We start from the raw sequence: 56366 nt of genomic DNA on the forward strand, positions 1-56366 counted from the left end.
CACGCTGAGATTTAGGACCGAGCCCACGGATTTGTTGGTGTGTCCCTCGGCGATCAACTGAACAACGCTCTGTTCTCGCGAAGATAGCAATATCTCCGATTTGTCCTTCTTGTTTGACTGATAGTCATGAAGCAACTTCTCCAGCAAAACACTGGTGAAGTAAGGTCGGTGGTCAAGTAATGCTTCGATAGCCGCAATAAGGTGGCTCCTCGCATCTGACTTCAGCAGGAATCCCCGCACGCCTGCCAGAAGGGCTTCCGTCAGGATATCTTCGCGTTCATGCATCGTGAGAATGAGCACTTCTGTATTCAGATGATGCAATTTAATTCGACGGCTGACCTCCAACCCATTCATAACGGGCATCGAGTAATCGACGATCGCTACATCCGGCTTCATTTTCAAAGCCAACGCAACGGCCTCCCTGCCATCGCTCGCCTCCCCGCCCACGACCCAGTCGGCGCGAGTTTCGATGATCGCGCGAAGACCGGAGCGAACGACTTCATGGTCGTCCGCAATCAGTATCTGCTTCACAGTGACGTTCCTGTCGGTTGGAGCCACTGGCCAGGCGATCGGCGATAGCAATGCGACAGCGCGACTGACTCATCATACTGATCGACCTGCTTGGCGATAATCCCACAAAACCCTGAAACTCGGTGGATGAGTATTCGGATTTCTCGCTTGAACGCCTTCGACATCATGGAGACGCCGCGCTCAACATCCGGCGGGTCAGTTCCCCGGTCCGTACAGACCGTGCAGCGCAATCTCGCGCAACGACTGGACAAACCAGTACCCTTATTTATGGTCCGAGCCATAATTTGCGTCGATTTTAGCGCGAACCTGCTTTTTTCTGCACGGACGCAACCGTTCTCATGCCTCCACGAGCTTGCTGCGAACCGCGTATCGAACCAGGCCCGCTGTCGAATTTATGTTGAGCTTGCGCATGGCGGCTGCTCGATGCGTCTCCGTCGTCTTTATGCTGAGGTTCAAGATCGCGCTCACGCCCTTGTTGCTGTGCCCTTCCGCAACCAGTTTGACGATCGTCTTTTCTCGGGGCGAAAGCACCTGATTCGGATTGCCCTTCCCGCTCGTCATGCCCTTTAGTTCGCCCGTGAACGATCCCGCGTAAAACGGTTTATGAACTATCAATGACTCAACGGCCGCCAACAGCATCTTATTCGCATCAGCCTTCAGCAAAAACGCACGGGCTCCTGCCTGGAACGCCTGCAACGCGAGCACCTCTGAGTCATGCATTGTGAAAATGAGTATTTCCGTTATTTGCTGATGTTCCCTGATGCGCCGTACAACTTCTATCCCGGTCATAAACGGCATCGCGTAGTCAACAATGGCAACGTCGGGCCTTTTTTCCACAGCCCCGGCGACCGCCTCCTTGCCGTCGCGAGCCTCGGCAACGACCTCCCAGCCGGCGCGCCCTTCCAACACGGCACGTAACCCGGACCGCACCGCTTCATGATCGTCAGCAATAAGAATCCGTTTCATGATCGAAGGAAACTCCAGTGCAGCATCGCGCCGGCCATCGACATCCGACCGTTCGCTTCCAGACTTCGTTGGACTCGCTACATTCCTCCCGCACGTCGAGCAGTCTGCGATTCTAGTGTTGTGCTGCAATGGATCTGCGATGTCCCGGATGCTGATGATGCCGTACCCGCTGTCGCTCTCTCTCTCTTGAGCGGGAGAGAGAGCGGAAGTTTCGCACACAACGTAGTTCCTCGGCCCCCTGTCGCTGATGAAGAATGGATTTCGAGAGTACCGCCCAGCTGCCGTAATCTGGCTTTCATCGCCGGAATTCCGACACCAAATGAAATCGCCTTGGGGCCCGATCTCGCCTGATTGATTGACATGCCCCGGCCGTTGTCAGCGACCTGAAGTTTGATGTGCGTGTCCATTGCCTCCATTGCGACCTTCACCCGTGTCGCTTGGGCATGCCGAAAGACGTTCATAAGGGCTTCCTGAATAACCCTCAGCACAGCGCGCTGCCGCCCGTAGGATAGTTTATCGACTTCGGGAGCGATCTCCAGACTCGTCTTCAGCGAGGTGCGCGCCGAAAATCCGTTTACGAATTGCTCGATCGTAATCTTCAGGCCATCGGTTAGCAAATTCTGAGGATGCAGCAGGTAAGTAAAGGCGCGGATCTCCCTCTGCGCCTGGTCAATCGACGCATCGATATCATCGATGAGTTTCTCTGCGTTGCCGTTATCGCTGACCGCGCGCCTCAATCGCATCATGTTCAAGCTGGCGGCAATCAAATGCTGGCAAGTCGAATCATGCAGATCGGACGCGATCCGCTGCTGCACCTCTTCCTGAAGCGACAACAGCCGGCGCTCGAGTTCTGCTGCAGCCCGTCTTTTGGCCGTCTTGTCGACAGCATCGAGCGTCGCCCGCTCTTCGAGGGCCCGATGGCATCCGACCAGCTTCACTATATTCCCGCTTTCGGAATCACGGACGGGATTGATCGTCGTATCAAACTCGCGTCGGCGTCCGCCGAGGGCAAGGCGGTGCCGGTAACGAACCGATCTTCCCTCGGCCAGACATGCGTCGCAAAAAGCGCAGATGGACTTCGCGTCCTCTTCGCTCATGCAGTCATGAATTTCTCTTTCGCTGTCGATTGAAATTCCGAGCAGGCGTTCGAAGGCCGGATTCATGCTCTCGTAGAAAAAAAGTCCGTCATTCGAAATCTGCATTCCGAAGAGATATTCCGGAGCATGTATCCAGTGGAGTTTGTGGTACGCGGGTCGGGGACTCATACGGTCTTGCCCCTGATATTTCCCGGATCGAGCGGCCTATCGGCTGCATGATTTACCTAGGCAACGTTAGGTCTACATCACGTTCCGGGCTTGCCTTAAGTAAATACCCCCTCGAGTACGCTCGTCAAGTATCTGTTTTCATGCCCTAAGAACGTGAACACGTTGGCACAAATTGCACACTGCATTTTTATTCAAGTCCTTCCGTTATGCGTCGTCGCAATTATAGATAGAGCGAAATTTCAGTTACTTAACGACTACGTATCTTTGAACTGCCGCGGCTAAACTTCGGGAAAACTCTCAAGGACGACCACGCACGCTCAGTATATTTCCCGATGGCGGGCATTTACTCGTCAGCCCAATATCCTTCGAACCGTGGTGAAGAACTGCAACAAGTTCATCCGACACCATTCTTGAGACTGCTGCTGCTCTGCCGAAGTTCTCCGTCAAATTCGGCTCTTGAAATCGGCAAGCCGATTTGCATTCCTGCTCGCTGGCCAGCAACAAGCCACAGACCAAACAGAACTCAAACGGAGAAGGCAGCGCTGGCGGGCGTGGCGTAACCGTCATGCGCGCGGCATCCTTACTCAGGCCGGGGCAATCAGCAGGAACGCTCAGTATATTTGCCGATGGCGGCGGGTCTTCGCTCGACCGAAAATACTTATCGGGTCGATCCGCAGCTCATAGGTTTTGCTATGCCTTCACCCTCGGGCAGGACGAACTTTTATCGATTGCTGATGATGGCGCTTGTTGCAATAGCGCCGGCATTTTCGCTCGCGGCTTGTCAGAGGGAGACTGACACCGCAGCTCCGGCAGCCCGTCCAGTTCGGACCACAACCGTTGAGAAGCGTGAGGCTGGCCAGGCGCTGACATTTACTGGCCGCATCGAGGCTGAGGACGAGGTGAGCGTGGCGTTTCGAATTTCCGGGCGGCTGTCGGAAAACAACGGCAAGCTCGGGGATCGAGTGCAAGCCGGGCAATTAATGGCGCGACTTGAACCACAGAACGAGTTGAACACGCTGCGGCAGGCGCAGGCAGGCCTCGCGGCCGCGCAGGGGCAATTGACGCAGGCGCGCAATCATTTCGAACGCCAGGAGACGCTTCTGGCGCAGGGATGGACGACGCGGGCCAATTTCGATGTCGCAACGCAGGCGCAACAAACCGCGCAGTCGCAAGTAGACGCCGCGGAAGCCCAACTCCGTACCGCACACGACCTGGTGAGTTTCACCGAACTCAAGGCCGATGCGCCGGGGACAATAACCGCAACCGGCCCCGGCGCGGGAGAAGTCGTTCAGGCGGGTCAAATGATCGCCAGACTTGCACGAAAAGACGGTCGCGACGCGATTTTCGACGTTCCGGCCCAGTTGCTTCGATCAGCCCCCAGCGATCCCCAGATCACCATCAGCCTGACGGACGATCCGGCAGTGACTGCGCCCGGGCGAATCCGCGAGGTCGCCGCTCAAGCCAATCCTGTAACCCGGACCTTCGAGGTCAAAGTCGGCCTGACTGATCCTCCGGCAGCCATGCGGCTTGGGGCAACCGTCGTCGGACGACTGCAAACCGATTCCGCGCCTATCATCGACATCCCGGCAACGGCATTGACGAAGATCAATCAGCGACCGGCGGTATGGATTGTCGACCCTTCGACCAAGACGGTCTCAATCCGAAACGTCGACGTCTTGCGCTTCGACCAGGCGCGGGTGGTGGTTTCGCAGGGTCTGGATACCGGCGAAGTCGTAGTCACGGCGGGCGTCCAGGCCCTTCACCCGGGCCAGAAGATTCGCCTGCTCGGGTCAGAGCCATGATCAATCTGTCCGAATGGGCGCTTAAACACCGCTCGCTCGTCGCCTACATCATGATCGTCGCCGTCATCGCCGGCGTGTTGTCCTATTACCGGCTTGGCCGCAGCGAAGATCCCACCTTCATCATCAAGACCATGGTCGTGCAGGCCGCCTGGCCGGGAGCGACCGTCGAAGAGACGCTCAAACAGGTAACCGAACGGCTCGAGCGCAAACTGCAGGAAACGCCTCACCTGGATTTTCTGCGCAGCTTTACCCGTGCCGGCGTTACGACGATCTTCGTCAACCTGAAGGGCAGCGCGAACGCAAAGGAGGTTGCTGACACCTGGTATCAGGTTCGCAAGAATATCGGAGATATCCGCCACACCCTTCCGGCAGGAATTGTCGGGCCCGGCTTCAACGACGATTTCGGCGATACGTTCGGGATCATCTACGGCTTTACGAGCGACGGCTTCACGCATCGCGAACTGCGTGATCGCGTCGAGGATATCCGCTCGAAGCTGCTCCTGGTGCCTGACGTATCAAAAATCGAAGTGTTGGGGGCGCAGGACGAGAGGATCTTCGTCGAATTCTCGATGAAGGAACTCGCCAGCCTGGGGATCGACCGGTCTGCACTGATCGCGGCACTTCAAGCGCAGAATATCGTGCGGCCAGCCGGCACGATTCAAACCGGCAATGAAAGTCTTTCGCTGCGGGTTTCAGGCGCATTCGCGTCGGAACAGGATGTCGCGAACACCAACTTCGTCGCGGGCGGACGCGTGCTCCGCCTGAGCGATATCGCGCAAATACGGCGTGACTATTCCGACCCGCCGCAGCCGCAATTTCGTGTAAATGGCGAACCGGCCATCGGGCTTGCAATCGCGATGCGGGACGGCGGTGACATTCTTGCCCTCGGCGCAAACATCAAGAAACTGATGGCGACGATTACCGCAGATTTGCCTGTCGGTATCGAGCCGAAGCTCATAGCGGACCAAGCCGTCACCGTCGATGGCGCCATCTCCGAATTCATGACGTCGCTGCTGCAGGCGATCGCCATTATTCTCGTCGTCAGCTTCATCAGCCTCGGCGTCCGGCCCGGTCTGATCATCGCGCTTTCCATTCCATTGACGCTGGCCATCGTCTTTCCGATCATGCAAATGGCGGGCATCGATATGCAGCGCATATCGCTCGGCGCGCTGATCATCGCCCTCGCATTGCTCGTCGACGACGCGATGACGACCACCGATGCCACGCTCAATCGTCTGGCGGCAGGCGACGACAAAGTTGAGGCCGCGACATACGCGTTCCGGACCTACGCATTTGCGATGCTGGCGGGAACCCTGGTGACGATCGCCGGTTTCGTTCCCGTCGGCTTTGCGGCCAGTTCGGCGGGAGAATACACATTCTCGCTGTTCGCGGTGGTCAGCATCGCGCTGATCGTGTCCTGGTTCGTTGCGGTAATCTTTGCTCCGCTGCTGGGTGTCATCATTCTCAAGCCACCGAGGGCGGCAGCGAGCGCCGAGCCCGGCAGGGTTTTTCGATGGTATCGTAGTTTCCTCACCTTCGCCCTGCGGGCGAAATGGCTGACGATCTTCGTTTCGTTGGCACTTTTCGCAGCATCCTTTCTCGCGCTACCGCTCATCCCGCGGCAATTCTTTCCGTCCTCGGATCGTCCGGAGTTGCTGGTCGATCTCAGCCTGCCGCAGAATGCGTCGATCTACGCCAGCGAAACCGCGGCGCAACGCCTCGATGCAGCTCTTAAGGGCGATCCGGATGTCGCGCGCTGGAGCACCTACGTGGGCCGCGGCGCTATTCGCTTCTATCTGCCGCTCAATGTTCAGTTGCCGAATAACTTCTTCACCCAGGCGGTCATTGTTGCAAAGGACGTTGCGGCCCGCGAACGTCTTCGCGTCAAGCTGGAAAAGATCCTGTCTGAAGAGTTTCCAAGCGCAATTTCGCGGGTTTCTCCGCTTGAACTAGGGCCACCGGTCGGATGGCCCGTACAATATCGCGTCAGCGGTCCTGATGTAGATCAGGTGCGCGCGATTGCTCTCAAGCTCGCCCAGATCATTGCAACGAATCCCAAAGCCGAAAAGGTCAATTTTGACTGGATAGAGCCCGCCCGCCAGGTGCGCATTCGGGTCGACCAGGATGAGGCGCGCCTGCTGGGGCTCAGCTCGCAGGCACTGGCCAGCGTTCTCAATACCGTCATATCCGGCACCTCCGTTACCCAGCTGCGCGACGATATCTATCTGGTCGATGTCATCGCACGTGCGACGGATGAACAGCGTGTCTCGCTTGCTACCCTGCGCACCCTGCAAGTGCCGCTGCCGGGCGGCCGCACGGTTCCGCTCAGCCAGTTCGCGACCTTCGAATACGGGCAGGAATATCCCTTGATCTGGCGGCGCGACCGCGTTCCGACGCTAACGGTGCAAGCCGACATCGTCGCTGGAGCGCTGCCGGAGACGGTAGTGAGCTCACTTTCGCCCGATATCGCAGCCCTGACAAAAGCCCTCCCTGCAGGGTATCAAATCGTTGTCGGCGGGACTGTCGAAGAAAGCCGGAAGTCACAGGCCTCCGTGATCGCCGTCGTGCCGGTCATGTTGCTCATCATGCTCACGGTACTGATGGTGCAGCTGCAGAGCTTCCAACGATTGTTCCTGGTCCTTAGTGTAGCGCCGCTCGGCCTGATCGGCGTCGTCGCGGCGCTCCTGCTGTCTGGCAGGCCGCTGGGCTTCGTTGCTATTCTCGGCATCCTGGCGCTGCTGGGCATGATCACCAAGAATGCGGTGATCCTGATCGGCCAGATCGAGGCGGAGCGTTCTCAGGGGAAAAATGCCTGGGACGCCGCCATCGATGCTAGCAGCTCCCGTTTCCGCCCAATCATGCTAACCGCCGTATCGACCGTCCTGGGTATGATTCCGATCGCTCCGACGGTTTTCTGGGGCCCGATGGCCTTTGCGATCATGGGCGGCCTGCTTGTCGCAACCATCTTAACGCTGATCTTTTTGCCTACCTTGTACGTGGCCTGGTTCAAGGGAACGGAATCGACAGGGCCTTCTTCGAAGCCGGCCTAGATGTAACTTTTGCACGAGCTCAAGCGTTCATCACATCCAGATCGCAAGACCTCGGGAAACCACTTTCTCAAATCCAGGGCCGTGGCGGTCTTTGCGTTTCCGGTAGGGTAATTCCCCATCCTGGTCTGAGTGATCCACCTGATATCATGTTGCGTCCCGAGCATGCATCGTACCAACACTCAAAAATGGAGACGGTCATGCTGAAATCAAAAGCGCCATTTTCACTGCTGGTCCCAGCGCCGATGCGCACATCTATTCTCGCTGCAACTTTAATCGCAATGACGGTGGGTATGATACCGCTTGCTACGCCGGCAGACGCGCAAGGCGCATCGTGGTGCGCCAGAAGGAAGGGAAATACGAATTGTGCGTACCAGACCCAAGAGCAGTGTCAGGCGGCCATCAGCGGACGAGGCGGCACTTGCGTCCAACGAAAGCGTCGCTAGGGCGCCGACTGACGCACGGCGCTGATTTGATCTTGAGGGCGCCTCGTCTCCGGACACCAGATCTCAAGCCGCGATGCAGCTCCGCTGTTCGCGCGTGCGACTCCGTCAGCAAAGCGAGATCCAAAAGATTCCAAAACAACGAGACCGCCTCTTCATCTCGTTTGCTGCATTACTCCATCGAAAGCGGAGGCAAGCTTTTCCATCTTTGGCAGAGGTGATTACCCTTCTTCAACCAGGTGATCACCTGATATCGCGGGGCTTCAAGCCCATCATCCCAAGGCCTAAGCAGGAGATCACAAAGATGATGATGACGAATTCGAAGACACGACTTGCAGTTGCCCTGCTTGTTCCCGCACTTCTAGCACTGGCAATTTCCGAAGCGGCGGCGCAGAAGCAGTCGGCCTCTGCGGCGCGAGCGGAATGCTTCAGGCAAGCCAATGAGGCGGCAGCGGCTGTCAATATAGCCAGCACCGGTGCGACGGCAGAGAGAAACGCCAGGGGTGTTTCGGCCTATCGCGAATGCGCCAGGCGAATGGGAATCCGTCCCTGATGCAGTGCCGTGATACAGCTGCAGCTTCGTTGTAACTGCAACCGGTCAAGCCATAGCCGAATGGCCCGGGTTCTGCCGCCTCGAATCAATGGTGGGCTCGCCACCCGAAATCGGATCGCGACATACGCGCGGCGTACCGAGTTCCGCCGCGCCGGTGCTGGATTCTGCAGTTCGCGTCTCTTTTTCGGCCTGCTGTCAACATCACACTGGCCTTCCTAAGCAATCGACCTCGCCCCAACGGGTCAGCACGCCAGCGAAGATGAGTTCGACTTGATCGAGCCTCGAACCATGGCTTCGTAGAAATGTCATGACACCCTCTTCGGATTCATCCGATCAGAGACTCTCTCGCGGCGCGCTCACGGCGCTTGTCGTTGGATCGATGGTCGGCTCGGGCATCTTTGCACTGCCGTCAGCATTCGGCCGCGCCACTGGAGGCCTGGGTGCATTGATTGCCTGGGGCATCGCGGGCGTCGGAATGCTGATGCTCGCGTTCGTCTTTCAGACGCTATCGCGGCACAAGCCCGATCTGGACGCAGGCATCTATGCCTATGCCAAGGCAGGTTTTGGCGACTACCCCGGCTTTGTGTCGGCGGTGGGCTATTGGATCGGCTGCTGTCTTGCCGATGTCGCCTGCCTGGTTCTGATCAAGGCAACCCTGGGCCAGTTCTTTCCCATCTTTGGCGATGGGACCACACCTACCGCAATCGCCGCGGCGACCGCGCTGCTATGGGGCGTTCATTTCCTGATCCTGCGCGGTATCAAGGAAGCCGCAGCGCTCAATACGATTGCGACCTTCGCAAAAATCGTTCCGATACTGCTCTTCATCGTTGTTGTCATATTTGCATTCAAGGGCGACGTCTTTGCGCTGAATTTCTGGGGCGGCGAAGAGCCGACCTTCGCGAACGTGTCAACTCAAGTCCGCAACACGATGCTGGTGACCGTATTCGTTTTCGTTGGGATCGAAGGCGCAAGTGTCTACTCGCGCTATGCAAAAGACCGGAACGATGTGGGGATCGCGACGATTTTGGGCTTTCTTGGAGTACTCGCCCTGCTCGTCCTCGTCACGATGCTGTCGTATGGCATTTTACTGCGTCCGGAGCTGACGGCGCTCGCCACTCCTTCGATGGCAGGTGTACTGGAGGCCATCGTCGGACCATGGGGCAAGATCTTTATCAGCGTCGGTCTGCTCATTTCTGTCCTCGGCAACTACCTGTCCTGGTCGCTGCTCGCCGCTGAGGTCCTCCACTCTGCAGCAGTAAATCGCACGATGCCGTCGTTCCTCGCGCGTGAGAACGCCAAAAAGGTTCCTGTGGGAGCCCTGTGGCTGACGAATATCGCTATTCAGGTCTTCTTGCTTGTGACCTATTTCGCGGAATACGCATTCACGCTCGCGCTGAAGATGACGAGCTCAATGACGTTAATTCCCTATCTGCTCGTAGCTGCCTACGGGCTCAAACTCGCCTGGACTGGAGAAACCTACGAAGCCGACCCGCGTGGCCGCGCCATCGACCGGATTCGCGGCGCAATCGCCACGATTTACGCGGCCGGCATGATCTATGCTGGCGGCGCAAAGTTTCTGCTGCTGGCAGCACTTCTCTATGCGCCGGGAACGACCTTGTTTATTATTGCCAGACGCGAGCAGCGGAAGACTGTTTTTACCCTTGTTGAGTGGCTTCTGTTCGGCGTCTTGCTGGTTGCAGCTGCCGTCGGCCTGTACAGTCTCGCGGCCGGTACTATTTCGGTCTAAGCTGCCCTCTTGATTATCCTCGACTTCGATTTCAATCCACAGCCAGGGCGACCCATTGTATCTGCAGCAAGGGTGATCCCTCATCTTCATCTAGGTGGATCACCCGATATCATGGTGCACTCTGAACGTGCAGGGTGCCGAGAAAGCCGTCCCTGAAACAGTGGCGACAGCGGCAGCTCAGCTAGAATTGCAGCCAATCCAGCTCTGCTCAGCGACATGGCCGCCTAACGACGGCTTTCGCCATCGGTCCCGCTGCTGAATAACATGGAGGTCAGACGGGTCATGAACTCTTCGGCTGAGCAAAGCAGGCCCGCGGAGCCGCCGGTGAACGGTCCGGGCAGTCTTGGGAGTGCGATTCCCCGCGCTGCCGGATTTTTTTGTTTCTGGCTGCTGCTAACCGGCGCCGACGCTGGCGATCTTGCGGCTGGGTTCGCTGCTGCTGTTGCAGCAACCTGGGCAAGTCTGCGCCTGATGCCGGCTCAGCAATGGAGCCTGCGTCCGGTCAAGCTCGCCGAATTCGTGCTGCACTTTCTGCGTCAATCGATTGCTGCCGGAACGGACGTCGCACAGCGGGCTCTTGATCCTCGGCTGCGGTTGCGGCCGGGCTTTGTCGTCTATCAAACGCACCTTCCGCCGGGAACAGCGCGGGATGCGTTCTGTGCAATCATGAGTTTGCTGCCCGGCACGCTTCCGTGCGGGCCCGCGGCGGGAAATGGCCTAACGGTTCATTGCCTCGATGTGACGCAGCCGGTGGTCGAGCAGCTGGCTGCGGAGGAAGCCCTGTGCATGCAGGCACTCGGAGGAGCGCGGCGCAATGGCTAGCTTCCTGTTCGGAGCCGCGAGCTTCGTGCTGACGATGGTGGCGCTTGGTTTGATCGTGATTCTTCGGCGCCCAGCCGAGGTTGACCACATGATGGCGGCGCAGCTCCTGGGCACCGGCGGCGTCGCTATCCTTCTTTTGCTGGCCTCGGCGACCGAGACACCGCCGATTGTGGACGTTGCATTGCTGCTGGCGCTGTTTGCTGCGTTCGCGGCCGTCGCGTTCGTTAGAAGCGCGTCCGATCAGGAGAGCGAGGTCTCAAAGGCTACGAGCGGCGGATGAACCTCGCGCGTGACATCTTCACCGTTTTCGCCGTCTCGGCGGGTGCGATCTTCTTTTTGGCGGGGACGGTCGGTTTGCTCCGCTTTCCGGACGCACTGACGCGTCTGCACGCCCTGACCAAGGTGGACAATCTTGGCCTTGGCCTTGTCGTTCTGGGCCTGTTGCCGCAAGCAGGCGGACCATTCAGCGCGTTGAAGCTGGTGAGCATCTGGCTGCTGGTCCAATTGTCCGGCGCGATTGTTACACAGCTCATTGCCGGCGCGGTTCGACAAAGCGGACCACATGAATGACCATCTTGTCTGTTTTCGATATCGGTCTTGTCGTCCTGATCCTGGGGATCGGGGCATCGACGATCACCGCGCGCGAAGCGTTCGCAGCCGTCATCGGCTTCGTCGTCTACGGGTTGCTGTTGGCCATCGCCTGGGTCCGGCTCTCTGCGGTCGATGTCGCGCTGACGGAGGCAGCGATCGGCGGCGGAATGACCGGCATGTTGTTGCTCGGTGCGGTCGCACGTCTGCGCCTTGCCAAAGGCAGCGACACCCCGGCCAGCATGTCGGTGCGTTTTACGGCGGGAGTATTGTGCGCGCTTGTCGCGGCTGGCCTTGCAACCGCCATCCTGTCTCCGCCCGAATCTATTCCCACTCTCGCACCGATGGTGATGGAGAATTTGGCGCAGAGTGGCCTCGGCAATCCCGTCGCTGGCGTTCTGTTCGTTTACCGCGCGCTCGACACGCTGCTCGAGAAAGTGGTCTTGCTACTCGCTTTGCTCGGCGTCTGGTCGCTGGCACCCGATGGCGTGTGGGGCGGAGTGCCGGGGCTGCGTGTCTATGCACAACCCAGCAGCACGCTTACTTTTCTTGCCCAGCTTCTGCCACCGGTGGGAATCGTGGTGGCCATCTATATGTGCTGGGTCGGCGCGAAAGAACCGGGCGGAGCCTTTCAAGGCGGCACCGTCCTGGCCGCGATGTGGCTCCTTGTCATGATCGCGGGCCTGAAGAGTGTACCTTCGATCAGCCAGCCCTGGTTACGTCTGCTGCTCGTCGTCGGACCGGTGATTTTCCTTGCTATCGGAATAGCCGGGATGGTGCTGGCGAATGCCTTTCTGGCTTATCCACCGGGCTACGCCAAACCGCTGATTGTCGCGGTGGAGGTCGCCTTGACGCTTTCGATCGGTGTGGCACTGGGCCTGCTGGCCGCAGGCCCGCCGGAACGGGTGCAACGGCAATGAACGCCGCAACATTGTTCGGGTTAAGTGGCGCAGCACTGGTGGGAATTGGATTGTACGGCCTCATCACAAATCCCGATCCGCTGCGCAAGATATTGGCATTCAACCTGCTGGGAAGCGGCGTGTTTCTGGTGTTCGGCGTCGTGTCCAGGAGAGCCGCAGCTTCTGGTCTCGGAGGTGATCCAGTCCCTCAGGCGATGGTCATTACCGCCATCGTCGTTGCCTTCGCGGCTACGGCCATGGCTATCGCGCTGGTGCTGCGGCTGTTGCAGGAAACCGGCCGATCCACGCTCAACGCCGATAATCCTGGAGGCGCAAATACGGACAGAGGCAACTCCTGATGCCGGACGCAAATGTCTTGCCCGATACGACAACGACAGATGGAGCTCTTCTTGTTCTGGCAATCGTATTGCCGGCCGCGGGTGTTCTGTTGTCGTTCGTCCTCGGCGGGCGGTACGCTGAAAGGATTGCCTCCGTTCTGTTGCCCTCCGGCTTCTTCCTTGCAACGATCATTTTCGCCGACGTGTGGCAAAGTGGCCACCGGCTGGTCTACATCGTCGGGGATTGGAAACCTCCGCTCGGAATCGCGTTGCGCGCCGACGGACTTTCGGCCGCCATGATGGTAGCAATGGCCGTCGTGATCTGCGCGGTCGCCGTCTTTGCACATGCGGACTTCGGCACACGTGCAGGGTCCGTCGAAGCCCGCGCTCCGTTCGCGTTCTGGATCCTGCTGATGGCGATCTGGGGCGCAATGAATATGGTCTTCGTGGGCGGAGATCTGTTCACGTTGTACGTCGCGATCGAACTCCTCACCTTCGCCGCGGTACCGCTGGTCTGCCTCGACGGCCGAGCGGAGACATTGCAGGCCGCGCTGCGATACCTGCTCTTCGCCCTGCTCGGCTCGATTCTATACCTGGTCGGAACGGCCCTGCTCTACGGCAGCTATGCTACGCTCGACATCGTTCTGCTCTCGGGCCGGGTTCATATGGAGCCCGCAACACTTGTTGCCGCCACGCTGATGACCATCGGGCTCTTCGCCAAGACCGCTCTCTTTCCACTGCATCTCTGGCTTCCGCCAGCCCATGCCGGCGCGCCGGCGGCCGCCAGCGCGGTTCTGTCGGCGGTGGTGGTGAAGGGGTCGTTCTTCATCGTCGTACGTCTCTGGTTCGACGTCATGCCAGAATTGCTCGGTCAAGCCGGCGCGCAACTGTTCGGTGGACTGGGGGCAGCGGCAATTGTATTCGGCAGCGTCGTCGCGCTGCAGCAGCAGCGACTCAAGCTCCTGATCGCCTATTCGACGGTCGCACAGATCGGCTACCTGTTCCTGATGTTTCCGCTCGCCCTCGACACGGTGTCGGGGCAGCTTCAGGACAGCGGCGCTTTGACCGGCGGCATGCTTCAGGCGATATCGCACGCGACAGCGAAGGCGGCCATGTTCATGGCCGCTGGACTTATCTATGTCGCCCTCGGACATGATCGAATCGCCGAACTCGGAGGGATCGCTCGCGCACTTCCGATGACGATCTTCGCGTTCGCACTCGGTGGAGTGTCCTTGATCGGGTTGCCGCCGAGTGGCGGCTTTCTGGCGAAATGGCTGCTGCTGGAGGCGACGGTCGCGACCGGTCAATGGTGGTGGGCGATTGTGATGCTCGCGGGAGGCCTCTTCACAAGCGCCTATATGTTCATCGTGCTGTCGAGCGCAATTGCGCCGCCGAGTGAGCCCCTCAAGCTCCGCGTCGCTGTGCCGAGATATCAGGAAGTCGCGGCGCTCTCATTGGCGCTGACGTCGCTGTTGCTGGGTCTGGTCGCGCTTGGCCCTATCGATATCCTCCAGATTGGCCGCCCGGAATCAACGATGGTTGGGTCGCGATGACTTGGGAAAGTACATTGCTGGCCAGCGTCTTCGTCGTTCCGCTCGGCATGCTCCTGGCATGCCTCTGGCCGCGGGCGCTGAACCAGATGCCTTCGCTGCTGGCGTTCGCCCCAATCCCGGCGCTGGTGGCGGTGTTGCTTGTCGCTTCTGATTCCTCGTTCGCAATAGGTTCGACGCGCCTCCATTTGACCTTCGCGCTCGACCGTCCTGGTGCCATGCTGCTGGGCGTTTCGGCGCTGTTGTGGATCGCATCAGGTGCTTACGCTGCGCAGTATCTGCAGGGTCGACCCAACCGCGACCAATTCGCGGTGTGCTGGTTGATGACGCTGACTGGCTGCCTCGGCGCATTTCTGGCCGCCGACATGGTGGGCTTCTATCTTGTTCTCGCGCTGCTCACGCTCGGTGCCTGCGGCCTTGTCATCCACCACGGAACATCCCGCGCATGGCGCGCCGGCGCGGTCTATATCGGGCTCGCCCTGCTGGCCGAAGCCTTCCTGCTAATGGCTTTCGTGCTGCTGGCCGCGGAAATCCCGGGTGACAGCCTGTTGATCCGGGACGCCGCGGCTGCGCTGCCGAGCTCGCCTCGGCGCGATCTGATACTTGCCCTGTTGATAGCCGGCCTCGGGATGAAGGCGGGCCTCGTACCGTTTCACTTCTGGATGCCACTGGCATATTCGGCGGCGCCTACGCCGGCGTCCGCTGTGTTGAGCGGTGCAGTCGTCAAGGCAAGCATCCTTGGAATGATCCGGTTTTTACCACTCGAAACTCCGCTGCCTGATTGGGGCATGGCACTCGCCGCCGCAGGACTTTTTGCCGCGCTCTACGGCGTCGTGATTGGAAGCACGCAACGCGATCCCAGGGTCGTGTTGGCGTATTCCAGCGTTAGCCAGATGGGATTCATCGTCGCGGTCATTGGCATGGGAATGCTCGCCGGAGATGGCCGCGCTGCAATGGCAGCGGCCTTCTACGCCGCGCACCATGTCCTGGTGAAAGGCGCGCTGTTCCTGTCCGTGGGCGTGATCGCCGCGACCGGCAGCCGCCGGCTATGGCCGATGCTGCTGCCCGTGGCAATCATTGCGGTCGGCCTCGGCGGACTCCCGCTCACGGGCGGCGCATTGGCGAAATTCGTTGCCGACGAGTTGCTGGGAGACAGCACCGCGAGCACGATTGCAACGGTGTCTGCAGTTGGCACGACGCTATTGATGTTGCAGTTCTTGCGCAGCCTTGCGAAATCGGCATCGCAAGACCCGCAAGCGACAGCAGCCGCAGGGCTTGTCTGGCCGTGGCTGGCGACCGCGGTGGTTTCGCTTGTCGTGCCGTGGACGCTGTATCTGACGGTCCCAGCCGGAACGTTGCCTGACCCGCTTTCTCCTGCGGTGCTGTGGAATGCGCTTTGGCCCGTTCTGCTGGGTGCCGTGCTGGCGATTGCGCTGTGGCGGTGGTGGCATTCGCTGCCACGCATTCCCAAGGGAGACATCATTGTGGCACTGGATGGCGGAATGCAGCTGGCTGTCATGGGGGGCAAGGCGCTGGAACGAATGGACCGGGTTCTTCGTCAGTGGCCGGCGGCGGGCATATCCTTGCTTATCGTGACCATCGCGCTGGGCGCAGCGGTATTTGCGCGGTAAAGATGGTGCGCAGAATCGCCGGGCGCCGGACCTCATCCCGGCTATCGGCAACGAGCAGACGCGACGCCGCGCGCCTGCTCCGGCCGGCGATTCGAGCCACCTGACGTGACGGAAACTACCGCGAGGAAGAAGCCGGCTACCATCGCCAGCCGCAGCGGCGACGGCCCCTGTGCCACCAGCAAACCCAACGCCGGCCACGGCGACCGCGACGACGACTCGGATGAACAACGACTACCTGGGCCTTTTCCACCAGGTCATCGACCTTGAAGTTATTTCTCCTGGCGATGGCCAATGGCACAGCATCCGCGACTTCCGGCGCGACAGCCCAACCGATTGTCCCGACACCGGCAATCGCAACGACGGCACCAGGCAGGATATTCGTGACAATGGCACGGCGACTCATTGCTGCCATGAGGGTTCTTCCTTGTCCGAATGCTTTTTTTGAGCGCTGCGGAAGCCACAACATTTGTTGGATGAAGTCGCTCGGATCATTACAACGCTTCGAGTTATGCAGCACCTTTTGTATCGAGGTGCGTCGAACCTCCCCTCATCTGAATTCAAATCGCCTTGTCGATCAATCGGGGGATTCATCCGCCCACGTCAGGGTTTTTTCCTATCAACTCGTGCGCAAGGCATCGGCATCATATGGCAGGTCGCCTTTTGGCAGTTCCTGATTGCGGTTCCTGTGAGTACCCCATCATGCAGATTGATTGCGCACGACAGCGGCACGCGGCGCGCGATTTCACTTTCCAGTCCATCTCCGCGGTCGGTCGTCCGGCTTTGTTGGCAGGGGCCGCAATATCCAGTATTCGCGGGCGGGCGATGGTATGTGCATTCCTGGCCGTTCTTTTCGCTGCGCCAAGCGCGCAAGCGCGACCGCCTTTTCGAGTCGGCGGGTTGACATGCAGCACCGGCCCGAGGGTCGGACTGGTCCTTGGCTCGCGGCAGGATATGCGATGTGTTTTCGTTGCGAGCGCAACGGGACAACAATACGTTTACACAGGCACGATCAGGCGCCTTGGCGTCGATATCGGTGTGACAAGAGGGGGAACGCTGTTCTGGGCTGTTTTTGCCCGAAACAGCCAAATCGGCCGAGGCACGCTAAGAGGAAGCTACGTCGGCGCCAGCGGCAACGTTGCTTTAGGCCTGGGTCTAGGCGCCAAGGTACTGATCGGTGGATCCCGCCGCACGATAACGTTGCAGCCGTTGTCGGTCGAAGGCCAGATCGGACTTAATGTGGCGTTGGGCGTAGCGAATCTCGTACTCCGATGACGGGTGCCAGGCTTTGGGCGTTGGTCTAGCCGCAAGAATGCTGGTCGGATCACCTATTGAATTGGCCGGACGCCGCTTGCCACGGCGGGAATGCCCTCGCCCATCCGGTCGGTCATATACGGGAAGAACGGGTTTGACGATGCCCGCATCAACGAGTCGAGGCTGGCGATCAAGACGTTGCGCTCGCCTCGCGGCGCCAGGGTGCCGAGATTCTCTCCAAAGTTCTCAGACGGGTCGGGCTCGGCCCCATATAGAGAGTCGCTGACCGGAAACGGCAACGCGACGTGCGACAGTGAATAGAATCCCCGCGGATACGATAACCCGAGCGGACGCAACTTCTCGACATTGCTGCCGGCCTCGGTAACGCGCTCGATCACATCGTCACTTTCGCCATCGGAATTGGTGATGATAGTAAGACGATACTTTCGCGGGGCGCTCGGCACAATGCGCGCCAGTGCGGTGTCGGCGCTGGAGCGGAGCAAAGGACCGAACTTGGCCGTGCGATTAACATCGAACAGCACCAACTCGTGGCCGTTCTCAGGAAGCTGCACATAAAGGGCCGATACGATGGCCCGCGTGCTCACTGTGAAATCGATCAGCGATTGAAACGTGAGGATCGGCGGCAACTGTCCCAGTTTGCCGTCACGAGCATAGCGAGCGATCCGCGCCTGCAGATCTCGAGTCAAACGATAGGATTGGCGCGCGCCGTTAACAGGAAATGAATTGTATTTGAACGGATTGAACTCAGGCACGATGCCGAGCCACGCTGCCTTGGCGAAGGCGGGCAAAATCGCCGGCAAGCCCGCCAGGCCGGCGTAGCGTGCGATGCGTGTGATACCGACCATCGGCGAAATCAACACAAGACGGTCTGGCCGAGACAAATTTTTGTCGCCGATGGAATCGAGCGCATACATCAAGGCCAGCGCGCCGCCATTGGAGAAGCCCACCAGATGCAACGGCGTGGATGGCTCGGTGCGTCTGCGTGCTTCGCGCACCGCGAGCCGCGTCGCCGCCATCCAATCTTCCCACTCGACATCGGTCAGTGCGGCCGGAACCGTGCCATGCGCCGGCATCCTCGGCACGACGGCCACAAAGCCGCGATCACGATAGAAACCTGCGATATGGCGCTGACTGTAGGGGGAATCCGTCAGGCCATGCAGAAGCACGACGGCACCGACCGGCTTTCCCTTTGGCTCGAGCACAAAGGACCGATTAAAATCCTGCGCGAAGTGCCCCGGATAGACCGGACTGCCCTCAAAATACCGATTGGCTGGGACACGACCGGCCGCATCGAGCTTCTGGGAGACCTCGCGCTGGACGTCGTCAAAGATCCCGGCCTCAGCCGCCAGATATTCCGTCCAATTGGCCGCATCGAGCTTTTCCCTGCTCAGTTCGTGCGGAACATGAGTGTGCCAAGGTTCGAGTGGCAATCCCCTCTGTGTATCGTAGATGCGGACGGCAAGGAACGTCAGCAGGGACACGCTGAGTAATGCCGCGGTGATTTTCACAAATCTGAATGCTTTCGTCCGCATGACCGAAACTCTCCAACGGCGATGATGCTGTGAAAGACCGCTACTGAGCAACAGGAAATGTTCTGCGGCCCCATCTGCCTCGCACTTGCGCTTGCAGTATCTTGGAAGGAGCCAAACATCGAGCCCAGGGCAATGACCGCCAAGAGGGCGATGAGCGCGCTGACAATCCCGACCATGACGATATCGAGATAACTTTCGCGATGCGTCGAGCCACAAACGGCGAGGAGCGTCACGACAGCATTATCATGCGGCAAGCTGTCGAGGGTACCGGAGCCAATTGCGGCCGCCCGGTGCATCAACGCGAGATCTATGCCCTGCTCCGCCGCGATGCGCATACAGGTTTCGTCGAGCGCCTCGAGCGCGATCGTCATGCCACCCGAGGCCGAACCGGTCAGGGCGGCGAGTATGTTGGTTGCCACCGGCCTATTGCGAGCGCCAAGGCCGGCCGCTGCTGATTTTGTAGAGCCCGGCGCGCGCGCGTTGGTTCAACTCGCTCGGTATCCGAAACTAAACCAAAGCGACCTTCCCCGTAGGAAGATCATATACCCCACCGACCACGCGAAGCGTCTTCTTGGCCACCATCTCCGCCAGAATCGGGGTTGCCTGTTCCAGCCGCTTCACGTTATGGCGTACGTTCGCGACAACGGCGCGCTGCTCAAGATCCGGCCCGGCTTGCTTGATTTCGCCTTCGATACCCGGTTTCATAGCCCGCACCAGATCCGCGATGTGCCCGGGCAGATCGTTGCCTTTCTGAAGTGCCGCTACGGTGGCATTGACCGCGCCACAACTGCTGTGGCCGAGCACCATGATCAACTTGGTGCCGAGCACTGCCGCGCCAAACTCCAAGCTCGCAAGACCCTCGGTCGTTACGAAATTGCCCGCAACGCGAACAACAAACAAATCTCCTGGTCCTTGATCAAACGCCAGCTCGGGCGCGATCCGGGAATCTGCGCAGCCTAAAATTGCTGCAAAGGGAGCCTGACCAAGCGCGCGGCTCGCGCGTCCAGCAGAAAAATCCCGTTCGCGCGGCTGGTTCGCCACGTAACGCTCGTTGCCCTCAGTCAATAGTTTCAACGCTGCATCCGGCGTGTCGGCGGCCGACACGGGCTGAGCTTGAGCGACACGCCCGACGAGAGGAATTGTTGCGAGGGCAGCGCCCCCTAGCAACAGTGACCGACGGCTGGGGCTTGCTTGCGAACAAGAACCGCACATAAGATTGCTCCTTCCGCGTTTTCATTAATCCGAATTGCTCTCCCCGTCTCCATTCGCTCCGCGCTTCCAAAACCGCACGCTTTAGCGGCGCCCGCCCATCAGACGCAGCAGCATCATGAAAAGGTTGATGAAGTTGAGGTAGAGCGAAAGCGCGCCCATCACGGCCTTGCGGCCCGCCAAAGTGGCGTCATCGCCGCGGTCGTACATTCCCTTGATCCGCTGGGTATCGTAGGCCGTGAGGCCCGCAAAGACGCCGACGCCGATGATGGAAATCATCCAGTCCAGCCCGCTCGATCTCAGGAACAGATTGACCAGGCTCGCGATAATGATGCCGATCAGACCCATGAACAGGAAGGTTCCAAATCCCGACAGGTTTCGCTGGGTGGTGTAACCCCAGATGCTGAGCGCGCCGAAGGCCGCCGCCGAGATAAAGAACACCCGCGTGATCGAGGATTGCGTATAGATGTGAAAGATGGTCGACAATGAAATCCCGACCAGGGCCGCATAGAGGAAAAACCACCCTCGCGCAGCTTCCGCTGACATCGTGTTGATCCGTGCGCTGATATAAAATACAAGCCCCAGCGGGGCCAGCATCAACACCCACATCAGCGGACTCTGAAGCAATTCAGGGCCGGTGAACTGATAGGTCAAGAACGCGACAACGCCGGTGAGGCCAACACCCGCGGCCATGTAGTTGTACACGCGCAGCATGTAGGCGCGCAGGCCGGCGTCTATCGCGATGGCGCTGTCGGCGGGAAGACCGGGCGCGCCTGCATTTCGATCATAATCCGACATGGCTTGTTCCTCCCTGATTCCGACGACCCGCCAGCGCGCTTCTCATCGAAGCCCATAAGCCTAATCTGCCGATCAATCGGATTTCTGTTGTTGCTGGCGCAGCCGAATATTTCGCTCGCTCTTCCCTCGCGGCAACGCAGTCATGTGTGGCCGCCGTCGGCTGCGGACTCTATGCGACCTTTGCGGGCTGGCATTCTTGGCAGAAGTATCGCCCACGGCCGCGGTACGGACATCGTCCCTGACAGCATCGGTGACCATTCTCGGAATGCGCTCAGTGGAAGCGCCGGGTTTCGCGGCAGCGGCAAACGCCGCGCATACAACCACGATCCCTACACCGGCTACCGCAATGAGGCGCTTCATGACCTTTTCTCTGCCTTAATCATTGGGGCTCCCTCCCGTCATGGCCTTTGCCTGATCGGGGAATGCGGCCGTCCGGCGCTCGGGCTTCACTGGATGCGTATCGCCCCAATATGACCAGAACGCCATGGCGAGCCCGGCAAAGAATACCACAGCCAGAATCAAAAACAGTGCGGATTGCTTGACCCACGAGATCACCGGAACCGCCAGCGCCAATGCAACGCCGAGAAAGCCGATTTGAAGCGACACCAGGTGGACGCCGGCGAGGAACGTGCCTAGCGCGAGCAATATGAGGAGGACGAGACCGGTGGCGAGCGTAGGCAGCACCTGCTGCACGCCCGAAAACAGCATGATGTTCATCGTCACGAGAACAGCCAACCAATGCAGCGCCTGAGTCCAGATCAGTCGAACCCGAGCCTGCTTGTCCTCGAGTTCCGACCATTGGGTAATGACGCATACGAGACCCATCGCGATGGCCAAAAACTCCCAATAACCGACGAGAGGCCGCTTCGAAATGTTGGTATATGCCACGCCTCCGATTGCCAGCGCGAGTATGGCGAGAAAAGGCAGCTGGCGGCGAACCAGGCTGAACCAGCCGGCGCTGTGATCCTGAATGTGATCTGACGACGCATCAAGTTCATTCATGAGCAATTTAATCGCACTATCCGCCCGCCAGTCGCTATTCCGCTCTCCATTGGTGATGCCATTGAGATTACTTGCTGGCTCAGCGACGTCGTGACGGGATCGGCGTTCTTGCCAGAGAGATATTTATTGCAGCCGTAAGTCTGCAAGCGTGTTTCCGCGCCGCTCCGGCGATATTTCCGTGAAACTGCGCTACGGCCGCATCGCGCGACATCAGATGATCACCTTAGTACAGACCTGGAATTACCCTGAAAGACAACGCTGCCGCCTCGGTATCCCGGCGGTCAACCGGTGTGGACCAGGCTTGGGCGCTGCCTCCGAGCCGAGCGCTGGGTCAATGGGGTTCCCAGATCGGCGCGTCGGTGAACAGGCCGCCTTCGGCAAAACCGATGCCGTAGATCAGGACCACACCGAAGGCGAAGCTGACCAAGCCCGACGCCACGCGGAGCCGCCAATTGAATTTCGGCAGATTGACAGCCGTGAAAGTAAACGGCGCCGACAGGATCAGCGTGATCAGCATCATTCCGACGATCGTCCCGAGCCCGAACAGCAGCAGATACCCCAGCGCGGCCACCGTTTCGCGGATGACGGACAGGATCATCAGGGCGACGGCGGCCGACCCTGCCAGGCCGTGCACGAGGCCGACCACGAAGGGTCGCAGCCAGCCATAGAGCGCGATCCGACCGAACCCGCAGTCGAGCCGCGCCAGCGGCGTCTGCTCGTCGGCATGCCCGTGCGCGCCAGGGCCATGACCGTGCAGGTGCCGGTGCAGATAGTCGCCGTGCGCATGGAGGTGATCGTGGACGTCGGGAACATGGGCATGGGCCGCGCCGTCCGCGCGGCTGCCGGTCAAGGTGAGAACGCCGAGCAGGACGAGCATGATGCCGACGGCAAATTCCATCGACATCCCGAGACGCGGCGGAATGACGACCCCGAACACGATGATTGCCGCGCCGACCGCCATGACCGTGACGGTGTGCCCGACGCCCCAGGCGGCGCCGATCAGAGCCGAGCCCACCACGCTGCGCTCGCGGCTGACGATCGTTGCAATGGCGACCACGTGGTCGGCGTCGGTTGCATGCCGCATCCCGAGGAAGAAGCCGAGAAACAGAAAGGACAGGACGTTCAGGGCGGCTTCGGTCATTGCGCACGTTTCAGAATGGCATCGAAGCCAAGGACTTTTCGCGCGGATAACCCAAAACGATACCTCCGCCCAAGACGGCGGGTCCATCAGGGCAATACCGATAGAAGGCCGGGGGAAAACCCTGATTGACACGTCCGGTTGTCGGGCACCTACTGTTGGTAGCTGCCGTTGCATGGAAATTCTGACGACCGTTCCATGCAACCGACAGCCAATTAGCTCAATCTGCTCCCGCTTTCCCCAAGTAAAGCAAGCAGCCAGGGCCGGAGGATTGCATGCAGCTCACTCCGAGAGAATTCGACAAGCTGCTCGTCTACATGATGGCAGATGTCGCGTTAAAACGAAGGGCCCAGGGCCTCAAGCTCAATTATCCCGAAGCCGTCGCTGTTATCTCAGCCGTCGCTCTTGATGGCGCACGTGCCGGAAAAACCATCGAAGACGTAACCAAGGAGGCGCGTACCGCACTGACCAAGGCTGACGTGATGGAGGGCGTCGCTGATCTCGTTCCAATGGTGCAGATCGAGGCGGTGTTCACCGACGGCAGCCGCCTGGTGACGGTGCACACGCCGATCCAGTGAGTGCCTGACAGGAGGCCAACATGGCTGGACCAAAAGTGGGCCCCGCTGTTGCCGCAAATGTCGACCCGGCGACAAAGGACGTGCCGGTCGGCGGTTACGTGTGCAGTTCGGCGCCGGTCACATTCGATGCCGATCGTCCGGTGACGACGCTTAAGGTACGCAATGCAGGCGACCGCCCGATTCAGGTCGGATCGCACTTCCATTTCTTCGAAGTCAATCGCGCGCTGGAATTCGATCGCGCAGCGGCCTTCGGGCTGCGCCTGAACATTCCATCATCGACCGCAACGCGGTTCGAGCCGGGTGACGAACGCGAGGTTCAACTCGTTCCCTACGGCGGCAAACGCGCCGTCTATGGTTTCAACAATCTCGTTGATGGTCCGACCGCAGGCCAGGACGCCGCCACGGTCAAATCCAGGGCGGTGGCGGCGGCGGCGAAGCGAGGCTTCCGCTCGACATAAGACGCGCGGTCGCGACGAAAGACAAATATTGAATGAGGCCACTATGCCTACCATGTCTCGGCAAGAATATGTCGGCCTCTTCGGTCCGACGACCGGTGATCGCATTCGATTGGGCGATACGGGCTTGTTTGTCGAAATAGAGCGCGATCTACGCGGCGGCTACGGCGACGAGCTCGTCTTCGGCGGTGGCAAGAGCATGCGTGAGGGCATGGGCATGGACAATCAGGTGACGCGGGCGGGCGGTGCTCCTGACCTCGTGATCACCAACGTGACCGTGATCGACGCGGTGCTGGGCGTGGTGAAAGCGGACGTGGGGATCAGGGACGGCCGTATCAGCGCGATCGGCAAGGCCGGCAATCCGCAAACGATGGATCGGGTTACACCGGGCCTCGAGATTGGCCTGGCTACCGATGCCATCTCGGGCTCGCATCTGATCCTGACCGCCGCCGGGATCGACACACACATTCATTTCATCTCTCCGCAGCAGGCGCAGGCAGCGCTCTCAAACGGCACCACGACATTGATCGGTGGCGGCACCGGTCCTTCGGACGGCTCCTACGCGACGACGGTGACGTCGGGTCCCGGAAACATCCGCATGATGTTACGCGCGTTCGAAAACTGGCCGCTCAATGTCGGCATCCTCGGCAAGGGGCACGGGCACGGCAAGGCGGCCCTGGTTGAACAGATCGAGGCGGGCGCAGTCGGCGTGAAATGTCACGAAGACTGGGGCACCACTCCGGCGGTGCTTCGGTCCGCGCTGACAGTTGCAGACGAGACCGACACTCAAGTGTGCATCCATACCGACACGCTGAACGAATCCGGATTCGTGGACGATTCGATCGAGGCGTTTGAGGGGCGGACGGTCCATTCGTTTCATACCGAAGGGTCCGGCGGCGGCCATGCGCCCGACATCATCAAGATCGCGGGCCTTCCCAACGTCTTGCCATCTTCGACCAACCCAACCCTCCCCTACGGCATCAATTCGCAGGCGGAGCTCTATGACATGATCATGGTGTGTCATCACCTCAGCCCCGATATCCCGTCGGATGTTGCGTTCACCGAGAGCCGCATTCGCGCTGAAACCATCGCCGCGGAGAACGTCCTTCAGGATCTCGGCGTCATCTCGATGTTCTCAAGCGATTCGCAGGCCATGGGACGTATCGGGGAATGCTGGCTGCGTTGCATTCAGACCGCCGATGCGATGAAGACCGGGCGTGGCAAGCTGCCGGAGGATACGCCCGGCAACGACAACTTCCGGGTGCTGCGCTACGTGGCGAAGATCACCATCAACCCGGCGATCACGCACGGTATTGCCGACGTGCTGGGTTCGGTCGAAGTCGGCAAGATCGCCGACCTCGTGCTGTGGGAGCCGGCGTTCTTCGGCGCCAAGCCCAAGCTCATCATCAAGAACGGCTTTATCAGTTGGGCGGTAATGGGCGATCCAAACGCATCGCTGCCGACGCCACAGCCCACCTACTATCGGCCCATGTTCGGGGCCTATGGCGACGCGCTGGCGGCCAATTGCATCACATTCGTGTCCGGCGTCGCTCATGCCGCCGGTGTCAAGGAGCGACTGGGGCTTCGCCGGCAGGTGATGCCGGTGCGAAACGTGCGCAACATCGGCAAGCGCGATATGGTCAGAAATGCTGGGACCCCGAAGATCGAAGTCAGTCCGGAAACGTTCGCCGTGACCGTCGACGGCCAACACGCGACCGTGCAGCCATTGACCACGGTCTCGCTAAACCAGAAGTATTTCTTCAGTTGAGGCGCTTTCCATGATCCTCATCAAGACCGTTCTGGGCAACATCGGCGATCGCGAATGGGCGGAGCGCTTGTCTGCCGCGAACACGGACTTGCTGGAGATCGACCAGTGGGAAGCGCAGAAGAGCCGCTTCCGCAAGACGACTGCAAAGGGTGTGGAGATCGCGGTCTCAATCGACCGCAACACCCATATCCACGATGGAGACGTATTGCTCTGGGATGCCCAGGCGCGCTCGGCGGTTGTCGCGCGAATCGAGCTGCGTGATGTGATGATCGTGCACCTGGACGAGTTGATGAGCGTCGCGCCCAAAGTGGCAATGCGTACATGCGTAGAACTGGGACATGCAATGGGCAATCAGCATTGGCCGGCATTGGTCAAGGATACAGTCGTCTATGTCCCGCTCACCGTGGATCGCAAGGTGATGGCGTCCGTGATGAATACGCACCGCTTTGAGGGAATTCGCTACGAGTTCGTACCCGGCCGGGACGTTATTCCCTATCTCGCTCCACATGAATCGCGGCGGCTCTTCGGTGGCGCGGAAGGACCGGTGCACTCCCATACGCACGAGAGTTATGCTGGTCTTGAGTCCGAGAGCGGACGCGTACACGGACATCCGCCGACACGTCTGCACACGCACCCGGTAACTCAGGGACAAACCTCGCCGGTAACGGCCGGTTCTGCGCATGACCATCGAGAATGATGGCGTTGATGCGTCGGGTAGCACCGCATTTCTCTCGCGGATGCTGCAGTTCGGCGACTCGATGTTTCCCATTGGCGCGTTCGCGTTTTCTTCCGGCCTAGAATCCGCCATTCAGGAAGGTGTCGTCACCAATGCGGAAACGCTTCGAGCGTTCGCGCGCACCGCGTTGGAGCAGGCAGCGCGCGGTGACTGCATCGCGCTGATCGCCGCGCATCGCGCGGCGACTGCCGGCGACGTCAATACCCTCACCCGGATCGACGCGCAGGTGTATGCGCGCAAGCTTTCCGACGAAGCGCGGACAATGTCGGTTCGCACGGGCAAGAAGTTCACGGAGATGGGTGTGGAGGTGGCGGGCGCGCCGTTGCTTCGCACCTGGCGTGAATGCATTGAAAAGTCCGTTACCCCCGGTTGCTATCCGATAGCCCTGGCTATCAATTTTGCCGTGCAGGATCTGCCTGCCAACCAGGCGTTTGTCGTGCACCAGTATGGCGTTGGGACAACGATCCTTGGCGCGGCCTTGCGGTTGATGAAAGTCAGCCACATCGAGACGCAGAAGATTCTCTACGAACTTACAGGGCAGACGGAACGGATGTACGAGGCCGCAGCGGCGGCGCGGCTGTCGGACATGGCGGGCTTTGCCCCGTTGACGGAAATTCTGGCCGCTGTCCATACCAGCGCGCATGTCCGCCTGTTCATGAACTGATGTTGAAGGGAGCCTTAGATGTCGAAGAATATCACGCGCATCGGCATCGGCGGACCGGTCGGGTCAGGCAAGACCGCGATCGTGGAAGCCATTACGCCGCGTTTCCTCGACCTCGGCATCAAGGTGCTCATCATCACCAATGACGTGGTCACGACCGAAGACGCCAAGCACGTTCAGCGTACCCTCAAGGGTGTTCTGCTCCCGGAACGCATTCTCGGAGTCGAGACAGGTGCCTGCCCTCATACCGCGGTGCGCGAAGACCCAAGCATGAACCTCGCCGCGGTCGAGGATATGGAACAGCGCTTTCCGGATACCGACGTCGTGCTGATCGAAAGCGGAGGCGATAATCTGACGCTCACCTTTTCGCCGGCGCTGGTGGACTACTTCATCTATGTAATCGACGTCGCCGCGGGCGACAAGATTCCTCGCAAGAACGGGCCCGGAATCACCTATTCCGACATCCTGGTGATTAACAAGACAGATCTAGCTCCCCATGTCGGGGCCAGCCTTGAGGTAATGAAGCAGGACTCGCAGATGATGCGCGGTAGAAAGCCATTCCTGTTCACGAACTGCAAGACGGGAGAAGGTATTCCGGAGCTGGTCGCGCTGATCGAGCGGGAGTTCCTGTTCGATATCAATCCGCGCGCACGGCGTTCGGCATGATACCGGCGCCCTTCCCTCCCTGGGCACGCGCTGAAGCGCTCGGCGCATCGATGCCGGAATTCGCCTCGTTCCAGGATGAGCCGCCGCAGATGAGCAGCGGCACTGTGGGCAAGACCGGTTTCCTCCGCCTGGGGTTCGAATACCGCTCCGGCAAAACGATCCTGGCAGACCTGGAACGCCGTTCTCCCTACATGGTGCAGCGCGCGTTGCATTGCGACGAACAAATGCCGGGCCTGGCCTACGTTTTCTTGATCACCACGACGGGCTGTCTGCTGCAGGGAGACAGGCTCGCACTGGACATCACCCTTCGTCCGCGCGCGCAAGCGCACCTCACCTCCCAGTCGGCAACCAAGATCCATGCGATGGAGGCCAATTATGCGGCGCAAAGCCAAACCATTGCACTTGCCGATGATGCATACCTGGAGTTCCTTCCCGAACCCGTGATCCCGCACCGGCACGCACGGTTTATCAGCGACACACAAATCTGCGTCGCCCCCTCCGCCACATTACTCCTTTCGGAAATCATTCAACCCGGCCGAAAGCACCATCATCCGGACGAGTGCTTCGGAGCAACCGTATTGTCGATATCAACGGCAGCGGTGCGGCCCGATGGCCGCTCCTTGTTCGCAGAGAAGCTGGTAATCGAGCCGCAGCGATATGTGATGCGGCAAACAGGTGTTATGGACTCCTTTGACGTCTTCGCCAACGTGATCCTGTGTACCCCGAAGGACAAGGCAGACCGGATCCACGAGCGTGCGGTAGCGGCGGTGAACCTTGCGGAGGGCGTAGCGTTCGGCGCTTGTCGTCTGCCCAATGATGCCGGCCTGATCTTCAAGGTGTTGGGCCGCGAAACCGCGCAGGTGAAGGCCAAAGTTCGCGAGTTCTGGGGCGTGGTACGTCAGGAGGTCACCGGCGCCGCGCTACCTCCGCCCTATCTATGGCGCTAGCGGATCGACGGTGCCAACAGGTGATCTCCAACGGCTGACGTCGACACGTTCGAGGAGGCAACAGTGGAACAGATCCTGGCAAAGTGGGAAAGCCTCTCTGCGTCGTCAGGCATGGTGCGGTTCCTGGACATCAATTTGCGCAGCATCGGGCAAGTCATGTTTCAGAACAACCCGCTAACCGGGCTTCTCTTTCTGGCCGCGATCGCCTGGGGTTCATATGCGGCCGGCGTCCCCCGAGTGGCAATTGCCGGCGTCCTCGCTGTCGTCGTGGCAAACCTGACGGCCCAATGGCTTAACGCTGATAGCGAGTCGCTCCATGCCGGGCTCTATGGGTACAACGGCGTCCTTGTCGGACTTGCGTTGGCGACATTTCTAGCTCCGAACGCACTCTTGTGGGTCTATGTGGTGCTGGGGGCGTCAGTTTCGGTCATCGCGATGCTTGGGACTGTCAACGCCCTTAAGCCCTGGGGGGTATCCAGCCTCACGTTTCCGTTCGTGCTCACGACCTGGCTCCTTCTGTTGGCCACGTATGGATTTTCCGGTCTCACAGGGGCCGCACTACCTTCCGGCAACGTTGTCACCGCCTTTCAACACTATGAGGCTAGTCCGCTCAAGCTCATCGACCTACTCCAAGGCGTGCTTCAAAGCATCTCACAGGTCTTCCTGAAAGGGAGCGGCGTAGCCGGCGTTCTGCTGCTCGTTGGCCTGGCCGTGAACTCGTTGGCTGCCGCCGCATTCGCGCTCGCGGGCGCGATACTCGCCGTTCTGACGGCTCATCTTTTCGGGGCCGAAAGCGAACTGATCACCGGCGGTCTTCTCGGCTTCAGCCCGGTTCTGACGGCGATCGCGCTGGGCGCCGTGTTCTATCGACCGAGCTGGCGGGTTGCGATCTATGCGATGCTGGGCACGCTGTTTACGGTCATCGCACAAGCGGCGTTGAACGTTGCCTTGACGCCCCTCGCCATCCCTGCGCTTACCGCGCCTTTCGTGCTCGTCACATGGATCTTCCTTCTTCCACGCCAGTGTTTCGAGCCGGCGTCGGCTGCAACGGACGATACCGCGACAGCGCGCACGACCTAACTCTTTGTGGAAGCCCCCATGTCTGACCCAAGTCTTCTGACACTCCCGGACGAACCCGGACGTCATCGCATGGATTTCAAGTTGTTGGTGGTGGAGGACTGAACCATGGGACTCGTCGGGATACTGCTCGGGCTCGCTCTGCTGATGTGGCTTGCCTATCGAGGGTGGAGTGTACTCATGGTGGCGCCGGTGGCTGCCATGCTGGCCGCTGCGATTTCGGGTGAGCCGCTTCTCGCTCATTGGACGCAGACCTTTATGCCCGGTGCTGGCCGATTCGTTACGCAGTGGTTTCCGATGTTCCTGCTTGGCGGGTTGTTCGGCAAGCTGATGGACGACAGCGGTTCGATCACCTCTATCGCGCGTTTTCTGACTGAACGGTTGGGAACACGCCGCACGATGCTCTCAGTGGTGCTGGCTTCGGCAGCGGTTACCTACGGCGGCGTCAGCGTCTTTGTTGCCTTTTTCGTGTTGGTCCCCATGGCGAAAGAGATGTTCCAGGCTGCGAACATCCCGCGCCGCTTGATGCCGGCGACCATCGGTCTCGGGGCGTTCACCTTCACGATGTCGGCAATGCCAGGAACGCCGTCTGTCAACAATGCCATTCCGATGCCGTACTTCGGCACAACCACCTTCGCGGCGCCGGGTCTGGGTATCATCGCTTCGATCATCATTTTTGTTATCGGCATGTGGTGGCTCCGCCGTGCAGAAGCTGCCGCGCGCAGGGCCGGCGAGGGCTATGATCGCAATTTGGAGGTGTCTCCCGCCATCGACGAGACCGTTCGTATGCAGGCGTCAGCTGCCGGCGATTTTGATCCAGCTGAATTTCAGCATGGCAAGCACAGTGCTAGCCTACCCCCCTTTGTGATTGCCGCATTGCCGCTGGTTGTAGTCATCTGTACTAACTTCCTGATGTCGCTAGTCGTCCTCCCACGGCTGGATTTTTCGTTCTTGGCCAAAGAGGTGTGGGGCGAGACCACGATCGGAGCGGTGGCCGGCGTCTGGTCGGTTGTTATTGCGCTCGCGACTGCGACCCTGACCGTCATTGTCCTCAACTTCAGGCGTTTCCCGGCGTTGCGGGAAAGTTTGGATGCCGGCGCCGCTTCCTCCGTCATGCCAATCCTGATGATTGCCAGTCTCGTCGGCTTTGGTGCTGTCATTGCCGCGCTGCCCGCGTTCGCGGACGTACGTGACGCGCTACTCGCGGTTGGCGGAGGCCCCCTTATCTCTCTCACGATCGCCGTGAACGCGCTCGCTGCGCTTACCGGTACCGCCTCCGGGGGAATGGCAATCGTGCTCAATATACTCGGCGACACCTTCTTGCGGCTCGCCGCCGAGCACGGCATCAATCCCGAACTGATGCATCGGGTGACCACGATTGGCGCTGGTACGCTCGATGCCCTGCCACACAATGGCACGGTGCTGCTGCTGTTTCAGATCAGCGGACTGACTCACCGCGAGAGCTATCTCGATATGGTGATGACCGTGATCGTCACCTGCATCATTGCACTTGCCGCTGTCCTGGTCCTGGGCACGCTGTTCGGATCGTTTTGACGACAGAGGCTATCGCGACTTTGGCAGATTGCCGCAACACAAGGAGGCGAGCATGAATATCCGATTTGTATGCAGCGCCCTGATTATCGGCGCATTGACGGCCGTTGCAGTGCCTCAAAATCTGTCGGTGGCCCAATCGAATGACCAAAAGGCGTCTGCGCCAAAGAGTGCCGCACCGAATACGAATATGACCCCGCACAAGCATCGCTCCTGGCGTCATCACGGTGGAAGGCATCCGCACTTTGGCAGTCGGCGAGTTCGTACCCAACCGTCCAAAGAAACGGCATTGCCGCCGACAAAATAAATCGCCTGTCGATTCATTGCCGGCCAATCTCGCGGCTGCAGCAGCCGATGAGATATTCCCTACCTCGCGGCCGTATTCCGTTCGGGGCTCGATTGCGGCAAGGGTGATTCCTCCTCTTCAACTGGGGTGATCACCTGATGTCGCGTGGCATCCTGGAGGTGCACATAGACTCCACTATGAGCACCGATGCAGGCCAACAAAAACTGCCGCTGTGGACCTTAACGGCCATGGTAGTCGGCGGTATGGTCGGAGCTGGCGTGTTCTCGATCCCGCGCAACTTTGCGCAGGCCACCGGCATCTTCGGGGCGCTCATTGCCTGGAGCATAGCCGGCGCCGGCATGCTCATGCTGGGGCTCGTATTCCAGACCCTCGCCAATCGCAAGCCTGATCTCGACGCGGGAGTTTACGCCTATGCGCGAGCCGGGTTCGGACCCTAATCAGCGTGTTGCCCTGACCCAGGGCGGGGAAGAGTGCGCCGAGCGTGGACTTGATCAGGATCCAGTAGGATACGTTGCCGACACAGGCGCTCGCCCAGTACCCGTGTTCTTGTGCGCGGCGTCCGCAGCTTCGGCGCAGCGCGACTCCGTCGAGCGTGGTACGAGGTTGGACACCGATGCGCTTCGGGACGATGTCCGTACGAATCGCCTTCAGATTCCCTCGCACCCCCTGGGGGCCGAGCAGCCTGCGCAACCCGCCCCCAGTTCAAAAGGAAAAGCCAAGCTCAAGAAAACCGGGGGTAGCAGTCAATAGCGCCGGATCGATTGAACGCCGTGCCTCTTCTTAGCAAGGTAATGGTGAGCCGGGATCATCTGGCTCCTCCTCACCAAGCGTTTGGTAGTTGATCCTGTCAGGTGGACGAACGCTCGCTGCTCGATGGAGGATGCGGAGGCTCGTCGTGCCTATGAGCTCATTGGAGGAACGAAGTTGGGCGCGAACCCGCTCTTGAAAGGTCCGCATGGCACTCTCGTGGACCTTGCGTGTGGTGCAGTTGATCTCGGGGTCGACAAACGCGTGCGGAAAGAACCTCCGGGCCAAAACCCGCTATTTTCGCGGGCTTTTAGGTGCCGAATGCGTTGGTCTGCCTACAGGCTTTGATGAAGACGGCACGCATCAGGCGTAGGCCACCCAAACGCGGAAGCTGAAGGCCGCGTGTCGCGACAGCCAGAGCGCACGCTCACCGTCCCCCTGCGGAAAGCCAAGGTGGGCTGTAGCGAGCCACCGCCTGAGGAAAGTTAAAGGTTTTGACTTGAGTCCAATGTCGGAGACCGTTATTGAATTGAATTCAATTCGGATCCGAACCAAATGACCATAGCGATCGCGACACGGGAAAAATTGGTCCGGGCGGCCCAGGAAGAGCTCATCTGGAGTCATGGGCATCTGGAAATGCAGGCCGTCGCCAAGCGGGCGCGGGTTTCGGTCGGGCTGGCCTATCACCACTTTGGATCGAAGGCAGGCCTGATCGCCGCCGTTGTTGAAGCGTTCTACAGCCGCCTCGATGCAGAGGTGTTTAATGACGCGTGCCCGCCCCTGGAAAGCTGGGCGAACAGGGAAAGGCGGCGAATAGCCTGCTATATCGCCTTCCACTACGACCACCCCTTCGCTCCCCTTGTCATCGGCGCCTTGAGCCGGGCGCCGGAAGTCCTCGATGTCGAGCGGGCTTTCACCACCAAGCAGCTCGCCGGTGGCGCCCGCATGCTCGAGGCGGCGCAGCGTGACGGCTTCGTTCCCGATCACATCGATCCACATCTCACCATTGCGCTGATGATCGGCGGAATTCGCCAGGCCCTGATCGGCGCTTTGATGAGCGACGAGCGACCCGATCTGGAAAAACTGACGGATGAAATTTGGGCATTTATGGCCGGAGCGCTGCGTCTGACGGCGGGCTCCGGTATCGAAAAAACCGGTCGCGACGAAGTCGCCTGACGTCGCGCAACCGCCTGCCAACGCCGAAGGAGTCGCCGTGTCCAACCCTCGCGATTTTCACGCTCCGCAATCGTCCTACACAAAGGAAGAGCTGCTCAGATCGGGCGAAGGCGGCTATTTCGGCCCGGGCAATGCCCAGTTGCCGGCACCGCCCATGCTGATGATCGACCGTATTACCGAGATCAGCCTGGACGGCGGCGAATACGGCAAGGGTCACGCCATCGCTGAACTGGATATCACCCCTCGCCTCTGGTTTTTTGACTGTCACTTTCTCGGCGACCCGGTGATGCCGGGATGTCTGGGCCTCGACGCGATGTGGCAGATCGTCGGCTATTGGCTTGGCTGGTCGGGCTCGCCCGGCAAGGGCCGCGCCGTCGGCGTCGGCGAGGTCAAGTTCCGGGGAGACGTCAAGCCGGACATCAAGCGCGTGCGCTACGAGATCAGCATGCGCCAGGTAAGGCGCGGCAAACTGGCTGTTGGAATTGCTGATGGCCGCGTGTTTGCCGACGACGCATGCGTGTATCTCGCCAGGGATATGAGAGTCGGAATGATAGCGTCCGCCATCTGAGATGCGGTAGCCTGCCATGCGCAGTGCTGCGGCAGCATGGAAGTGCCGCGAACGAACAGCGCCGATCCTCATCGACCGTGGTCCGCCACGCCCCTCACCGACGAGCGCCGTCAGAACCCACGCGGCAGATCGATCAGGAACAAATCCAGATGATCGCAACCGCAATCGGGATACCCAAACCAAGCGCACCGAAAATCGCCAGAACGAACTCGGAAAGCAGACTCACGTGGTGTCGTACGCCAGATGACGTCATGACATTACTCCTTGGAGCCCCGCGAGCCATGGCTCGCCCCCAAGATGAACTATCAATCGCGCCTTTGGACCGAGGTCCGCGGCGACTCTCCGTAATCAAACAATGCTGGGCCGTTATGGTTAACAAGAGGTTAATAGAGATAGAGAGGGGTTTGCAGACCGCGCCTTGCCGGCGCGCCGCTTGATCGTGAACCGTGCGCCGGCGCTGCGCACGTCATTCAGCCAAAGTTCCGGAACAGCCCCTCGCCGGTATTGTGGGCTGTTCCTCCCGCCTTGCCCCGCTCGCCGTCAAGGAATGGCGCTCGGCGCCACTGCTCTTCAGTGGCGCGGACGCCGGTTAGAACGAGCAGCCATAGGCCGTGAGCGAGGCCTTCGTCGCATCCAGGGTCTGCTTGCAGGTCGCCTCCATGGTCGCCTTCGCCGACGGATTCTTGGCCAGGTCGACCCACGCCTTGCGCGTCTGGTCGATCTGCGTCTTGTACATCGCGCGCTGAGCCTCGGGGACCTTGGAGCCGACGCAAGCATCATATTTGGTCAGGAAGTCGTCACAGGCGGCGATCCCCGTGCTCTGTGCGTGGGCCGTGGTGACGCCCGCGAGCAAGGCTATGCCCGCCGCAAGTGACAGCAGCTGTCGGCGGTTCGCGCTCGAACCTGCCACGGCCTTCGATGTTGCGTGACGCATGACTCTCATTCCCCTGTAGCAACTGAATAATTCGGATCGCCGGCAAGCGCCCGGCGTCGCCCGTGCCCCCGATCGAGTCGCAAAGCGTCGCGCGCCGACAACCGGTCGGCGTTGCGGACGTTGAGCAGTTCAAGCGTTGAGCAGTTCGAGGCGAGACCAGGCACCACCGTGCCGGCAACGAATAAGTGTTCCGTCAATTTGGCGACATTATGGGTGACGGCGTGGTGAATTTGCGACAGCCGTTCGTCTGCGACAGGCTGTAGCCATCATTGTTGCGGCGCTAGTCCGTTGCACTGAACGGCAACGGCGCTGCGGCATCAGGCGTTGGTCAAACCTCACCCGGCCGCAGCGACCATTCGCGGAGTATCCGGCATGCGGTAGTTGGCGATGAAGGTCGCGACCTCGCTTTGCGGCATCGGCCTCGCAAAGAAATATCCCTGCATCGTCGAGCAACCGAGACGGCCGATGATCTCGACCTGCTCTGCCGTTTCCACACCTTCGACCACGCAATCGAATTTCAGGTTGCGGCACAGGTCGATCACCGTCTTGACGATGTTGCGGGCATTCTCCTGCGTCGCGATATTGCGAATGAAGCCGCGGTCGATCTTGATCTTGTCCAGCGACAATTGATGGACATAGCTCAGGCTGGACTGCCCCGATCCAAAATCGTCCAGCGCTACCTTCAATCCCATCGATCGCAAGATCCTGAGCGAATCCTGCACCCGCTCGTAATCCTGCATCAACGCCGTCTCGGTGACCTCCATGATGATGCGACGGGGATCGATTCCGCTGCTTTCGATGAGCGCCACGATCTGCAGGATGGTGACTTGCGAGATCAGGTCGCGCATCGACAGATTGAAGGACAGGAAGATGTCTTCCGGCCAGGCGCGGGCTGCGGCCAGCGCCTTGCGCAACAGGACCTGCGTGATCGTCCCGATCAATTCGGTGCGCTCCGCGACCGAGATGAAGACGTCAGGAGGGACATTGCCGAGCTCGGGATTATGCCATCGCGCGAGCGCTTCGAAGCCGACCAGCCGCGCCGTCTCGACATTGACGATCGGCTGAAAGTGCAGCGATAGTTCTGCGTCGAGATCGATCCGCCGCAACGTGTGTTCGATGGTGCTGAGCTTGCGGATTTCGACTTCGTGCTCCCTGGAGAAGATCACCGGCTGGCCACGGTATCTCGCCTTGGCGTGGTAGAGCGCGTAGTCGGCGCGCTCGTAGAGCAGTTCCGCCGTCGTGCCGGCATCCGGCGCCAGCGCAAATCCGATCGAGCCGCCGATCTTGGCGACGATCCCGGCGACGGAAAACGGCGCGTCGAAAACGGAGCAGACTTTTGCGCCGACCGCGAGAATGGCCTCGGGATCGAGACCCGCATCGACGATGATTCCAAACTCGTCGCCGCCGAGACGCGCGATGAATTGCGTGTCATCGGAAAGCTCCAGCAGCCGCTGACCGGTCTCCATCAACACCCGATCGCCGACCCCATGTCCGTAGAGGTCGTTGACCGCCTTGAAGCCGTCGAGATCGAGCACGCCGACGACGAACCTGTGGTTCGCCGTTCTCGCCTGTTCTGAGAGGACCGACAGCCGGTGAAAGAACTGGCGCCGGTTGGGCAGATCGGTGAGGCTGTCGACATTGGCGAGAAGGAAGTTCTCGTTGCTGAGACGCCTGGTCTCCACCTGGCCATTGACCATGGCGGCGAACTGCCTGGAACAGATGATCAGGATGTAGATCATCGCGACCGTAACCAGGAACAGGTTCAATCCAATGGCGATATGAACCACATCACCGCTTGCAAGCAGAAAAACCACGAACGGTGCGATCACGGTGCCGGTCAGGGTCAATGCTGCCGGGCGCACATGCATCAGGCAGAAGATGCAGCTGACGACTGTGATGCCGACGAAGAACAGGATGTGGCCGTGGCGGGAGGTGTCGCCATACGGAAACAGGCTCAGCGCCCACGCCAGGAACGCAAATCCGAGTACGCCGCCCAACACCACCGTCGCCCGCAAGGTGCGGGCGGCGGCCTTCGGTTCGACCACTCGGTCACGGCGCCGCAGCCAGATCAGGCAACGGATTGCGCACGCGCCGACCAGAACACCGGGAAACCCAACGGTCAGGCTCAGCGGCGCGATGCCCAGATGGGTAAACGCCAACGCAATCGAATTCACGCTCAGGATAAAATAGAGCAGCGGGACTTGCCGCGAAAACGCAGCAAGCTGTGCGCCCATCAATTCGTGATTCTCGGCGTCGATCCGAAATAACTTCGCAATATTATTCATGAGGCAGCCAAAAAGGACCCAACCTCATGGATCGTGGCGCAAATACCTTAAATATCGATGCGCTGCCGGCGGCGTGGCGCGGCTGGTTAACGACTGGCTAATGCGGGCAAAAACAGCTTCGGGCGGCGCGCTTTACGCGGCTGAGGTATCGATCGAACGGCGTATCACCCGCCGTACTTCCGCATTGGACAGGAACAAATCGTGGTTGATGACGCCCCAGCCCGAGTCGGAAGCGTCGATGACGCGCACCCCGAGCCGCTCGATGGCGGCTTTCTCGGCAGCGCCGACCCGTGTCATCCCGCCGGCTATTCGCCCCGAGAGCGCCAGCGCGCGGTCGTTTGTCGCGGTGACGACGGTGATCTTGCGGCCGACGGGACCGATGCGGACAACCGCCGACGAGAATACGTCCATGTCGATATCAGGTGAGGCGAACACCACGGCCCCGATCTTGTCCGCAATGCTGTCGCCGGATCGCGCATAGAGCTGGCGCAGGCTTTCGAGTGTCAGCATGGTGCCCATGCTGTGCGCGACAATATGAATGCGGGCGGTGCCGGGGGTCGTGACAACGGATTGGAGCACGCGTTCGAACTCGTCGCGAGACCACATCGCGCTCTCGCGGTCGTAGGCGTAATCGAACAGCCCCGCTTTGGACGGCCAGGAGAAGACCATCGTCTGGCCGCGGAATTTGATGCCATCGGCGAGGTGCGCGGCGTCGAGCGCCGCCGTCTCGAACGTCTGCTTGAAACCGTGCACGTAGATCAGGACGTCGCCGCTGCCCTGAGCGAGAAGATCGCTGACCTCTCCCGATACGGGCTCAACCGCATCTAGACGCCAATCGCCAAGTCCGGCTGCGGCGAGCGAGAAACGGCTCTCGTCAGGCGGCACCAGCTTCGCGCGGGCGACGGTCATCCTTGTCGCACGCTCCGGCCCGAACCAGGGTTTCGTCCGCCCGCCGTTCACCGGCTTGCGCGTGGTGGCGACGATCAATGTCGGCTCCGCCGTGAGCGACGAAGCGTCGTAACGCGCACCCGTCGCGCCCAGGCTTGCGCAGCCGCCGAGCGCAAGCACGCTGGTGGACGACACAATCCCGCGCAGGAACGCGCGGCGTGACGCAAAAGTCTCGTTTTGCAGCAAATCTCGAACGATCACACAGGACCTTTGGGAAGATGGCCTTCGCAGAAGGCGCTCCCGCAGCTCTCCTGAATTAGGATGGCGAGAAAAGGGCGGACGTCGGCAATCGGCGGTTCCAGTTCCCTCGCGATTCCGTGATCCGCGGGCCGCGCAACGAAACCATTTTTGGCGGGCGCGAAGCGCTCCGGAAACAAACAGCCGCTACCGTCAGGCCAATCGAACGAACGGGGTTAGATCATGTTGGTCTCAGTACTCAACTTCATCTACCGCGAATTTCTCAAGCGGGTCCTTGTCGGGATGACAATACAGGGAGGAAGGCTATGACCGAAGTCGTGACAGCGTTCCTCGTGTTCGTCAGCATCGGCGTGTTCCTGGCCCATGCATTTGATGCCTATCGCCTGCGCTAGATCTGTCTAATAGCACGCAGACATAATTGGGCCGCGAGATCAGTCGACGTTTTGATGCGCGACTGGCGGCCCTTTCCCATCAGGTTCCATCCTTGCCGGCGATGAACACGTCGCGGTCCGGGAATTTTCCAAAAACTTCCGCCGGCTGTCCGAAGTTCGTGGCGAGCACGTCTTTTGGATTTGCCGCGATCCATTGCGACAGGTCGATGGTCTCGTAGACGCCGGCATTGAACCCGATCAGGATGCGGGCTGCGCTGCTGCCGACATTCTCGATCGAATGACCGTAGCCTTGCGGGATGTACCCGACGTCGCCCTTCTGCAATCGCTCGATCCGGTAGCGGCCGTGCGAGCCGAACAAGGTGACGCTCACCTCGCCCTCGACGACGTATTGCCACTCGTCGGCGTTCGGATGCCAGTGCAGCGTCCGTAGCGCGCCGGGATCGAGATCGAGCACGACGCCAGTGATCGTCTTCGCAATCGGGAAGCGGCTGGAATCGACGCGCCATTCCCGGCCGCCGCGATAGGTCGCGTGTGGCGGCTGCTCCAACAGGCGGTATTTGTGGGTCTCCGGCGGCAGCTTCCAGCCCTGCAGCGGCACCGAGGGCTCGGCGGGCGGCAGTGCCCCTCGCGCGAAATACACTTCCTCCTTCGGGAATGTCGCGAACGCTGTTTCAGGCAGGCCGAAATTCTTCGCCAGCAGCGCAGGCGGCGTATGTCCGACCCAGTCGGTAATGCTGAAGGTGCCGAATTCGGAAAAGTAGCCGTTGTCGAAGATCAGGATGAAATGACAGGGCTTGTCACCGAGGCATTGCAGCATGTGGCCGTGGCCGCGTGGAAAGTACCAGACGTCGCCGGGGGCGAAATCGTTGGTCTCGGCGAGGCCGCCTGGATCGACGACGGTGGTACGGACGCGCCCCTCGAGAACGAACGCCCACTCCGCTGCGGTCGCATGCCAGTGCAGCTCGCGCATCGCGCCAGGCTCAAGCCGCATCGAGACGCCGGCGATCCCCTTGGAGATCGGCAGTTGCGCGACAGTTGCCTCCTTGCCGTAACTGTTGCCGATTACCTTGCCGTCCGATTTCTCCAGCGCGAATTTGAAGGTCGGCAGATCCTTGCCTGCGAGCGTCGGGTCCGGAACATTGTTCATGAAACTCGGATCGCCGCCGGCGGCTGGTGTCGCCGAGCCCAGCGCTGCCAGCGAGGCAATGCCTGCGGCGGCCAGAAACGCCCGGCGTTGCGGATCGGACATGGTGCTCTCCCTTTGCGGGCCAGCAAAATGCTCCGGGGCGGCCCACGCGACCGCCGAAGGAGTGCCCACTACACCACAAGTTGGCGACGGGGTGTGCCGACCACAAGCCGGAGTTCGCGGCCAACGGGACGTCAAGCACCCCCGGCCAGCGCCTTCCGGGCCGTCCCAGGCACAATTGAATGGCTATTAAATCAACAGGTTAGACAGACGCTCGGAGATGATGCTAGAGAACGCTGTGCGCAGCGGGAACTCGATTCCGAGGGGTCGGGAGTTCTGGTCTCCCAAGCGCGATCGTTCGGCTTACGGCAATTCGGACATTTCGACATGAAAAAGATCATCCTGACGCTGGCGGTCCTGTATCCGGCGGCGGCGCTGGCTCAGGGCACCGCCCCGGCCGATCCTCCGTCCATTGGCGGCAAACCGCTGGTTGTGGTCGGGTCAAAGAAGGCTGCGGCGGGCAAGAAGGAAAAAGAAAAGCCCTTGTCGCCCGCCCAGAAGTTGCAGGCTTGCCAGGACATCGACGATGCGACCAAGGAACGCCTGAATTGCTATGACGCCGTTTACACACCGCAGCCCAAGCCGAAGGCGCCGGCGGCCAAGGCCGTCAACGAATGCCGCTTCCTCAAGGAGGAAGACGAGCGGCTGACCTGCTACAACGGTTTTGCGGATAAGATCCCGAAGCTGCCGCGCTAAATCAGGCGGCGCGCCTTACCAGGTGCTGTTCCAGTTCGAGCCGCCAAAGAAGCCGAAATGCGACTGCTGCGCGACCTGCATTTGCGGCCGCTGCGCGAACTGCGTGGGCTGGGCGGGACGGCTCCTGGCGATCTTGCGCTTACGCTGAACCGGCTTCTTTGCCTCTGCCGGGATGAGTTGGGCATAGGTCTCCCGCACACGGGCCTGGGCGGAGGCGTCGGCCAACAGAGAGGCCGGAGCCGCAACCGGCGCAATAGCCTGCGCCGTCACGGCCTGGGGTGGAACAATGGTCGGAAGGCTGGTGTCGTAGACCACCCGCTCCGGCGGCTTCTGGTCGGAACGAATTCGAACCACGGTCTTGTCGACCGAAGGACCGGCCTGGCTGGCCACCACCGCTTGGTGTGGAACGAGTGCATCAACCGCCAACAACAGCGCGAGCAACACTCCGCCGACAAACAGGAAATAACGCGCTACGGGCATTTTTAGTCTCGCTCCCCCCGCGCGAGCAACGCGCGGTTCAATCGCCTAACGGGCGATACACCAGTTAGTTCCGGACTCACCTGCCAGGTTCAACGGCAGCGATCACGTTTTCGGGGGCGGAATGCCCGATTGATCGCGCAAGGGTTAAGTTCGGCTGGCCGTCACCACCGAACATTTCGCCTTATTTGCGTTGACGTTGACGAACCCTACCAGCATGCCGGCGTAGCGCTTCCGGCTCTTCATGTTCACGGTATCGGGAATGATCCGCCTGCGGTCGGTCAGATGGCTGCCGTCCCGACGGACGAACGTACAGGCAATCTCGATGTCTTTCACGGCGTAGTCATTGGTGTTGCGGAGCGTGAAGGTCACCAGCGCTTTCGAGCCGAGCCCGCCCCTTCGCCACGACTGCGAGATAATTTTCAGCCCGTCGAGCGGCGAGTTGGGCGAAGCCGCCGTTTCCGGCGGCGCGACGTCGGTCGGCGCGGCAGCCGCCGGACTGGCATCAGGGGAAGCTACAGATGGCGCCGGGCTCGACAGGATCGCCTGAACCCCGGCCGGGTCATCGTTGCGGGATGCATCTAGCGTGACGCGGGTAATTTCAGGGGACGTCGCGGTGGAATGGCCCTCGGCATCGCTGGCTTGCGGGAGCATCAGCCATATGGCGCAGCCAGCGATGGCGATCGCCGGCAGCACGGCAAGCCGTGCTTCGGACTTTCCGAACGACCACCCGGCGATTCTCATAGCCGTGTCCTCACCCGGCAGCGCCGGCGATTGCCGTGCCGCGCACGAAAAAAGCCCTACGGGCGTTTCCCCGTACGGCTTCTGTCACGACCGCCGCTGTACGGATCCGCCGCCCGAAAACAATCAACTAAGACGAAAATGGTTTCATGGCACCTCGACATTATTGCGGCGGCAGCCGCGACCGGGATGGAATTGCGAATGCACGGCGGCTACATTGGCTGCACTGCAACCGGCTTCGAGCGCCGCAACAACAATAAGAGGGAGACCGAAATGCCGACCGTTATCTGGGATCATATTCACCTGCGCAGTCCCGATCCCGAGGCCACCGCGGCCTGGCTGGAGAACGTTCTGGGTGGCGAGGTCATCCGTGGTCCCGGGCGGATCGACGTCAAGCTCGGCGGCGCCAATGTGTTCATTGCGCCCGTCACCGCCGGCGATGGCGTCAACACCCCGCCGGTGACGCCCTATCAGGGTCTCGACCATTTCGGCCTTGCCGTGAAAGACATCGACGCGGTCGCCGCCGAGATCAAGGCCAAGGGCGTCGAGTTCACGAAGGAGCCGACCACCATCCGTCCCGGCGTGCGCATCTGCTTCATCCGCGGACCGCAGGGCATTTCGATCGAGCTGCTGGAGCGCGACAAGAAATACGTCTGACGCGCCGTTTGATCCTCATGGTGAGGCGCGCGGCACGCGCGTCTCCGGACGATGCAACGCATCGCCGGGCGAACCATGAGGCCACAGGCGGGCCTGCGTCCTTCGAGACGCCGCTGAAATGGCTGCTTCGGAATAAGCGCAAGTGCGCTTATTCCTGCGAGAGGATTGATAGTTGCTTACGTCATGCTGCCCGGCATGAAGCAGCGGATGCTCAGTCCCAGGTAGCCGCGGATCGGCCAGACCATCGTTCGCCCTGCCCGGTTCGGTTCGGTGATGACGGCATCCTCGGGCACATCGTGCCACTCGCCGTCGATGCGAACGCGGTAGTGCCCGCTTTTCGTTTCCCAATCGACGTCGCTGACGGCGCTGCCGTCCGCGTCGGAACAGCAGGGCCCCTTGCCACTTTTCAGACTATCGAACCACTGCTTCAACGGCGAATTGGTATAGCGGCCGTCGGGATCGCGAGCCTCACCACGATCGGCGGCCAGCGGCAACATCAGCAACACGCCGCCAGCGATCAGCCGCCTTTTCCAGCGGCTGGTTCCAAAGTTGCTGTGTTCTATGTGTAGGTGCGGCACGTGGCCGCCGGAATTCATCCAGTTGGTCACCTGTTTCTCTTGCTCCAGCACCCGCCGGCCGGTGCCAACTCGGATTATGCATTTCGCGGGCCAACTTGATTCACCTCCTGCCGCCTGTCATCCTTGCGTCGCGTTGTAGTCGCATCATTAAAACTTGCTTCCTGGGCGAGAAATCTCGGTCAACCTGACGCGTTGACGCTACCGGCCACGCTTTGGCATAACTCCTTGACCGGCTTCCGTGGGCGCGGCGGCTGGCCACTGGGACGTCATGAAGAACGGGCTCTATTCGATCCACGTCACCCTGCTGGATGGGCGCATCGGCAAGGGCAGCGGCGTCATTTTGTTCCGCGATGGCCAGATCCTCGGCGGCGACGCCTATCTGTTTTATACCGGCAGCTACACCGTGAAGGGCGATACCTTCAAAGGCGAGGTCCTAGTGCAGCGCCATACCACCCCGCGCGACAATGACAATCCGCTGTTCGGCGGCCCGAATCCGGTCGGCATCGGCGTATCCGGAACTTTTACCGACACCCGCGCCAGCATGAACGGAACCGCGCTCGTCGGCAAAGCCAGCCAGATCTTCGGCGCCACGCTGCACAAGCTGGCGGATATCAGTTAGCGCGTCCGCCGATCTTCGGTCGATTATTCACGCAGTCCTGCGTGGTGCGGCCGTCGCAGCATTTCCGGTGTTTGGCGTGCCGGTCGGCTCGATCAACAGCAGATGCACCTCTTCCCTCGCAACGGGCCGATGCTCGACACCCTTCGGTACCACGTACATCTGTCCAGGCCCGAGCGTGATGGTTCTATCTCTAAGTTGAATATCCAGCAGGCCCTTCAGGACGAGAAAGAAATCGTCCGTGTCGTCGTGCTTGTGCCAGACAAACTCGCCCTTCACCTTCACAACCATCACGTCACAGTCGTTGAACTGCGTCACCGTGCGGGGCGACCAGTGCTCGGCAAACGTGGACAGCTTTTCTGACAGATCGATTGCACCGGACATCGGTGGCCCCTATTCCGCCGCCTGTTCGAGTGGTGCTGTGCGCGGCAGGATCATCTGAATGCGCGTGCCGCCGCCCGGCTGTGAATCAAGATCAAGCCGGCCACCCAAACGTGTCGTTACGATGCTGTAGACGATGTGCAGGCCAAGCCCGGTGCCGCCCTGATCACGCCGCGTGGTGAAAAACGGATCGAAGGCGCGACGGCGGACGTCGAGGCTCATGCCGATACCGTTGTCCGAGAAGATGATCTCGACATTGTCCTTGCCGGACTCCCGCACCTGGATATCGACCGTGCCGGGCTTGCCGTCCGGGAACGCATGCGCCACCGAATTGAGGAACAGGTTGGTGAGCACCTGTCCGTAAGGACCGGGGTAGCTGTTCATCATCAGATTGGGCTGGCACTCGACATTGAGCGTCAGATTGTGTTTGCGCAGGCCCGGCCGCAGGCTCATCACCACCTGCTCGGTAAGGTCGCCTAGGTCGAAGGAGCGCTGGTCGGAATAGTTGCGGTCGGCGGCGACCTGTTTGAACGACTGGATCAGCTCGGCGGCGCGGTTGAGGTTGGCGACCAGCTGCGACGACGCATCGCGGCTGGTCTCGAGGAAATCGTTCAGGCTGGAGCGCCGCAGTTCGCCGCGGGCGACCTCGGCCGTGAAGTTCGACGTCTTGCGCTCCAGTGCGGACGCGACCGTCAGGCTGATGCCGACGGGGTTGTTGACCTCATGGGCGACGCCGGCCACCAGCCGGCCCAGGGCGGCGAGCTTTTCAGCTTCGATCAGCGAGTTCTGGGTCTCGCGCAAGTTCCGCAGCGCCCCCTCGGCCGCGTCCTTGGCCTTGCGCATCTCGAATTCGACGCGCTTGCGCTCCCCGATGTCGAGCGCAACGGTCACGATGTTCTCGATCTCGCCGGATGCATCCAGGATCGGCAGCTTGTTGACCAGCCATTGCCGCATCTGGCCGGAGGCATCCTTGTATTCCTCCTCGTAGAAGCCGAGTTCCTTGCCGACCGCCAGTACCCGCTTGTCGGGCTCATTGGTCTTTTCCGCGCCGTAGCGCGACATCAGCTCGGCGGTGGTGCGGCCGATCGCATCTCCCGGCTCGACCCCGAAAATGCCGGACATATAGCGGTTCATCAGGACGTAGCGGAGCTCCTTGTCCTTGACGTTGATGACCGCGGGCACGGTGTCGATCACCATTTGCAGCAACCGGCGACCTTCGGCGATCGCATCCTCGGCGCGCTTCTGGTCGGTGATGTCGCGCACCGTCCCTTCGTAACGGATGATGACCCCGGCCTCGTTGTGCACGGCGCTCGCGCTGTCGGACAGCCACAGCACCGAGTCGCTGCGCGTGCGAACCTGGTATTCATATTCGCGGATCATGCCGTCACGCTGCATCAGGCGCTCGTATTCCGCCCGCGCCTCCGGATGGACATACACCGTATCCGCGATGCTGCCGATGCCGTTGATCAGATCCTGCGGCGTTGCATAGCCCATCATCCGCGCCAGCGCCGGGTTGGCGTTCAGCAGCGAACCGCTCGGCGTCGTGACGTAGATTCCGTCGACCGAGGACTCGAACAGCTTGCGGTAACTTTCCTCGGCAAGCCGTTGTTCGGCGAGGGCGCGCACCGCCGCCTCGCGCGCTGCATCGGCATCGACCAGCGTTCGACGGAATATCTCCGCGGCGCGCGCGATGTCGCCGATCTCGTTGTCGACATCCGTCGCCGGGATCGAGGCGCTCTGTTCACCGCGGGCGACCGCACGGATCGAGTTTGCGATCGCGGCCAGCGGCCGCACGGTGCGGCGGACCACCAGCAGCGAGGCGAAAAGCCCGATCAGAACGCCCGCGGTCCCGAGCACGATGCTCTGCCACTTGGCTTCCGCCAGCGTCCGCGCAAAATCGCGGGCGAGAACACGGCCCCGCCGCTCGCTGACTTCGCGCAGCAGCTCCGTCACCCGCTGGATCAGGCGACCCTCCGCACTCAGCACTTCCCTGTCGATGTCGGATATCTGCTGCTCGCGAGTCGATATGTTGCCGATCACCAGCGCATAATCGTCGACGACCGCCCGCAGGTTCGAATCTGCGATGGTGATGGTGCGCATCCTTTGCGCCGCCTGGTAGGCCGCCGACGGGTTATGCGCCAGCAGCGCCGAGGCGATCCGGCTCTGCTCCTGAAGCAATGCCGACGCAAGGGCGGGATCGAGCGTCCCGGCAATCGCGGCATCGAATTTCTCGCGCAAGGGCGGCAAGGTAACGATCAAATCGGCGCGGCGGTTGATCAGCGAGGAAATCCGTTCGATCCCGCTGCGGTAGGTCGACAGGCGCTCGGTGACGCCGTCGATCATGTCCTGCTGCTCGGTGGCAAGCTCCAGCCGCGTCTTCTTCAGAACCTCGCTGAGCGAAGAGGCGGCTTCGGCGACCTGAAGCGACTGGTTGCCGGGATCGGTGACGAAATCTCGCGCGGCAAGCCGCAATTCGTTCATGCGGCGGTCGATGTCCTCGGCAAGGTCGCCGACGCTCTGCAGCCGCTGCAGCTCGGTAAAGGTCGCATCGATATGGCGGATGGCGATGACGCTGGCCGTCGAGGTGATGATGATCACCGCCAGCACCAGCATGAAACTGCCGAATGTCAGTTGGCCGATCGAAAGCGAGAACGATCGCGGCGGCGAATTCGGCGGCGTTTCGGCGGTCATGTTGATCGGGCCGGGCTCCTGTCGGGCGCAATATACGATGTATTTCGGGCCGTGGGGAACATGCCGCCCGGTGGTTAATGGCGGTATATCAGCCGGATTCCTCCGGGCCGAACGGATCGCGGCCCGATCACACCTGGATCACTCCCGGTCACACCTGGATCACCCCCGGCCTCAGCGCCCGCACCAGGTCCGACGGCATCATGCCGAACATATCGCGAAATGCGCTGGAAAAATGCGCCGAGCTGGCAAAGCCGGCGGCATGGGCCGCTTCGGTCAGGGAGGCGCCCTCGCCGTTGGCGCGTACCGCCGCGCCCATCCGGTTCCAGATGCGGTAGCGCCGCAGCGGCACCCCCGTCTCAGCCTTGAACAGGTGGAGAAATCGCGACGGCGACAGGCTTGCCCGCGCCGCCAGAGTCGTCAGCCGGTGGGCCCGCGCCGGTTCATCCCGCATGTGCCGTAGCGCTGCGGCGATGCGCGGGTTGGCTTTCCCGCGCGTCCCCACTCCCAGCAGTTCGCCAAGCGATGAGCGTCCATCCTGCGCCGCGATCCGGCTTTCGGCCAGGCCGGTCATGATTTCGATCACGCCGGACTCTTCCCTGAGGTCGAAGGCGGCGCGCGGCGTTGTGTTCGTCATCCGCGCGATCAGCGCTTTGAGGTCGCGCCCCAACGGATCGACATAGAGGAACGCCATCCGGCCCCGTTCGATGCGCAAATGGTGCAGGCTGTTGGGCAGGATCAGCACGCTGCGGGCGGCGCGATAATGCGTCATGCGGTCCGACGGATTGTCGGCGACTTCGATCGGCGCATCGAGGCCGACGGCAAGCACGGCGGTCGCATTCCGGTGCGGCGACAGCCCGAAGGCCGGGCCGAGGTACAGCACCCGCCCGCCCCACCCGATCAGTTTCGCTGCCGCGATTGCGTCCATAGCCAGTTCTTGAAAGCCCGGATTATCCGACGGATGTAGCGTCAGGGACGGCAACGATCCGCGAAGGGACAACGATGGCAAATAACCGGTCTGAGATCGAGCACCAAGCCGCGATTGAGCGCACACGACTGGCCGTCAGCCGCTACGCGAGCGCCTGGCTCGCGGGCGACCGTCCGGCGCTCGCTGCTTGTTATCATGACGACTTCACACTGCATTATTTCGGCCGCAACCCGCTGGCCGGCGACCACGCCGGCAAGGCGGCCGCACTAGGCATCCTGGCCGAAGTCACACAGCGTACCAATCGCAAGCTGCTCGCCATTGTCGACGTCATGGCCGGGCCTGAGCGCGGCGCACTGCTGTTCCGCGAGCGTTTCGAACGCGACGGCAGGACGGCCGAAATCGAGCGCTTGCTGGTGTACGCCGTGCACGACGGACTGCTTTCCGAATGCTGGGTCTACGACCAGGACCAGGCGTTGGTCGATGCCTTTCTGACGTGAAACCCGTTCAGGCCGCGTTCTCGACCGGTTTCGTCTTTCGCGCCGGGATCGTCATCGCGGCGACACCGACGACGACACAGGCGAGCCCGATCCAGGCGGTCGAACTCAACTGCTCGCCGAGGAAAACCACGCTCGCCGCGACGCCGATCGGCACCCGCAAATAGGCCTGCGCCGTGGCGCCGATCGATCCCAGCGTCTGGATCAGGCGGAAATAGATCACAAACGCGAACGCCGTGGAAAACACCGCGAGGGCGAGCAGCGCCAGCAGCGAATTCATCGACGGCGCCAGCGTCCATGGCCGGTCCACCACCAGGCTCAGCGGGATCAGGATCGCGGCGCCGCAGAGCAGCGATCCCGCCGCCGGCGCCATGGGGTCGAGATCCTTGAAGGCGCGGCCGAAAATCGCCGCCCCCGCGTAGCAGACGGCGGCCAGCAACAGCACGATCTGCGCCGCCAATTGCTCGCCCAGTCCCGCCAGCGCCTGCATGCCGACGATCAGGCAGATCCCCACCATGCCCGCGACGACGCCGACCAGCTTTCGGGACGTCACCGCCTCGTGGCGGGTGATCGCGAGTGTCAGGAAAAACGTGAATATCGGCGCCGTCGAATTGAGGATGGTTGCCACACCGGCATCCAGCGCCCGCGTGCCCCAGGCCACCATGGTCCACGGGATGACGCTGTTGAGGCAGGCCTGGAACAGGAAGCGCCGCCAGTTCACAGCATCCGTTGGCAATGCGATCCCGCGCCAGCGCATGATCGCGACCAGCAGCAGGCCTGCGATCAACGTGCGGCCCGCGATCAGCGTCACCGGCGGGATCGTCGCCACCGCGATCTTCAGGAATGTATAGGACGCGCCCCACAGCGTCGCGAGCACCAGCAGCAGCGCCAGTTCGCTCGCGATTGTGGGATGTTTCTGTTGGGCCTCGCCCATGTCCGTGACCCCGTCTTGCGCTACGTCAGGGCCAGACATTACGCGTGGCGGGCGCCAGGATACTTCGTTAACCGCCGAAGTGTGGAAGCAATATTCAACCGACCGAGCCGACCTCGAACACCTCGCCGTCATAGCCGGCTTCGACGGGAATCCGGAGCTGGCGGCCGCCATTGTTCCTGGTCATGACCGGCGTCACGGTGACGACCGATTTGCCTCTGGAGTCGTCGAGCGCCAACTTCACGCTTGGCTGCTTGCCGAGCTTGATCAGGTTGCGCGTGGTCGGGAAAGGCAGCTTGAAGCGCCCGGTCTCGCCGCCTTCTAGCGCCTCGCGCGGCGATACCCAGATCGAGTCGGTGGATTCCTTGCCGTCATGGGCGCCGACCTGTTCGGGGGGTGCTGCGGCGAGGAAGAACCAGGTGTCGAACCGCTTCGGCATGCCCTCCGGCGTGATCCAGTGCGCATAGGGCACGAGTTCGTCGAGCGCCAGCACCATGCCGTTGTCAGTCAGCACCTTGAGGAAGCTGATCTTGCTGTCGCACAAATCAGCGCGATGCGCGGCCTCGATCTCGCTGGCGCGCTTGGCATCGACCAGCGCCTTCGAGCCCTTCGGCCGCGCCAGCAGGATGCCGCTTTCCTCAAAGGTTTCGCGGATCGCGGCGATGCGGAAACTCAGCTTAGCCTCGTCCAGCCCCTCGCCGCCCGAGTAAAGCTCTGACGTCGCGATGATCTCCTTGTCGCCCTTGTCGACACTGCCACCGGGAAACACCAGCGCGCCGGAATTGAAGTCGATCTCATAATGGCGAACCATCATGAAGACTTCGATCTCCTTGGCGGCAGCGCTGTCGCGCAGCAGCAAGATGGTGGATGCGTTACGCGGGGCGACGATCTCGGCCATAACACCTAACTCCTCGGGACCTCATCCTGAGGAACGGCCGTCAGGCCGCGTCTCGAAGGATGATTTGTAAGCATCGGGGCCTCATGGTTCGCCCGGCGATGCGAAGCATCGTCCGGAGACGGCGCTTCGCGCCTCCTCACCATGAGGGACTTCTACCCCGCCGCGCTGGATTGCGGTTGCAGATTGGCGCGGCGGTCGACGCGCGCCACCCGCGACAACAGATACTCGACTTCCGCCTTTGCGGTCGCCGTGATGGTCGCGCCGGGCTTGCGCTGCGCGCTGGACGAAATGATACCGCGCTTCTGCAGCACGTATTTGCGCACCGACAGGCCCGCGCCGGGCTGCTGCTCGTAGCGGATCAGCGGCAGATGGGCGTCAAACAGATCGTGCGCCGCATCGCGCTTGCCGGCCTTTTGCAGCTTCACGACATCGATCAGCAATTCCGGGAAGGCGTAGCCGGTCATGGCGCCGTCGGCGCCGCGCTCCATCTCGAAATCGAGGAACAAGCCGCCATTGCCGACGAGAATCGACATCGGCTTCAGCGAGCCGTCTTTCTGATAGCCGCGCAGCGTGGTGATCTTTTCGAGGCCCGGCCAGTCCTCATGCTTGAGCATGACGCAGGACGGGCTATCCATCACGATCTTGCGGATCACGGCGGGCGTGAAGACGACGTTGAGCGTCAGCGGATAGTCCTGCAGCACCCAAGGAATCTCGTCGCCGATCGCTTCCTGCGCCTGCTTGAAATAGCCGGTAATCTGGTCGTCGGTGCGCAAATGCGGCGGCGGCGCGATCATGACGCCCGCGGCGCCGGCGTCCATCGACGCTTTCGCCAGCGAGCGCATCGAGGCAAAACCCGGCGCCGAGACGCCGACGATGATCTGCATGTTCTTGGCGCGCTTGACGAAGCGAACGGCCACCTGCTCTGCCTCGGCGGCGTCGAGCTTCGGCGCCTCGCCCAGAATGCCGAGCACGGTGACGCCGTCGCAGCCGACTTCGGCATAGAAGTCGGTCAGCCGGTCGATGGATTTCTCGTCGATGCGGCCGTCATCGTGGAACGGCGTCGGCGCGATCGCGAAAGTGCCTGCAGCCTGGGCGGTGAGCTTGGTCATGTGTGCATCTATCCTTTTCGTCATTCCGGGATGGTCCGAAGGACCAGACCCGGAATCTCGAGGTTCCGGGTTCGCTACGCGCCCCGGAACGACAGTTATTTAAATCGTCGCGCCGACTTCTTGATCTCTTCCTCTGAGAAGAAGATTTCGTTGGCGTGGGTCACGATATCCTCGGCCTTCCACCCCGTAAACGGCGGCGTCCAGCCCTCCATTTCCATCATCCGCATCTCGCGGACCCCGCGGGGGCCGGAAACGCCGAGCACCTTGCCGGTCTGGTCGCCGGAGAGGTCGCTGACCATGTATAGCACGGCCGGCGCGATGCCGTCCGGGCCCAGCGCCGCGCCGGGGTTTTCCTTGTAGCGCGGCAGGTCGGCGGTCATCCGGGTCAGCGCGCCCGGGGCCAGCGTCCAGATCCGGATGTTGTATTTGCGGCCCTCGATCGCCAGCACGTTCGACAGTCCCCAGATACCGCCCTTGGCCGCGCCGTAATTGGTCTGGCCGAAATTGCCGATCAGGCCCGAGGTCGAGGAGGTGTTGACGATGACGCCGCCGCCGTTTTCACGCATCCATTTGAACACCGGCTGGGTGCAGCAGAAGGTGCCCTTGAGATGCACCCTGATCACCCTGTCCCAGTTGGCTTCCTTGGCTTTTGCGAACGTCTCGTCGAGCAGGATGCCAGCATTGTTGACCAGGATGTCGGCGCGGCCGAAATTCTTGATGGCGTCGTCGAACACGGACTGGCCGCCCGCGATGGTCGAGATGTCGGAACCGTTGGCGACGGCGCGGCCGCCCTCCTCCTTGATGGCGTTGACCACCTTCTGCGCCATCGAAACGTCGGCGCCGGAACCGTCGCGCGGTCCGCCGAGGTCGTTGACCACGATAGCTGCGCCCTCGCGCGCGAACAGCTTTGCGTAGGCCTCACCGAGCCCGCCGCCCGCACCGGTGATGATAGCGACCTTGCCGTCGAGTAATCCCATAATGTCTCTCCCGTTGTTCTTACTTCCTTACCTCGCCCCGCTTGCGGGGAGAGGTCGGATCGCCCTTGCGATCCGGGTGAGGGGGTACAGGTCTGTCCGGCGACACCAGACTCGCGGTGAGAGCCCCTCACCCCAGCCCTCTCCCCGCAAGAGCGGGGCGAGGGAGCGCACCGTCTAACCCAGCACCGTTTTCCCGCTCTTGATCACGGTGACGCCCCTCGCCTTCACCTTGGCCTCGAACGAGACCACGTTGCCATCCTTCCACAATTCCATCGTCACGGTCTCGCCGGGGAACACCGGCGAGGAAAAGCGCGCGACGTGCTGCTTGAAGGCGGACGGATCATAGTCGGCATAGGTCTGCAGCACGCCGCGGCAGGTGATGCCGTAGGTGCACATGCCGTGCAGGATCGGCTTCGGGAAGCCGGCCTTCCTGGCAAACTCGGGATCCGAGTGCAGCGGATTGCGGTCGCCGCAGAGGCGATAGACCAGCGCCTGATCCGGCCGGGTCGTGATGTCGACGATCTTGTCGGGAGCCCTGCCCGGCACCTTGTGCGGCTCGGGCTGGCCTTCGGACGGCCCGCCAAAGCCGCCGTCGCCACGCGCGAAGCGCGAGGCCACCAGCGTGGCTAGCTTGTCGCCGTTCTCGTCCTTCAGCACGGTCTGGTGCCGGATGACCGCGCCCTTGTCCTTGCCCTTGTCAAAGACGTCGAGCACCGTCGAGTCGGCCGTGATTTTCGCAGCGCCCGGCAGCGGCTTGTGGAAGGTGATGTCGCGCTCGCCGTCGACCACCATCACCCGGTTGAGATTCATCTCGCCAGGACCGGCACCCCACGCCGCCACGGAAGCGAAGGTCGGCACCACCTTGAGCGGCCGCGGGGTGAAGGTGCCTTCGTTGACGTAGGCGAGCTCGCTCTCGTCCATGGGGTCGGCACCCATCCCGATGCCGTAGGCGTAGAGCATCACCTCGCGGTCGGTGTAGGCGTATTTCTGACCGAGATTTTTCAGGGCCATCAGCTGTTCATAGTTGATCGGCATTTCGTTTCTCTCCCGAACACTTTCTTCGCGGTGCCCGTTAATGTGCCCTCTCCCCTTGTGGGAGAGGGCCACACCGGCAGCGCGTCAAACTCAGTTGGGTGAGGGGTTGGCTCCGCAAACACACTGCTCGCGGATAGAACCCCTCATCCGGCGCTTCGCGCCACCTTCTCCCACAAGGGGAGAAGGAAGGATCTAAGCCGCCGTGAAGAACGGCAATGGCGCGCCGTCGGTTGGCTTCCACACCACCTTCACCTTCTGGCCGATCTTCAGTTTCTCCAGATCGCAGTCGACGATGTTGGTCTGCAGCGACGGGCCTTCCTTCAGCGTGACATAGGCGATCGCGTAAGGACCGGTCGGCGATTTGCGCATCAGGCTGTAGGTGTAGATCGTGGCTTCACCCGAGCTCTCTTCCCACACGGTCTTGTCGGAGAAGCAGAACGGGCAGATCGAGCGCGGGAAGTAATGCGGCTCGCCGCAGGCGGTGCAGCGCTTGATCATGAACTTGCCGGCCTTGGCCGCTTCCCAGAACTGTGCGGTTTCGGGATTGGTGACAGGGGTCGGATACTTTTTGGCTTCAGCCATCACACGCGCTCCAGGATGCAGGTTGAGGCGGCATGGCGCACGCCGAGAAGGCCGCCGGTGCCGTGGGCAACCGCGAGATCGCAGTTTTGCACCTGCACCTTCGGGTGGGCTTCGCCGCGCAGCTGGCGCACCGCTTCGATGATTTTTGTCATGCCGCCGCGGTTGACGGGGTGGTTGCTGCAAAGCCCGCCGCCATCAGTGTTGAACGGCAGCTTGCCGACGCCGGAAATCAGATTGCCGTCGGCGACGAACTTGCCGCCCTCGCCCTTCTTGCAAAAGCCGAGGTCCTCGAGCTGCATCAGCACGGTGATGGTGAAGCTGTCATAGATCGAGGCGTATTTGATATCCTTTGGCGTGATGCCGGCCTCTTCGAACGCGCGCGGTCCTGACCACACGCCGGCCGAATAAGTCAGGTCGAGATCCTTGCCGCCGCGCGGGCCCTTCATGGCCTCGCCATGGCCGATCAACCGCACCAGCGGCTTCTTCAGGCTCTTGGCGATTTCCGGCGTGGTAACGATCAGCGCGCCGCCGCCGTCGGTGACGACGCAGCAGTCCATGCGGTGCAGCGGGTCGGAGATCATCGGCGAGTTCAGCACGTCCTCGACGGTCACGACCTCTTTCAGCATCGCGTGCGGGTTGTACTGGGCGTGATGGGAGGCTGCGACCTTGATCCAGGCGAGCTGCTCGCTGGTGGTGCCATAGTCGTGCATATGGCGCATGGCACACATGCCGTAGGCATTGTGGGTGGTGGCGCCGTAGGCGGCCTCGAAATCCACCTCCGCGCCGGCCGCGCGCGGCGGCATCGGGCCGGTGCGCGGCTTGCCCGCCAAGGTGATCAGCGCGATCGAGCACTTGCCGGCTGCGATCGCCTCGGCCGCGTGGCCGACATGGATCAAATAGGAACAGCCGCCGGTATCGGTGGAATCCATATGGCGAACCTTGAGGCCGAGGTAATCGACCATCGGCCAAAGGCCGCCGGGGGCGTCGCCGGCGCAGAAATAGCCGTCAATGTCGGCTTTGGTGAGCCCGGCATCCTCGATCGCACCCTTGGCGACCTCGGCGTGCAGCTGCGCGGTTGATTTGTCGGGTGCGTGCCGGGTGGGATGCTCGTAGATCCCGGCAATGTAGGCTTTGCCCTTGATGGTCAAATCGTTCTCCGTTGGCGTTTCTTCTTCCGGCTTTTTTTCTGACCTGTCAGGGCTGCCTTGGCAAGCGCCGAGATATTCCGCAGGGCGAGACAGCTAGCGACTGGACTCAACTCGGGATGATTATCGGCCGAAATCGTATCAAGTCTGGAGCGCCGATATGCCAGCGCGTTCCCGCGGCGCGACGCGCCCGAGTTGTGCCTGGCCGCTTGCCCGCTCAGGAATGAGAGGGCGCAGGGAAGACCGGGTGCGCGCTGCACCCGCGATCTCGCGTGCAATGGCACAAAGAAGTGCGCACACGAGCATACAGGTCCAGCGGAGAGCATCCTGCCTTCCCTGCGCAATGGTTTAACGGCTTATGGCGCGCTCTCCCCGGAGACGAATTCCTCTTGCCTCCGTCATCGGCGAATTGACGGTCTTGCGAACCCGGTTGGGCCTCGCGAAAACCTCCGCCGATTTGACACCAGCCACGGGTGCCAGAACCACACGCTTTTGCCGTACGCAACAACGCCGCTCGTCCTGCGCGGATCAATCGCTCACAGTCTCAAGCACGAAGCCTGAAACCGCCCTGCAATGCCTCGCGCGCGCGGCCGCCTCGCGTCCACCGCTCCCCGCACTCCACGTATCGTGACGACGCGTACGCCCCTCTTCGATGAGGCGGGATCGCGCGAAGATGGAGCTGATTTGGGGGAAATGCGAAGCGGTATATTTTTGCCGCACAAACTGGACGACCCAAATCGCGTTGAATCAGCTGATGAAATTCGTTTTTTCGCGCAGCGCTTTTCATGGATTTGGGTTAGCGGGTCGGGCAGTCGCACACCCGAAACGCTTACCGAGCTGCCCGTCGGGCGACCGGCAAGAGCAACGGAGATGCCTTCAATGGAAAACGAACAACAGCATTTCCGAGGTTAACCCATAATCGGACATGATGCGGACGTACCAAGATCGACGCGAATGACCCAACTCGGACCTTCCGAGTTGACGCACGTTCATGTGCCACAGGCCCGGCAAGATGCCACATGAGGCAATCGGGCTCCTCCGATTACCGCCCACAGGTGCG

The 56366-nt window shown here is 61.1% G+C and carries 53 protein-coding genes and 2 pseudogenes (1 of these 55 only partly in view); 29 read left to right on the forward strand and 26 right to left on the reverse strand.

What is annotated here, in order from left to right; genetic code table 11:
- From ACPPVP_RS27470 to ACPPVP_RS27480, 3 genes are all read right to left on the reverse strand, one after another.
- Positions 1 to 531: the 5' portion of a response regulator transcription factor gene (locus ACPPVP_RS27470; protein WP_426526285.1), read on the reverse strand. Its footprint begins 105 nt before the window's first position; only the first 531 of its 636 coding nucleotides appear in the window; it begins with the start codon at positions 529 to 531; the stop codon falls past the left edge of the window.
- Positions 532 to 867: 336 nt separating this feature from the next.
- Positions 868 to 1497 (reverse strand): response regulator, encoded by a 630-nt coding sequence (locus tag ACPPVP_RS27475; protein ID WP_426526287.1) that lies wholly within the window; start codon positions 1495 to 1497, stop codon positions 868 to 870.
- A 77-nt stretch (positions 1498 to 1574) separates the two neighbouring features.
- Positions 1575 to 2699: an ATP-binding protein gene (locus ACPPVP_RS27480; protein ID WP_426526289.1), complete on the reverse strand. Its 1125-nt coding sequence runs from the start codon at positions 2697 to 2699 to the stop codon at positions 1575 to 1577.
- Positions 2700 to 3496: 797 nt separating this feature from the next.
- Here ACPPVP_RS27480 and ACPPVP_RS27485 point away from each other — a divergent pair.
- The 13 genes from ACPPVP_RS27485 (at position 3497) to ACPPVP_RS27545 (ending at position 17454) form a co-directional block, all read left to right on the forward strand.
- Positions 3497 to 4564 (forward strand): efflux RND transporter periplasmic adaptor subunit, encoded by a 1068-nt coding sequence (locus ACPPVP_RS27485; protein ID WP_426538089.1) that lies wholly within the window; start codon positions 3497 to 3499, stop codon positions 4562 to 4564.
- Positions 4561 to 7614 (forward strand): efflux RND transporter permease subunit, encoded by a 3054-nt coding sequence (locus ACPPVP_RS27490; RefSeq protein WP_426526291.1) that lies wholly within the window; start codon positions 4561 to 4563, stop codon positions 7612 to 7614. The genes ACPPVP_RS27485 and ACPPVP_RS27490 overlap by 4 nt, the downstream gene beginning before the upstream one ends.
- A 290-nt stretch (positions 7615 to 7904) precedes the next feature.
- The gene (locus ACPPVP_RS27495; protein WP_426538091.1) at positions 7905 to 8057 is read left to right on the forward strand and encodes a DUF3551 domain-containing protein; all 153 of its coding nucleotides are present in this window, start codon (positions 7905 to 7907) and stop codon (positions 8055 to 8057) included.
- Positions 8058 to 8914: 857 nt separating this feature from the next.
- Entirely contained in the window at positions 8915 to 10354 is a 1440-nt protein-coding gene (locus ACPPVP_RS27500; RefSeq protein WP_426526293.1) for a basic amino acid/polyamine antiporter, read from the forward strand.
- A 282-nt stretch (positions 10355 to 10636) separates the two neighbouring features.
- Complete coding sequence (locus ACPPVP_RS27505; RefSeq protein ID WP_426526295.1) at positions 10637 to 11176, forward strand: Na+/H+ antiporter subunit E; 540 nt, start codon at positions 10637 to 10639, stop codon at positions 11174 to 11176.
- Positions 11169 to 11456 carry a monovalent cation/H+ antiporter complex subunit F gene (locus ACPPVP_RS27510; protein ID WP_426526297.1) on the forward strand — a complete coding sequence of 96 codons (288 nt, stop codon included), beginning with the start codon at positions 11169 to 11171 and terminating at the stop codon, positions 11454 to 11456. Before ACPPVP_RS27505 ends, ACPPVP_RS27510 begins: the two co-directional genes overlap by 8 nt.
- Positions 11453 to 11746 carry a monovalent cation/H(+) antiporter subunit G gene (locus tag ACPPVP_RS27515; protein ID WP_426526299.1) on the forward strand — a complete coding sequence of 98 codons (294 nt, stop codon included), beginning with the start codon at positions 11453 to 11455 and terminating at the stop codon, positions 11744 to 11746. The genes ACPPVP_RS27510 and ACPPVP_RS27515 overlap by 4 nt, the downstream gene beginning before the upstream one ends.
- A complete protein-coding gene (locus ACPPVP_RS27520; protein WP_426526301.1) occupies positions 11743 to 12684 on the forward strand; it encodes a hydrogenase subunit MbhD domain-containing protein in 942 nt (313 codons plus the stop codon). The genes ACPPVP_RS27515 and ACPPVP_RS27520 overlap by 4 nt, the downstream gene beginning before the upstream one ends.
- Complete coding sequence (locus tag ACPPVP_RS27525) at positions 12681 to 13022, forward strand: NADH-quinone oxidoreductase subunit K (protein ID WP_426526302.1); 342 nt, start codon at positions 12681 to 12683, stop codon at positions 13020 to 13022. The genes ACPPVP_RS27520 and ACPPVP_RS27525 overlap by 4 nt, the downstream gene beginning before the upstream one ends.
- Positions 13022 to 14554: a complex I subunit 5 family protein gene (locus ACPPVP_RS27530; protein WP_426526304.1), complete on the forward strand. Its 1533-nt coding sequence runs from the start codon at positions 13022 to 13024 to the stop codon at positions 14552 to 14554. Before ACPPVP_RS27525 ends, ACPPVP_RS27530 begins: the two co-directional genes overlap by 1 nt.
- Before the next feature lie 14 nt (positions 14555 to 14568).
- Positions 14569 to 16182, forward strand: coding sequence for a proton-conducting transporter membrane subunit (locus tag ACPPVP_RS27535; protein WP_426526306.1), 1614 nt, complete (start codon positions 14569 to 14571; stop codon positions 16180 to 16182).
- Positions 16183 to 16402: 220 nt separating this feature from the next.
- Positions 16403 to 16627, forward strand: a complete 225-nt coding sequence (locus ACPPVP_RS27540) for a hypothetical protein (RefSeq protein WP_426526308.1) — start codon at positions 16403 to 16405, stop codon at positions 16625 to 16627.
- A 377-nt stretch (positions 16628 to 17004) separates the two neighbouring features.
- On the forward strand, positions 17005 to 17454 hold the full coding sequence (locus ACPPVP_RS27545) for a DUF992 domain-containing protein (protein ID WP_426538093.1): 450 nt from the start codon (positions 17005 to 17007) through the stop codon (positions 17452 to 17454).
- A gap of 53 nt (positions 17455 to 17507) precedes the next feature.
- Here ACPPVP_RS27545 and ACPPVP_RS27550 read toward each other — a convergent pair whose 3' ends face one another.
- The 6 genes and pseudogenes from ACPPVP_RS27550 to ACPPVP_RS27575 all read right to left on the reverse strand — a co-directional run bounded on the left by ACPPVP_RS27550 (position 17508) and on the right by ACPPVP_RS27575 (position 23136).
- Positions 17508 to 18986, reverse strand: coding sequence for an alpha/beta hydrolase (locus ACPPVP_RS27550; protein ID WP_426526310.1), 1479 nt, complete (start codon positions 18984 to 18986; stop codon positions 17508 to 17510).
- Positions 18987 to 19090: 104 nt separating this feature from the next.
- A pseudogene (locus tag ACPPVP_RS27555) lies at positions 19091 to 19405 on the reverse strand (GntP family permease); the annotation flags it as partial.
- A gap of 88 nt (positions 19406 to 19493) precedes the next feature.
- Positions 19494 to 20198 carry a carbonic anhydrase gene (locus tag ACPPVP_RS27560; RefSeq protein WP_426526312.1) on the reverse strand — a complete coding sequence of 235 codons (705 nt, stop codon included), beginning with the start codon at positions 20196 to 20198 and terminating at the stop codon, positions 19494 to 19496.
- Between the two features lie 81 nt (positions 20199 to 20279).
- A complete protein-coding gene (locus ACPPVP_RS27565; protein ID WP_426526314.1) occupies positions 20280 to 20993 on the reverse strand; it encodes a Bax inhibitor-1/YccA family protein in 714 nt (237 codons plus the stop codon).
- Positions 20994 to 21368: 375 nt separating this feature from the next.
- Positions 21369 to 21995 (reverse strand): hypothetical protein, encoded by a 627-nt coding sequence (locus ACPPVP_RS27570; protein WP_426538094.1) that lies wholly within the window; start codon positions 21993 to 21995, stop codon positions 21369 to 21371.
- A gap of 331 nt (positions 21996 to 22326) precedes the next feature.
- A complete protein-coding gene (locus ACPPVP_RS27575) occupies positions 22327 to 23136 on the reverse strand; it encodes a hypothetical protein (RefSeq protein ID WP_426526316.1) in 810 nt (269 codons plus the stop codon).
- A gap of 272 nt (positions 23137 to 23408) precedes the next feature.
- On the opposite strand from ACPPVP_RS27575, the gene ACPPVP_RS27580 reads away from it, so the two are divergent.
- The 12 genes and pseudogenes from ACPPVP_RS27580 to fabA all read left to right on the forward strand — a co-directional run bounded on the left by ACPPVP_RS27580 (position 23409) and on the right by fabA (position 34370).
- Positions 23409 to 23711 (forward strand): urease subunit gamma, encoded by a 303-nt coding sequence (locus ACPPVP_RS27580; RefSeq protein WP_426526318.1) that lies wholly within the window; start codon positions 23409 to 23411, stop codon positions 23709 to 23711.
- A gap of 20 nt (positions 23712 to 23731) precedes the next feature.
- Positions 23732 to 24169: an urease subunit beta gene (locus ACPPVP_RS27585; RefSeq protein WP_426526320.1), complete on the forward strand. Its 438-nt coding sequence runs from the start codon at positions 23732 to 23734 to the stop codon at positions 24167 to 24169.
- A 43-nt stretch (positions 24170 to 24212) separates the two neighbouring features.
- The gene (locus ACPPVP_RS27590) at positions 24213 to 25934 is read left to right on the forward strand and encodes an urease subunit alpha (RefSeq protein WP_426526322.1); all 1722 of its coding nucleotides are present in this window, start codon (positions 24213 to 24215) and stop codon (positions 25932 to 25934) included.
- 10 nt (positions 25935 to 25944) lie between these two features.
- Positions 25945 to 26631: an urease accessory protein UreE gene (gene ureE / locus ACPPVP_RS27595; protein WP_426526324.1), complete on the forward strand. Its 687-nt coding sequence runs from the start codon at positions 25945 to 25947 to the stop codon at positions 26629 to 26631.
- On the forward strand, positions 26615 to 27334 hold the full coding sequence (locus tag ACPPVP_RS27600; protein ID WP_426526325.1) for an urease accessory protein UreF: 720 nt from the start codon (positions 26615 to 26617) through the stop codon (positions 27332 to 27334). The genes ureE and ACPPVP_RS27600 overlap by 17 nt, the downstream gene beginning before the upstream one ends.
- Before the next feature lie 18 nt (positions 27335 to 27352).
- Positions 27353 to 27997: an urease accessory protein UreG gene (gene ureG, locus ACPPVP_RS27605; RefSeq protein WP_426526327.1), complete on the forward strand. Its 645-nt coding sequence runs from the start codon at positions 27353 to 27355 to the stop codon at positions 27995 to 27997.
- A complete protein-coding gene (locus ACPPVP_RS27610; RefSeq protein WP_426526329.1) occupies positions 27994 to 28944 on the forward strand; it encodes an urease accessory protein UreD in 951 nt (316 codons plus the stop codon). The genes ureG and ACPPVP_RS27610 overlap by 4 nt, the downstream gene beginning before the upstream one ends.
- Positions 28945 to 29007: 63 nt before the next feature.
- A complete protein-coding gene (gene yut, locus ACPPVP_RS27615) occupies positions 29008 to 30024 on the forward strand; it encodes an urea transporter (protein ID WP_426526331.1) in 1017 nt (338 codons plus the stop codon).
- A 105-nt stretch (positions 30025 to 30129) separates the two neighbouring features.
- Complete coding sequence (locus ACPPVP_RS27620; protein ID WP_426526333.1) at positions 30130 to 31575, forward strand: GntP family permease; 1446 nt, start codon at positions 30130 to 30132, stop codon at positions 31573 to 31575.
- Positions 31576 to 32055: 480 nt separating this feature from the next.
- A pseudogene (locus tag ACPPVP_RS27625) lies at positions 32056 to 32310 on the forward strand (amino acid permease); the annotation flags it as partial.
- Between the two features lie 871 nt (positions 32311 to 33181).
- Entirely contained in the window at positions 33182 to 33802 is a 621-nt protein-coding gene (locus tag ACPPVP_RS27630; protein WP_426526335.1) for a TetR/AcrR family transcriptional regulator, read from the forward strand.
- 37 nt (positions 33803 to 33839) lie between these two features.
- Positions 33840 to 34370 (forward strand): bifunctional 3-hydroxydecanoyl-ACP dehydratase/trans-2-decenoyl-ACP isomerase, encoded by a 531-nt coding sequence (fabA, locus tag ACPPVP_RS27635; RefSeq protein WP_426526337.1) that lies wholly within the window; start codon positions 33840 to 33842, stop codon positions 34368 to 34370.
- Between the two features lie 589 nt (positions 34371 to 34959).
- On the opposite strand, the gene ACPPVP_RS27640 is transcribed toward fabA, so the two are convergent.
- The 4 genes from ACPPVP_RS27640 to ACPPVP_RS27655 all read right to left on the reverse strand — a co-directional run bounded on the left by ACPPVP_RS27640 (position 34960) and on the right by ACPPVP_RS27655 (position 40376).
- Complete coding sequence (locus ACPPVP_RS27640; RefSeq protein WP_426526339.1) at positions 34960 to 35304, reverse strand: hypothetical protein; 345 nt, start codon at positions 35302 to 35304, stop codon at positions 34960 to 34962.
- A gap of 335 nt (positions 35305 to 35639) precedes the next feature.
- Positions 35640 to 37589 carry a putative bifunctional diguanylate cyclase/phosphodiesterase gene (locus ACPPVP_RS27645; RefSeq protein ID WP_426526341.1) on the reverse strand — a complete coding sequence of 650 codons (1950 nt, stop codon included), beginning with the start codon at positions 37587 to 37589 and terminating at the stop codon, positions 35640 to 35642.
- A 132-nt stretch (positions 37590 to 37721) separates the two neighbouring features.
- A complete protein-coding gene (locus tag ACPPVP_RS27650) occupies positions 37722 to 38738 on the reverse strand; it encodes an alpha/beta hydrolase (protein ID WP_426526343.1) in 1017 nt (338 codons plus the stop codon).
- Positions 38739 to 39206: 468 nt separating this feature from the next.
- Positions 39207 to 40376, reverse strand: coding sequence for a cupin domain-containing protein (locus ACPPVP_RS27655; RefSeq protein ID WP_426526345.1), 1170 nt, complete (start codon positions 40374 to 40376; stop codon positions 39207 to 39209).
- Between the two features lie 324 nt (positions 40377 to 40700).
- Between ACPPVP_RS27655 and ACPPVP_RS27660 the strand changes: the two genes are divergently transcribed.
- Positions 40701 to 41069 (forward strand): hypothetical protein, encoded by a 369-nt coding sequence (locus ACPPVP_RS27660; protein WP_426526347.1) that lies wholly within the window; start codon positions 40701 to 40703, stop codon positions 41067 to 41069.
- Positions 41070 to 41084: 15 nt separating this feature from the next.
- Here the strand turns inward: ACPPVP_RS27660 and ACPPVP_RS27665 are convergent, their stop codons facing one another.
- Complete coding sequence (locus tag ACPPVP_RS27665; RefSeq protein WP_426526349.1) at positions 41085 to 41549, reverse strand: hypothetical protein; 465 nt, start codon at positions 41547 to 41549, stop codon at positions 41085 to 41087.
- Positions 41550 to 41693: 144 nt separating this feature from the next.
- Positions 41694 to 42290: a hypothetical protein gene (locus ACPPVP_RS27670; protein ID WP_426526351.1), complete on the reverse strand. Its 597-nt coding sequence runs from the start codon at positions 42288 to 42290 to the stop codon at positions 41694 to 41696.
- A gap of 270 nt (positions 42291 to 42560) precedes the next feature.
- Here ACPPVP_RS27670 and ACPPVP_RS27675 point away from each other — a divergent pair, with 270 nt between their 5' ends.
- Positions 42561 to 42944 carry a VOC family protein gene (locus ACPPVP_RS27675; RefSeq protein WP_426538096.1) on the forward strand — a complete coding sequence of 128 codons (384 nt, stop codon included), beginning with the start codon at positions 42561 to 42563 and terminating at the stop codon, positions 42942 to 42944.
- Positions 42945 to 43120: 176 nt separating this feature from the next.
- Here the strand turns inward: ACPPVP_RS27675 and ACPPVP_RS27680 are convergent, their stop codons facing one another.
- Entirely contained in the window at positions 43121 to 43552 is a 432-nt protein-coding gene (locus tag ACPPVP_RS27680) for a hypothetical protein (protein ID WP_426526352.1), read from the reverse strand.
- A 238-nt stretch (positions 43553 to 43790) separates the two neighbouring features.
- On the opposite strand from ACPPVP_RS27680, the gene ACPPVP_RS27685 reads away from it, so the two are divergent.
- Positions 43791 to 44141, forward strand: a complete 351-nt coding sequence (locus tag ACPPVP_RS27685) for a GrlR family regulatory protein (RefSeq protein ID WP_426538098.1) — start codon at positions 43791 to 43793, stop codon at positions 44139 to 44141.
- Between the two features lie 27 nt (positions 44142 to 44168).
- Here ACPPVP_RS27685 and ACPPVP_RS27690 read toward each other — a convergent pair whose 3' ends face one another.
- The 3 genes from ACPPVP_RS27690 to ACPPVP_RS27700 all read right to left on the reverse strand — a co-directional run bounded on the left by ACPPVP_RS27690 (position 44169) and on the right by ACPPVP_RS27700 (position 48135).
- Positions 44169 to 44522, reverse strand: a complete 354-nt coding sequence (locus tag ACPPVP_RS27690; RefSeq protein ID WP_426526354.1) for a cupin domain-containing protein — start codon at positions 44520 to 44522, stop codon at positions 44169 to 44171.
- A gap of 9 nt (positions 44523 to 44531) precedes the next feature.
- Positions 44532 to 47210, reverse strand: coding sequence for a PAS domain S-box protein (locus tag ACPPVP_RS27695; RefSeq protein ID WP_426526356.1), 2679 nt, complete (start codon positions 47208 to 47210; stop codon positions 44532 to 44534).
- Positions 47211 to 47358: 148 nt separating this feature from the next.
- Positions 47359 to 48135 (reverse strand): helix-turn-helix domain-containing protein, encoded by a 777-nt coding sequence (locus ACPPVP_RS27700; RefSeq protein ID WP_426526358.1) that lies wholly within the window; start codon positions 48133 to 48135, stop codon positions 47359 to 47361.
- A 74-nt stretch (positions 48136 to 48209) separates the two neighbouring features.
- On the opposite strand from ACPPVP_RS27700, the gene ACPPVP_RS27705 reads away from it, so the two are divergent.
- Positions 48210 to 48632, forward strand: a complete 423-nt coding sequence (locus ACPPVP_RS27705) for a nuclear transport factor 2 family protein (RefSeq protein ID WP_426526360.1) — start codon at positions 48210 to 48212, stop codon at positions 48630 to 48632.
- A 7-nt stretch (positions 48633 to 48639) separates the two neighbouring features.
- Here ACPPVP_RS27705 and ACPPVP_RS27710 read toward each other — a convergent pair whose 3' ends face one another.
- The 7 genes from ACPPVP_RS27710 to ACPPVP_RS27740 all read right to left on the reverse strand — a co-directional run bounded on the left by ACPPVP_RS27710 (position 48640) and on the right by ACPPVP_RS27740 (position 55309).
- Positions 48640 to 49563 (reverse strand): DMT family transporter, encoded by a 924-nt coding sequence (locus ACPPVP_RS27710; protein ID WP_426526362.1) that lies wholly within the window; start codon positions 49561 to 49563, stop codon positions 48640 to 48642.
- Between the two features lie 94 nt (positions 49564 to 49657).
- Entirely contained in the window at positions 49658 to 50458 is an 801-nt protein-coding gene (locus ACPPVP_RS27715) for an NUDIX hydrolase (protein WP_426526364.1), read from the reverse strand.
- Positions 50459 to 50610: 152 nt separating this feature from the next.
- On the reverse strand, positions 50611 to 51567 hold the full coding sequence (locus ACPPVP_RS27720) for a dihydrodipicolinate synthase family protein (RefSeq protein WP_426526366.1): 957 nt from the start codon (positions 51565 to 51567) through the stop codon (positions 50611 to 50613).
- Positions 51568 to 51662: 95 nt separating this feature from the next.
- On the reverse strand, positions 51663 to 52544 hold the full coding sequence (locus tag ACPPVP_RS27725) for an SDR family oxidoreductase (protein WP_426526368.1): 882 nt from the start codon (positions 52542 to 52544) through the stop codon (positions 51663 to 51665).
- A 174-nt stretch (positions 52545 to 52718) separates the two neighbouring features.
- Positions 52719 to 53579, reverse strand: a complete 861-nt coding sequence (locus ACPPVP_RS27730) for a MaoC/PaaZ C-terminal domain-containing protein (RefSeq protein WP_426526370.1) — start codon at positions 53577 to 53579, stop codon at positions 52719 to 52721.
- A 192-nt stretch (positions 53580 to 53771) separates the two neighbouring features.
- Positions 53772 to 54161: a Zn-ribbon domain-containing OB-fold protein gene (locus ACPPVP_RS27735; RefSeq protein WP_426526371.1), complete on the reverse strand. Its 390-nt coding sequence runs from the start codon at positions 54159 to 54161 to the stop codon at positions 53772 to 53774.
- Positions 54161 to 55309, reverse strand: coding sequence for a thiolase domain-containing protein (locus ACPPVP_RS27740; protein ID WP_426526373.1), 1149 nt, complete (start codon positions 55307 to 55309; stop codon positions 54161 to 54163). Before ACPPVP_RS27740 ends, ACPPVP_RS27735 begins: the two co-directional genes overlap by 1 nt.
- Between the last annotated feature and the right edge of the window lie 1057 nt (positions 55310 to 56366).

It is taken from the genome of Bradyrhizobium sp. McL0615, assembly GCF_049993905.1.
Taxonomy (GTDB): Bacteria; Pseudomonadota; Alphaproteobacteria; order Rhizobiales; family Xanthobacteraceae; genus Bradyrhizobium.

Excerpts from the sequence above, each read along its gene's own strand:
- ACPPVP_RS27660 (WP_426526347.1), top strand. The coding sequence starts at position 40,701 with ATGAAAAAGATCATCCTGACGCTGGCGGTCCTGTATCCGGCGGCGGCG.
- ACPPVP_RS27585 (WP_426526320.1), top strand. The coding sequence starts at position 23,732 with ATGGCTGGACCAAAAGTGGGCCCCGCTGTTGCCGCAAATGTCGACCCG.
- ACPPVP_RS27670 (WP_426526351.1), bottom strand. The coding sequence starts at position 42,290 with ATGAGAATCGCCGGGTGGTCGTTCGGAAAGTCCGAAGCACGGCTTGCC.
- ACPPVP_RS27695 (WP_426526356.1), bottom strand. The coding sequence starts at position 47,210 with ATGACCGCCGAAACGCCGCCGAATTCGCCGCCGCGATCGTTCTCGCTT.
- ACPPVP_RS27495 (WP_426538091.1), top strand. The coding sequence starts at position 7,905 with ATGATACCGCTTGCTACGCCGGCAGACGCGCAAGGCGCATCGTGGTGC.
- ACPPVP_RS27520 (WP_426526301.1), top strand. The coding sequence starts at position 11,743 with ATGACCATCTTGTCTGTTTTCGATATCGGTCTTGTCGTCCTGATCCTG.
- ACPPVP_RS27550 (WP_426526310.1), bottom strand. The coding sequence starts at position 18,986 with ATGCGGACGAAAGCATTCAGATTTGTGAAAATCACCGCGGCATTACTC.
- ACPPVP_RS27575 (WP_426526316.1), bottom strand. The coding sequence starts at position 23,136 with ATGACCGAAGCCGCCCTGAACGTCCTGTCCTTTCTGTTTCTCGGCTTC.
- ACPPVP_RS27715 (WP_426526364.1), bottom strand. The coding sequence starts at position 50,458 with ATGGCCGAGATCGTCGCCCCGCGTAACGCATCCACCATCTTGCTGCTG.
- ACPPVP_RS27525 (WP_426526302.1), top strand. The coding sequence starts at position 12,681 with ATGAACGCCGCAACATTGTTCGGGTTAAGTGGCGCAGCACTGGTGGGA.
- ACPPVP_RS27475 (WP_426526287.1), bottom strand. The coding sequence starts at position 1,497 with ATGAAACGGATTCTTATTGCTGACGATCATGAAGCGGTGCGGTCCGGG.
- ACPPVP_RS27545 (WP_426538093.1), top strand. The coding sequence starts at position 17,005 with ATGGTATGTGCATTCCTGGCCGTTCTTTTCGCTGCGCCAAGCGCGCAA.
- ACPPVP_RS27600 (WP_426526325.1), top strand. The coding sequence starts at position 26,615 with ATGACCATCGAGAATGATGGCGTTGATGCGTCGGGTAGCACCGCATTT.
- ACPPVP_RS27565 (WP_426526314.1), bottom strand. The coding sequence starts at position 20,993 with ATGTCGGATTATGATCGAAATGCAGGCGCGCCCGGTCTTCCCGCCGAC.
- ACPPVP_RS27560 (WP_426526312.1), bottom strand. The coding sequence starts at position 20,198 with ATGTGCGGTTCTTGTTCGCAAGCAAGCCCCAGCCGTCGGTCACTGTTG.
- ACPPVP_RS27500 (WP_426526293.1), top strand. The coding sequence starts at position 8,915 with ATGACACCCTCTTCGGATTCATCCGATCAGAGACTCTCTCGCGGCGCG.
- ACPPVP_RS27685 (WP_426538098.1), top strand. The coding sequence starts at position 43,791 with ATGAAGAACGGGCTCTATTCGATCCACGTCACCCTGCTGGATGGGCGC.
- ACPPVP_RS27505 (WP_426526295.1), top strand. The coding sequence starts at position 10,637 with ATGAACTCTTCGGCTGAGCAAAGCAGGCCCGCGGAGCCGCCGGTGAAC.
- ACPPVP_RS27515 (WP_426526299.1), top strand. The coding sequence starts at position 11,453 with ATGAACCTCGCGCGTGACATCTTCACCGTTTTCGCCGTCTCGGCGGGT.
- ACPPVP_RS27610 (WP_426526329.1), top strand. The coding sequence starts at position 27,994 with ATGATACCGGCGCCCTTCCCTCCCTGGGCACGCGCTGAAGCGCTCGGC.
- ACPPVP_RS27700 (WP_426526358.1), bottom strand. The coding sequence starts at position 48,135 with ATGGACGCAATCGCGGCAGCGAAACTGATCGGGTGGGGCGGGCGGGTG.
- ureG (WP_426526327.1), top strand. The coding sequence starts at position 27,353 with ATGTCGAAGAATATCACGCGCATCGGCATCGGCGGACCGGTCGGGTCA.
- ACPPVP_RS27710 (WP_426526362.1), bottom strand. The coding sequence starts at position 49,563 with ATGGGCGAGGCCCAACAGAAACATCCCACAATCGCGAGCGAACTGGCG.
- ACPPVP_RS27655 (WP_426526345.1), bottom strand. The coding sequence starts at position 40,376 with ATGTCCGATCCGCAACGCCGGGCGTTTCTGGCCGCCGCAGGCATTGCC.
- ACPPVP_RS27705 (WP_426526360.1), top strand. The coding sequence starts at position 48,210 with ATGGCAAATAACCGGTCTGAGATCGAGCACCAAGCCGCGATTGAGCGC.
- ACPPVP_RS27735 (WP_426526371.1), bottom strand. The coding sequence starts at position 54,161 with ATGGCTGAAGCCAAAAAGTATCCGACCCCTGTCACCAATCCCGAAACC.
- ACPPVP_RS27590 (WP_426526322.1), top strand. The coding sequence starts at position 24,213 with ATGCCTACCATGTCTCGGCAAGAATATGTCGGCCTCTTCGGTCCGACG.
- ACPPVP_RS27530 (WP_426526304.1), top strand. The coding sequence starts at position 13,022 with ATGCCGGACGCAAATGTCTTGCCCGATACGACAACGACAGATGGAGCT.
- ACPPVP_RS27675 (WP_426538096.1), top strand. The coding sequence starts at position 42,561 with ATGCCGACCGTTATCTGGGATCATATTCACCTGCGCAGTCCCGATCCC.
- ACPPVP_RS27510 (WP_426526297.1), top strand. The coding sequence starts at position 11,169 with ATGGCTAGCTTCCTGTTCGGAGCCGCGAGCTTCGTGCTGACGATGGTG.
- ACPPVP_RS27645 (WP_426526341.1), bottom strand. The coding sequence starts at position 37,589 with ATGAATAATATTGCGAAGTTATTTCGGATCGACGCCGAGAATCACGAA.
- ACPPVP_RS27730 (WP_426526370.1), bottom strand. The coding sequence starts at position 53,579 with ATGCCGATCAACTATGAACAGCTGATGGCCCTGAAAAATCTCGGTCAG.
- ACPPVP_RS27580 (WP_426526318.1), top strand. The coding sequence starts at position 23,409 with ATGCAGCTCACTCCGAGAGAATTCGACAAGCTGCTCGTCTACATGATG.
- ACPPVP_RS27720 (WP_426526366.1), bottom strand. The coding sequence starts at position 51,567 with ATGACCAAGCTCACCGCCCAGGCTGCAGGCACTTTCGCGATCGCGCCG.
- ACPPVP_RS27725 (WP_426526368.1), bottom strand. The coding sequence starts at position 52,544 with ATGGGATTACTCGACGGCAAGGTCGCTATCATCACCGGTGCGGGCGGC.
- ACPPVP_RS27540 (WP_426526308.1), top strand. The coding sequence starts at position 16,403 with ATGAACAACGACTACCTGGGCCTTTTCCACCAGGTCATCGACCTTGAA.
- ureE (WP_426526324.1), top strand. The coding sequence starts at position 25,945 with ATGATCCTCATCAAGACCGTTCTGGGCAACATCGGCGATCGCGAATGG.
- ACPPVP_RS27640 (WP_426526339.1), bottom strand. The coding sequence starts at position 35,304 with ATGCGTCACGCAACATCGAAGGCCGTGGCAGGTTCGAGCGCGAACCGC.
- ACPPVP_RS27690 (WP_426526354.1), bottom strand. The coding sequence starts at position 44,522 with ATGTCCGGTGCAATCGATCTGTCAGAAAAGCTGTCCACGTTTGCCGAG.
- ACPPVP_RS27480 (WP_426526289.1), bottom strand. The coding sequence starts at position 2,699 with ATGCAGATTTCGAATGACGGACTTTTTTTCTACGAGAGCATGAATCCG.
- ACPPVP_RS27620 (WP_426526333.1), top strand. The coding sequence starts at position 30,130 with ATGGGACTCGTCGGGATACTGCTCGGGCTCGCTCTGCTGATGTGGCTT.
- ACPPVP_RS27570 (WP_426538094.1), bottom strand. The coding sequence starts at position 21,995 with ATGAATGAACTTGATGCGTCGTCAGATCACATTCAGGATCACAGCGCC.
- ACPPVP_RS27630 (WP_426526335.1), top strand. The coding sequence starts at position 33,182 with ATGACCATAGCGATCGCGACACGGGAAAAATTGGTCCGGGCGGCCCAG.
- ACPPVP_RS27485 (WP_426538089.1), top strand. The coding sequence starts at position 3,497 with ATGATGGCGCTTGTTGCAATAGCGCCGGCATTTTCGCTCGCGGCTTGT.
- ACPPVP_RS27490 (WP_426526291.1), top strand. The coding sequence starts at position 4,561 with ATGATCAATCTGTCCGAATGGGCGCTTAAACACCGCTCGCTCGTCGCC.
- ACPPVP_RS27665 (WP_426526349.1), bottom strand. The coding sequence starts at position 41,549 with ATGCCCGTAGCGCGTTATTTCCTGTTTGTCGGCGGAGTGTTGCTCGCG.